Raw genomic sequence first — 57,671 nt, 5'->3', positions numbered from 1 at the left:
TTTTACTGCTTCAATTCGGCCATCAGAATGTTTAAATACTTTGTAATTTTTCATATTATCTATTGTGTTATATATTAATGGAGTCCGCATTTTACACTGTTAAGGTTATCTAAATCAATAAAATAGTGATAAGGTGGTTTTATTATCCTTATTGATTTTATTAATTCATTCATATGTATCAATGCATTACTTCAATTTAAATCCATATTGTTGAATTAATATTTTTAGTTCATCAATATATCGCTGAGCAGATTGACTAAGTTGTACTTTTTGTGATGTGATCCAGCCGACTAAAATTTTTTCGTCTGTATTTAGTCTTATTGAGGTAATATCAGATCCATTTAGGTCCACACTCAACACTCCCGTACTAATTGTATAACCATTTAGCCCATGCAATAAGTTGAATAGTGTGGCCCTATCACTAACATGAATACTTTTTTTATGGTAAACCGTGCTTAGGATTTCTTCAGAAAAATAAAAAGAGTTATATTCACCTTGTTCAAATGATAGATAAGGGAAATCTTCAAGATCTTCTAATGATATTATCTTATATTTAGCTAAAGGATGTTTTGCGCTAATAAAAACATGTGGATCAGCTTCAAATAGCGGGAAAAAAGTTAAATTATGTTCTTTCAATAATCTAAGAATAACTTTTTTATTAAAATCGTTTAAATATAAAATACCAACTTCGCTACGTAGTGTCGCAACGTCTGTGATAATGTCATGAGTACGGGTTTCTCTCAAAGTAAACTCATATTCATCAGTATGATTTTTTTTGATTAAATTAACAAATGCATTCACTGCAAAGGCATAATGTTGAGTTGATATGCTGCATAATTGCTTCGTCGGCATTTTTTTATTGTAATGCTGTACTAGTAGCTCTGTTTGATCTAAGATTTGCTTGGCATAACCTAAAAATTCTATCCCCTCTGTTGTTAAAGATACCCCTTTAGATGTTCGGGTAAAAATTTGAATATCAAACTCATCTTCGAGTTCTTTTATTGCCGTTGAGAGGCTTGGCTGTGTGATATAAAGTTTTTTAGCAGCCTCATTAATTGAACCACTGCGGGCGACTTCAATAATATAACGGAGTTGGTTTAATTTCATCTGTGATCTCAAAAAAATTTTCTGATACTTTAATACAGCCAGCATATTTTGAACAGTTTAAAATATTTGTCGTATTGTTACTAAAGTAAAATATGACTATTTTATTTGGTTCAGTATATACTGTTAATGTCTTATTTTGAGCATTGGGTATAAAAATGAATTATAAAAATGATGATGTTCGCATTTCCGATATCAGAGAATTATTACCTCCTATAGCATTGTTAGAAAAATTTCCTGCAACCAATCATATAGCGGATTTGGTTTTTAAGACTCGGCAGAATATTCATCAAATTCTAGCTCATAAAGATGATCGCTTGTTGGTTGTGATTGGTCCATGCTCCATTCATGATACGAAGGCAGCATTAGAGTATGCTAATCGTCTTAAAGATATGCGTTTAAAATATCAAAATGAGCTTGAAATAGTTATGCGTGTTTATTTTGAGAAACCAAGAACGACGGTAGGTTGGAAAGGTTTAATTAATGATCCTTTTATCAATCACACTTTTGATATCAATGAAGGCTTAAGGATTGCAAGAAAACTATTAGTCGATATTAATGAACTAGGTGTTCCTGCCGCGGGAGAATTTTTAGATATGATTTCACCGCAATATCTTGCTGATTTAATGAGCTGGGGAGCTATTGGGGCAAGAACAACGGAGTCACAAGTACATCGTGAATTATCCTCAGGATTATCTTGCCCTGTTGGCTTTAAAAATGGCACTGACGGTACGATCAAAGTTGCGGTTGATGCAATTAATGCAGCAAATTCGTCTCATAGTTTTTTGTCTGTCACTAAATTTGGACATTCTGCAATAGTAACGACAACGGGTAATCCTGATTGCCATATTATTTTACGTGGTGGTAAAGAGCCTAATTATAGTAAAGCCCATATTACCGCGGTAAAAAATGATTTAGATAAATCAAATTTACCCCTTAATATTATGGTTGATTTTAGTCATGCTAATAGCTGTAAACAGTTTAAAGAGCAAATCAATGTTGGAAAAAATATTGCCAATCAGCTATCAGATGGAGAAAACGCAATTATTGGTATAATGATTGAGAGTCATCTACAGGAGGGATCACAAAACCCTAATAATAATCCATCTTTAGTCTATGGGCAAAGTATCACCGATGGATGCATTGGATGGGATGATTCAGTTATACTGCTAGATGAGTTAGCCAAAGCAATAAAACAAAGAAGATCGTTTTGATAATTATTGCATCAAATAAGAAAAGTGCTTTTAGCACTTTTCTTATTTAGCTTATTATTAATATAAATCTTTGATAATTTGAACGACATTACCAACGATTTTGTATTGCTTAAAGTCTTTGCGTAGAACAGTAATTGTTTCACACTGATTATTGTTACACAATAATTGCCATCCTTCTAAAGTTAAGCGAATACGTCTAAGTAAGGTCATGTCCTCATATTCGAGCAAATAAACGCCACCATCAATAACTTCGTTTATATCAGTATTAATAATTAAACCGTTATTTTGTTTAATTTCAGGCGACATTAGATCACCTTTTGCCCAGTATATAATAAGCTTTTTAGAATCAAGCCCTCGGTGGCCTAACCATCCATCGAGTACTGGATAGTTCATTACGGGAGGGGTTCCTCGTACATATTTTTGTGTTTTAGCTTCTTCTACAGTAGGTAATTGCTTAATATAAACAGGGACACGATGAATATATTCACTATATACATTATCATTCTCTGTATCGTGAATTTCTTCTAGTTTATGTCCTGTTGCTAACCAACTATATGAAACATTGCATTTCTCCGAGATAGAGGCTAGACGATTTAATGATGGATATGTTTTTCCTGATAAGTAGTCTCTTATTACTGTTTCAGACATATCACATTTTTTTGCGAATGTAGAGACCGAATCTCCTTTCATAATCTCGGTTAACCGATTTTTAAAATTTTGTACGCTTTTATTTATTATCACAAGTAATTCCTTTTTTTTTAGTGCATAAAAATTTGTTATATATTATAAATCATTTTTTTTTCTAATTACAAATTAATAACTGCAGAAATTGATAAAAATTTTTAATCGATTGAACTATAATCGATGGCCTTTTTATCTTTATAAGCGTTTGGGTTCGTGTGTTTTAAGCTTATTTAAAGTGTAATGATCTGAATAGCAAATTAAAGCCCGCTTTTGCGTTTATTTATTTGTTTTTCAATTTAAAGTTGTTGACATAAAATGTTTTTATCATTACAATTAAGTTGATTTATGTGTTTTTGTTTGTTTTTACTTCTTTACTTACTTTCATCTTTGCCCACTTTACGTGGGCTTTTTTATTTTTCATGCTCACCTAATTTTTACTTGATTTACTTAAAATCTATCAGCGTTAATGTTTATACATATTAAAATATGGTATGCTTCGCGCTGAAATTTGAACCAAAGATGAAGAGGATATATTGTGATTGATTTTGATGTTGTCATTGTTGGGGGAGGGATGGTTGGCCTTGCAACAGCTTGTGCTTTAAGCCATACATCAATGAATATTGCAATTATTGAGAATAAAACTGATATTTACCAGTTACTTTCTGATGATCAAATTACGGTTAGAGCCTCGGCAATCAATTCTGCCAGCCAGCAATATTTCCAGCAAATGGGCATATGGGATATACTTGAAAAGAGTGGGCGGGTTTTAGCATTCAACACTATAGATGTAAGAGAAAAACATAGTGACACATTATTAAATGCTGAGAACTCAAATTATCAATATCATAATTTAGGTTATATTATTGAAAATCAAGTTATTCAAAATATTTTATACCAACATGCTATCACTAAACCGAATATTCATTTTTTACATCATAAAGTTAATAATATTTTCTTTAGTACTGATCGGGGATTTATCTCGTTAGACAATGATAAACAAATTTCTGCGAAACTTATTATTGCAGCCGATGGTGCTAGTTCTTTAATTAGACAAAAACAAGGTATGACTCTATTACAGCGGCCTTACCTTCATCATGCAATCATCACGACCATAAAAACTGAACATGCACACCAGTCTTGCGCTAGACAAATTTTTTATGACGATGGTATTATTGCGTTTTTACCATTATGGCAGCCTCATATGAGCTGCTTGGTGTGGTCGGCTAAACCTAAAGAAGCCAGCAGTCTGCTTACTATGGATAATGATTCATTTAATCGTAAGCTTACTGATATGACCAATAATGTACTTGGGACATGCCAAGTTGTTAATGAACGATTAATGTACCCTTTGGTTGCTCGTTTTTGCCCGGAGCCGGTACAAAATAGATTGATCTTAATTGGTGATGCGGCACATACGATCCACCCGCTAGCTGGGCAAGGATTCAATTTAGGGCTCGAAGATTCTAAACTACTAACAGGTATATTAAGTAAACATTATGCTGCTGGTAAAGATATTGGCATAAAGTCTTTGTATTGTTATTATCAGTTAACTCGTAATAAAGATACACTAGCTATGCTTAGTGCTATGCAGGTTATTCAAGATACTTTCGACGGATCATCATCTTTTAAAAAACGCCTAAGACGTATTGGAATTAATTTGATTAATTCAACTCCACTTATTAAAAAGCAATTGGTCAAATATGCATTAGGCTTATAATCACTATTTTTTCTTTATAATGGTATGTTACAACAATATTTTAACGAAAATGAGCTTATTTATAACGCTGAAGACTTGCTTTGGATTATTCTTTGCAATCACTGATTTTGATTGATTTCACTTTTTATTATTGTATTTAATAAATTTTACAACTAAATCAATATCTTTTTATAATACAGTCATTAATAAAATTATTTTTTATCACCATAAAAAAACCAGACATTTGTCTGGTTTAATATTTTGTCATTCTTAGTGCTGACAATAAATTAATTTAGAAGTCTAAATTTGCTGCCTTTAATGCATTTTCTTCAATAAATGCACGTCTTGGTTCTACTTCATCACCCATTAAGGTTGTAAACAATAGATCTGCTGCAATTGCATCGCGGATATTAACTTGTAACATTCGTCTGCTGGTTGGATCCATCGTTGTTTCCCATAGCTGATCTGGGTTCATTTCACCAAGTCCTTTATAGCGCTGGATAGTTAGTCCACGGCGAGATTCTTTTACTAGCCACTCGACTGCGCTTTCAAAGCTAGCGATTGGTTCTTTTCTCTCTCCACGCTGTACAAAGGCATCTTCTTCAATGAGCCCTTTTAGCTGTGAACCTAAATGACAGATATTCCTATATTCATTACTATGAGCAAATACGAGATCTAAATTATAACGATTGTCTACACCATGAGTCCTGATTTTAATTATCGGAACATATTGTTGTCTTGCTTCATTATATTCAATTTCGTAATGATAAAGATTACCATGTTGCTCTTGTGCACTTAGTTTATCAGTTAGCGCTTTTGCCCAAGCTTCGGTTAATTGCTGATTTTTCATTAATTCTTCAGTCAAAATATCGTGATAAATTAACTCAGCAAGTAATGTCTTCGGATAGCGCCTCTCCATTTTACCAATTAATTTCTCAATTCTTTGATATTCAGCAATTAATTTTTCTAATGACTCACCAGCTATTGCTGGAGCATGGTTATTTACATGTAATGATGCACCCTCAAGCGCTAAAGCAATTTGATATTCAGTCATTGCATCATCATCTTTAATATATTGCTCTTGTTTGCCTTTTTTAACTTTATAAAGCGGTGGCTGTGCTATGTAAACATATCCCCGTTCAATAATTTCCGGCATTTGGCGATAGAAAAACGTTAATAATAATGTACGGATGTGTGAACCATCGACGTCCGCATCGGTCATGATAATAATGCTATGGTATCGCATTTTATCAGGGTTATATTCATCACGGCCGATACCGCAACCAAGCGCTGTAATTAATGTCGCAACTTCTTGCGAAGATAGCATTTTATCAAATCGCGCTTTTTCAACATTTAATATTTTACCTTTTAACGGTAAAATGGCTTGGTTTTTTCTATTACGGCCTTGTTTTGCTGAGCCGCCTGCGGAGTCTCCTTCCACAAGATATAGCTCTGATAATGCAGGATCTTTTTCTTGGCAATCAGCAAGCTTTCCAGGCAATCCACCTAAATCTAATGCGCCTTTACGACGAGTCATTTCACGTGCTTTACGTGCGGCTTCCCTAGCCCTTGCTGCATCAATTATTTTACCTACAACAATTTTGGCATCAGATGGGTTTTCTAAAAGGTATTCTGATAATTTTTCAGCCATAATTGATTCTACCGCTGATTTTACTTCTGATGAGACCAGTTTATCTTTAGTCTGTGAAGAAAATTTAGGATCGGGAACTTTCACAGATACAACCGCAATCAGGCCTTCGCGGGCATCGTCTCCAGTTGCACTCACTTTAGCCTTTTTACTATACCCTTCGTTGTCCATATAGGTATTTAGAGTACGCGTCATTGCTCCCCTAAATCCTGCAAGGTGAGTACCACCATCACGCTGAGGAATATTGTTGGTAAAACAATAAATATTTTCTTGATAACCATCATTCCACTGAAGTGCGACCTCTACACCAATATTATCTTTTTCAGAACTAAAATAGAAAATTTTAGGATGAATTGGGGTTTTATTTTTATTGAGATATTCTACAAAAGCTTGTATACCACCTTCATAATGAAAGTGTTCATTCTTACCCGTTCGCTCATCTAATAGTTTAATAGAAACACCTGAATTTAAAAATGAGAGCTCTCTTAAACGTTTTGCAAGGATCTCATAAATAAACTCAATATTAGTAAATGTTTGTGGGCTAGGCCAAAAGCGGACATAGGTTCCAGTTTCTGTTGTTTCACCAATAACAGCCAATGGTGCTTGTGGTACACCAAGGCTATAAAATTGTTGGTGAACTTTTTCATCACGATAAATTGTTAGCTCGAGTTTGTCTGATAAAGCATTTACAACCGAAACACCAACGCCATGTAAACCACCAGAAACTTTATAAGAGTTATCATCGAATTTACCACCAGCATGCAATACAGTCATAATAACTTCTGCGGCTGAAACTCCTTCTTCTTCATGAATTCCCGTTGGAATTCCTCGCCCATCATCACGCACAGATACTGAATTATCAGTATGAATAGTGACTTGAATATCATGGCAATAACCAGCAAGTGCTTCATCGATGGCATTATCGACAACTTCAAAAACCATATGGTGTAAACCTGTGCCATCGTCAGTATCACCGATATACATACCCGGACGTTTACGGACAGCATCAAGTCCTTTGAGTACTTTTATACTTGAGGAATCATAAGAATTAGACATGTATTTCTCGCTAGAACATCATTTAACTAAAAAGTGATAAAATTATTCTGAGATTATACCAGATTTTATGTAAAAAATCTTATCATTTTCATCAACCATCGCTTGAATTTGTTCTTGATCGACAGCACTAATAAAAACTTGCGAATCAGTCGATTTTAATCGCTTAGCAAGCAAAGCTCGCTTAGTTAAATCGAGTTCTGATGCAAAGTCATCGATAAGGTATAGGCAAGCTTGATTATGATACTGGGCATAAAATTCACCTTGTGCTAGCCGCAAAGCACACATCAGTAATTTTAGTTGTCCCCTTGAGAATAGAACTTCAATTGGAATATTATTTATCCGCAATTTGAGATCGGCTTTATGTGGGCCAATTGTGGTGTAGCTAAACAATTTATCCCGCTCAAAATTTTCAACCAGTAATTGTGCATAATCGAGTGATTGCTCCCATCCTTGATAAAACTGGCAATCTAAATCATATTCAGGCAAAAAATCATGGCTAGTTTTAATTATTTCATGGCGAATTTTTTCAATATAATCGTGACGAATTTGACTTATTCGATTAGCAACCGGAACCAATTCTTTATCCCAGGGTTTTAGTTGGTCATAATTGATTGAACGTTTAAGGAGAGCATTACGCTGTTTAAGCAAACGACGTAGGTTATTCCATAATGTAATAAATTCACTATAATGATGAAAACAGCCCCAGTCGATAAAGGCCCTTCGATATTTAGGACCACCGCTTAATAGATCGAATCCTTCTGGTGTAATTAATTGCATCGGTAGTAACTTTGCGAGTTCAGCAAGTTTAAAACCTTGGTCATTGTCAATTTTAATTTTATTCTCACCACTGCGAGCTTTTGATAATCCAACGCTATGGATCTTATTTTTTGGTGATATGATTTTGCTAAATAGCACTAACTCAGATTTATCATGTTGAATGATACGACTCGATAATTGGTGACGAAAAGCACGGCCATGGCCTAGCATATAAATTGCTTCAAGAAAGCTCGTCTTGCCACTACCATTATCACCAATAATGAAATTAAATTTTGGTGAAGGTAAGACTTCAGCTGAATTGATATTACGAAAGTCGTGAATGTTTAGTTGAGCGATGGTCATATGATTGTTACTTGACCTATCAAGTAAAAATGCCTCAATAGGTCAATTTGAGTTTATAAACGCATTGGCATGACAACGTAAGTTGCTGCTTGCTTATTGATATCTTCAATTTGTACACTTGATGTAGAGTCAGATAATAATATCTGTATTGTGTCACATTTTAAGGTATTAAGAACATCAAGTAAGTACGTAACATTAAAACCAATTTCAAGAGGTTGGGCAGAATATTTTACATCGACAATTTCTTCTGCTTCTTCTTGTTCTGGATTGTTGGCAGTAATTTTGATTTGGTTATTATCTATATAAAGGCGAATTCCTTTAAATTTTTCATTGGATAAAATTGCTGCCCGAGATAAGGCATTTTTTAATTCTTCACATGAAGCATCCAATGTTTTATCCGGATTACGTGGTAATACTTTTTTGTAATCAGGAAATCTGCCATCAATTAACTTTGAGGTAAATGTTAAATCAGCTAAATTAACGCGTAAGTTATTATTACCAATTTGAATATTAATTGGCTCATCACTATCTCCAACTAATTTAGCTAATTCAAGAACCCCTTTTCGAGGCATAATAACAGAGCTAGTTGTTGGAATGTTTTGGCCAATTGGTAGTGCACATACGGCTAACCTATGCCCATCAGTTGCAACCGTTTTTAGTAAATTATTTTCAGTTTCAAATAACATACCATTAAGATAATATCGCACATCTTGATTAGCCATTGAAAACTGGACAGAATCGATTAACTGTTTTAATGTTTTTTGTGGGATTGAGAAATCCACATCATATTGCCAATTTTCTAAATTTGGGAAGTCGCTAGCTGGTAGTATTGATAATGAGAATTTACTTCTACCTGATTGAATCGTCAAACGGCTATCATCAAGAGTAATTGAAAGCTGTGCATCATTGGGTAAGCTTCTACAAATATCTAAAAATTTACGGGCAGGTACTGTGGTTGTACCTGGCTCATTTGCTTCTGCTAATTTTATCCTAGCAATCATTTCTATCTCTAGATCCGTTCCGGTCATCGATAGGGTATTATCATTAACTTGCAACAATAAGTTACCTAAAATCGGTAGGGTAGGGCGACTACTTAGAGGTGCAGTAACAAGTTGCAATGGTTTTATTAATTTTTCACGGTCAATAATAAATTTCATAATATTTATTCTTTAATTAAATAATAATCATGTTGAAAGTGTTCGTATTAAATTAGAGTAATCTTCTTTAATATCATTGCTTTCTTCCCTTAATTCCGCGATTTTTCGGCACGCATGTAAGACCGTTGTGTGATCTCGTCCACCAAAGCCATCCCCAATTTCAGGTAAGCTTTTATTTGTTAGCTCTTTTGCTAATGCCATCGCAACTTGCCTTGGCCTTGCAACTGAGCGAGAACGCCTTTTCGACAATAGGTCTGATACTTTTATTTTATAATATTCGGCAACTGTTTTTTGAATATTTTCAATAGTAACGAGTTTTTCTTGTAAAGCAAGTAAGTCTTTTAATGCATCTTTAACAAAATCAATACTGATTGATTTACCGGTAAAATTCGCATTCGCTATAACACGATTCAAAGCACCTTCTAATTCTCTGACATTAGAACGTAAGCGTTTAGCAATAAAAAAGGCAACTTCCTCTGGAAGTCTAATATGATTTTCGTCCGCTTTTTTCATCAATATTGCTACGCGGGTTTCAAGTTCTGGAGGTTCTATTGCAATAGTTAGTCCCCAGCCAAAACGCGATTTTAAGCGATCTTCAACCCCATCGATTTCTTTTGGGTATCTATCCGAGGTTAAAATAATTTGTTGATTACCTTCTAAAAGGGTATTAAACGTATGGAAAAATTCCTCTTGTGTCCGTTCTTTATTAGCAAAAAATTGAATGTCATCAATTAATAATGCATCAACAGAGCGGTAGTAACTTTTGAAGTCTTCAATAGCGTTGTTTTGTAGCGCTTTTACCATGTCTTGTACAAAACGCTCTGAATGCATATAGATAACTTTAGCATTGCGTTTACTTTGTAATATTTGATTTCCTACCGAGTGGAGTAAATGCGTTTTCCCTAAGCCAGTTGATCCATAAATAAATAATGGATTGTATGCTTTACCCGGATTTTCAGCGACTTGTTTTGCGGCGGCATTTGCAAGCTGATTTGATTTTCCCTCAACAAAGCTATCAAAAGTATATTTTGGATTTATGCCTGATTGATAGACAATATTTTCGTTTGATTTCTTTGTTTTCCACTTAGGTTCACTCGCGGTAGTCGGGCGTTCTAGTTCTATTACCGGAGCAGCTTTAAGTCCTGAATCATTTTGGTGCTTTGGTGAACCAACTTGAATCGAAATTTTTGGGGATTCAATATCAAGCAATTGACTAAGTAGTAATGATATTTTAGCCAGATATTTATTTTTAACCCAATCTTGGACAAAACGATTTGGTGCATAAAGATAAAATTTATTATCTTCAAGCTCTACTTGTAGAGGTCTAATCCATAAATTAAACTCTGTTGCTGTTAGCTCTTCTTGTAACTGAGATAAACATTTTTGCCAGACTATTATAGACACAGGAACTCCAAATATCTCTGAATATACTTAATTACTCACAAAATAAAATAAACACTAACAGTGGATTGTGAATAAAAAAAATTATTTATTTGATTTTGCCTGTTTTATAGACAAAAAAACCATATAAAATATGAATATTATACTAACTATTGTAATTGATGTGTATAAATAATCAATAAAAACCCAGCTAATAAGCTGGGTTTTTTAGAAAATAAAAGCTAACACTAGGATTATTATTTAGTATTATCTTTTTGTTCTGAGATTAAAACTTCTTGAACAGAGGTCGCTTTAACTTGGATTTCAACGCGACGATCTGGAGCTAAACAAGCTTTAAGATCTGCACCTTTAAGTGCTTGGCATTTATCACCAGTTACAGGATTTGCTTTACCTTCACCACGAGCAGTGATTAAGCTTGCTGGAACACCTTTAGATACTAGGTAATCCATAACTGCTTTAGCGCGTTGTTCAGATAGTTTTAAATTATAGCTATCTGAACCAATACGGTCAGTATAACCAATAACTACGATTGCACTTTCAGACGGATTTAGTTTTACTAAAGTTTTAACTAATTCATCTAAAGAAGCTTGACCTTCAGGTTTGATATCTGCTTTAGCATAAGCAAATACAACATCTTCATTTAATACATAACGATTTTCACGTACTTCTAACTCAGACGCTTTTGGAACATCAGGTGAACCTAAGCTATAAGTTACGCCAAATGTAAGCATGCCGTTGTCTGGATTAACAGGGCCGTCAGTACGAATATGGTTAACCCATTGGTATTCTAAACGAGTAGAAAAATCTTGATTTAAACGGTAATCAAAACCTAGTGCATAAACTGGCGATACGTCAGTATTGCTGTGTTTATCACCATCAGTTTTCCAACGTGTAGTACTAACGAAAGCACCAGCACGAGCGTAAACATCTAAATCATCAGAAATGAAAGAGATAGGATAGCTTAATTTACCTGTTAAAGATGCACCATGAGCAGTTACTTTGTCTCCGCTTGATTTATATTTAACAGTTCCTAACCAATCATAACCTAATTCAAAAGCAAGGTATGGATTAGCTTGAAAACCAACGAATGCACCACCGCCAACGTTATTAGATGAAGCTTTAGTTGCGCCATCTACTCGGTCTGAGTGAGTGTCATAGAATTTTGACCAACCTAATTTAGCACCAGTATAAAAAGTATCATCTGGTAATGCTGCATTAGCGACTGATGTAAGGCTAGCGATTGCCACTGCTAGCGCTAAAGTTGTTTTTTTCATTTTGTCCCTCAACTTAATGTTTTGTTGATAATTACTTCTAACAGTTCAATATTAAACTGCTAAAAATAAAGCTTTATTTCCGTTTATTGTAATTATACATAGAAATATTTATTCAAGTATACCACGCCAAATTTGCATTGGTATAGATAATTCTTTCTCTTCTTATTAAAGAAAAATATTTATCTTTAATAAATCTTTTGTGGATTTTACGCTAATTAGTGATTTTTATCAATGTATTAAAAGTGTCAGATAATGCTTTAGTCATAATAATAAAATCTGCTTCAAGCCTTTTATCTTTTTCTTCTGGCATAAAATCTTCGTTTTTATCTGCAATCGAACTGTCAAATTTGATTCTTTTTAATGTGTAATCTTTATTTAGAATGAATGAAACACCCCTTTCATCGATAAGGTTTAGCTTATTAACTTGTTTCCCTGCATCAATATGCACGAATACTTCATTGCTATCTATTTCGAGATTTTTGCAGCGTACAATTTGATTATCTTCGAGTGCATCTTTAAGTTCTATTTCACTACCTAGCTGTATTGGTGGATGCTGCACTTTGTTTCTAACCCACTCGGTCATCGTTTTATCTAATGGGGTTTCACTTGCTAATGGGGCAATAGATAAGCTTCCCATCTCTTTTCTTAATAGCGCTAAAATATCTTCGGATTGCTTGAAACTTGCACTATCAACGATGACTCTTCTTGCTTGGGTATCTATCCATAGCCAGAAAAATTGGTATTTACTAAATGCTCTAGGTAATAGATCAATAAAGATCTCATCTTGTAATGACTGTTTTTCGGTTTTCTTTAATTTACGACCTAATACATTTTCTTGTGTATTTATTTTATCGGCTAAGGCTTGTTTAACTACCGATGAGGGTAAAATTTTAGTTTCTTTTTTTAAACGTAATAATAATTGCCCGTTAATATCAATAAGTAGCGAATTATCACTATTTTCACCATAGGGGGAAATCCAGCCCGATCTCGTGCTATCAGTATTTCCACAAGGTACGAATGGACAAGCATTTATCGCTTTCTCAACGAGCTGCTTATCAAGAAGGTTATCTTTATTGAGCTGATAAATAATCGCATTTCTAAACCAAAGCATATTGATAAATCTTCCTTAACAAATATTTCGTAATATGCCCGTAATTATTAAATAAAACGGGCATGGCAAATTTTAATATCAAATTATTTAAATAAAAAAATGATATTAGAAATTATATGTGACACCAGCAAAAACGCTTGGTACTGTACTATTAGCAATCATTGGGCTATTTTTTGCATCACCAGTTAATTTATCAACCCTAGCACCAAGATAAGTGCCAAAATTTTGGGTCAATGCATAATTCCCAACGATTGATATATATGGCGTAAATGAACTTTTCGCATCGTGGTAAGCAAGCCCCGAACGAGCGGATTCACTATGAGATATACCATAATAATAATCATTATGTTTATCATTTGCCCAGTTGATCCCAATTCGTGGTTCAATAGACCATTTATCGCCTGAGAATGCATAAGCATAACTTGCATTAATTAAAACACTATTACTTTCATTTAAAACATCTGCACCAATGCTTGCTGCAAAACTACCAAATTCAGTTGAAAGTGAATATCTTGCCTCAGCTAAAAGTGTTGAGTGACGTTTACTTAGCTTTTTCATTTGAGAATTATCAGTATCTTTTGTTTTAAATTCTAGTGGAAGATAACTTACTCCAAGAGAGACTTTCTGATTTTCATCAGAATAAACATAAGCACCTGCAGTAAAATTGTTAATGAAAAATATTTCATTAGAAAATGCAATATGGGGTAATGGATAATATACCGCGCCATAGCCTTTATATGGTGAATCAGTCCAACTTGCGCCCATTCCTACAGAAATTGGTGTCGCTTGAACTGAAACAGACGAAATAAGTAATGCTACGCTAACTGTTAATGAAGAAACAATACGCTTATTCATTGATGACTCCTGAGATATTATAAGTATAAGTTACTATCAAAAAGCTGCTCATGGTTTGAGCAGTTTTACTTTTGGATGAAAAATTTATGTATTAACAACACATTTACATCTAACTATATGTTATCACTTTTTCTTGATCTTCTATAATATAATGTTGGGCAGGTTCTGTTCTTGCGATGATTTTACCGTGACGGATAGAATAAAGAATAGGCGTTTGTCGGCGAACGGCATCAAATCCATTTTTAGCGGGTAAGATTATTAGATTAGCATCATTACCTTTATTGATACCATATTGTTTATCAGAAAGATAAAATGTTTTAGCGCTATTAGTTGTAATAAGCGCTAAGCTTTGGTTTATTTGTTCATAGCCCATTAGCTGGCAAATATGTAATCCCATATGAAGCACCTGCAACATATTTGCTGTGCCTAGTGGATACCAAGGGTCAAACACATCATCATGACCAAAGCACACATTAATTCCGGCTTCTAACAGTTCTTTAACTCTTGTAATACCACGACGTTTTGGATAAGTATCAAATCGGCCTTGTAGATGAATATTAACAAGAGGGTTGGCAACAAAATTAATACCAGATAATTTTAATATCCTAAATAAACGTGAAGTATAAGCACCATTATAAGAATGCATTGCAGTTGTATGGCTTGCTGTAACCTTATTTCCCATCTCATATTTATGTGCTAATGCAGCAACTGTTTCAACGAATCGAGACTGCTCATCATCAATTTCATCGCAATGAACATCAATTAATCGATCATATTTTTTCGCAAGTTCAAAAATAAAATGTAATGACTCAATACCATATTCACGAGTGAATTCAAAATGGGGGATCGCACCAATAACATCTGCACCTAATTTAACTGCTTGTTCAAGTAGTTCTTTACCATTGGGATAAGAAAGGATCCCTTCTTGTGGAAAGGCAACGATTTGTAAATCAACCCATGGCGCAATTTCTTTTTTGACCTCTAACATTGCTTTTAATGCTATCAATGATGGATCTGATACATCAACATGAGTCCGCACATATTGTATGCCATTAGCAATTTGCCATTGTAACGTTTTGAGTGCGCGGCTTTTAACGTCATCATGAGTTAGCATTGTTTTACGCTCTGACCAGCGCTCAATTCCTTCAAATAATGTTCCAGATTGATTCCAAGCGGGTTGCCCTGCAGTTTGTGTGGTGTCTAAATGAATATGCGGTTCAATGAAAGGGGGAATGACGAGTCCTTCATTGGCATTAAGGTCACAATGTATTTTACCCTTTTGCTCTGATATTTCACCAAATTTGCCATCGGTTATTTCTATTTGCCATAACCCTTCTCGATTTGGTAGGCGAGCGTTACTTACAATAAATGTCTTTTTTGTGTTCATTTTAGGCCTCTAGAAACCTTGATTCTTCGTTCAAACGAATTAATAATTATATAACTTATTGCACTACCTAACACTGAATTTATGGGAACAACGCCAGGTAATAGTTTTGCGCAAAAAATCCCAATCGCAACAGCTATGATGGCAACCCAATTAACTTTTCTTCGGCTACCATTAACTAAAGATTGATAATGTTTTTTATTGATAAAATAATCAGCGATAATGACCCCGCCAATTGGTGGAATCGCGGTTGATAAGAAAGTTAACCAACCGACAAAATTATTATATAGCCATACCGCACAAAGTGTACCAATGATCCCATTCATCATTGACATTGTTTTGCTTGATAGCCCAGTTATATTTGACATACCAAGTCCTGATGCATACAGTGCATTATCATTGGTAGTCCAAATATTAAGTCCAAGAACAATAATTGCTGGAATTAATAAACCTTGCGCTATCATCACATCTGAGATATCCGCTTGACCAACCGAAGCCGCACCTGCTGCACCGAAAATAAACATTAACGAATTGCCAACTAAAAAAGAAAGGATAATGATAATAAAGACATGCCTGGCATGTTTACCAAAACGAACAAAATCGGCGGTAAGTGTCCCTGCACTAATAAAAGATCCCACAACAATTGTCAATGCGGTAGAAAATGATAATGGCTTTGTCGGCGTTATATCGATTAATGCATTTATTCCACCAGCATCACTAACAGCAATCCAGACAGAGTAACAACCCAAAATACCAATTGCAGGCACTGCAATAATTGATAGATAAAGAAGGGCTTTAATTCCTTCAAAGGCGACAGTGATAGTCATTAAAATGCCAAATAAACCAATAAGTAAATACTCATTAAGGCCAGTTGCTTTACTTACAGGGAAAGCAAACATGGCAAGCCCAACGCCAAACCAGCCAATTTGCGTTGCACTTAATAAAAAAGAAGGTAACCAAGAGCCTTTTAGCCCAAATGAAAAACGGGCTAATAAATGTGTCGAAAATCCAGTTTTTGCGCCAATGTAACCAAGTGTAGCGCTATATATTCCTAGCAGTAAGTTACCAATAAAAAGAGCAAAAAAGAAATTGCTAAATGTAAGGCCGGTGCCTAGTGTTCCTCCTGCCCACATACTGGCAGAAAAAAAAGTTAGACTTAACATAATAAATGTTAATGAAATAGCGCCTTTTTTAGCAGAGAGTGGTACTGCTTCTTGACTAAAATTATGATCTTTTGTTTTTGACATAGTGAGTCCAATTCGTCTTAATTAATAAAAGCGCGCTCATTATAATGATTTTTGACAGACAAACTATAACATAACTAATTGATAATATTTAATTGATTGAAAAACAAATAGTATTATTTTTGAGACAAAAAATATATAATTTACCCGCGTAGAGCCTTTATCTCTATTTAGCCAAGAGAATTGTCATTAATAACATTCACGAATAGTAAAAAATTTGTTATATTCACGCGCTATAGTTTTAAACATGCTAGCAAGCAATATTAATTGAGATTTAGGGGATTTTATGAGTGATGTCGAAGCTCGTCCAACAAACTTTATTCGTCAAATTATTGATAATGATTTGGCTGAAGGTAAATATCAAACGATTCAAACACGTTTTCCGCCAGAGCCAAATGGCTATTTGCATATTGGTCACGCTAAGGCTATTTGCTTAAATTTTGGTATTGCCCAAGATTACCGTGGTAAATGTAATTTACGTTTTGATGATACAAATCCAGTAAAAGAAGATGTTGAATATGTCGAATCAATTAAACATGATGTTCAATGGTTAGGGTTTCGGTGGGATGGAGAAGTACGTTATTCATCAGACTATTTTGAGCAACTTTACCATTATGCAATTGAGCTAATCCAAAAAGGTCTTGCTTATGTAGATGAATTATCTGCTGATGAGATCCGAGAGCATCGTGGAACGCTAACTCAAGCAGGTAAAAATAGCCCTTATCGTGATCGCACTATCGATGAAAATTTATCATTATTTAATAAAATGAAAAATGGTGAATTTGCGGAAGGTAAAGCGTGCTTACGCGCTAAAATTGATATGACTTCCCCATTTATTGTAATGCGTGATCCTGTTTTATATCGCATAAAATTTGCTAATCATCATCAAACTGGCGATGCATGGTGTATTTATCCAATGTACGATTTTACTCATTGTATTTCTGATGCGATAGAAAATATTACTCATTCGCTTTGTACATTAGAGTTTCAAGATAATCGTCGTTTATATGATTGGGTGCTAGATAATATAACGATTTCTTCTCGTCCACATCAGTACGAATTTTCGCGCCTAAATTTAGAATATGCCATAACTTCAAAACGTAAACTAAATTTACTCGTTGCTGAGAAAATTGTTGATGGTTGGGATGACCCAAGAATGCCAACTGTATCAGGAATGCGACGTCGAGGTTATTCTGCTGCTTCAATTCGCGAATTTTGCCAACGAATTGGGATAACTAAACAAGAAAATACTGTTGAGATGAGTGCGTTGGAATTTTGTGTACGTGAAGATCTTAATGAAAATGCACCACGTGCGATGGCAGTAATCGACCCAGTTAAAGTGATTATTGAAAATTTTTCTGAGTCATTAGATGAAATTCTTATGATGCCAAATCATCCTAATCGCCCAGAACTCGGTCAACGCGACGTTGCCTTTACGCGTGAGCTTTATATTGACCGTGCTGATTTTCGTGAGGAAGCGAATAAAAACTATAAACGATTAGTATTAGGTAAAGAAGTACGCTTACGTAATGCTTATGTCATTCGAGCTGATCGCGTTGAAAAAGATGATGAAGGTAAGATAAAAACGATTTATTGTTCGTATGATCCGGCAACGCTAAACAAAAATCCTGAAGATGGACGAAAAGTTAAAGGCGTTATTCATTGGGTATCTGCTAAATTTGCATTACCTGCAGAAATTCGTTTATATGATCGTTTATTTAATACGCCAAATCCAGGTGCGGCAGATGATTTTCTCGCGACGATAAATCCAGAGTCATTATTGATAAAACAAGGATTTGTTGAACCAAGTTTACGTGATAGTAAAGCTGAATTTTCATATCAGTTTGAGCGAGAGGGGTATTTCTGCCTAGATAGCAAATATGGAAAAGATAATAATTTAGTTTTCAATCGAACAGTCGGTCTTCGTGATAGTTGGAGCGAATAACTGACGCTTTTGCTATTTGATTAGAACCGCCTTTTGGCGGTTTTTTTATGCCATAATGACATCTTACAACAACTTTTTAACGAAAAATTAAGTATTATATTTGAAGCTAACTCAATGATTGATAAATTTGCATCAAATAAGCTTCACTGATAGTATTAGCCAACTCAAATCGCTCTGGATTCAGACTTTTTTACTTATTATGAATAATGCCTTTTCCAATACTTATTATCAACGTTTTAGCGGTATTGCTCGTCTTTATGGTGAACAGGCGCTTATCAATTTTCAACAATCAAAAATCGCAGTGATCGGGATTGGTGGCGTTGGTTCATGGGTTGCTGAGTCTCTAGCTCGCAGCGGGATAGGCCATATTACACTAATTGATATGGATGATGTTTGTATCACCAATACCAATCGTCAAATTCACGCGTTAAAACAAAATATTGGACAAACTAAAACAGACGTTATGGCGGAGCGAATTTTACAAATTAATCCTGAATGTCATGTTAGTTGTATCGATGATTTTATTAACCAAACTAATACTTGTGAATACTTAGGTACTAGAGATCAGCCAAAGTATGATTTTATTATTGATGCTATAGATAGTGTTCGTGATAAAGCTGCTGTTTTAGCTCATTGTAGGCGTAATAAATTAAAAATTATTACTATTGGTGGCGCCGGCGGTCAAAAAGATCCAACAAAAATTCAAGTCAGTGATTTAGCCAAAACAGTTCAAGATCCTTTAGTGGCTAAGTTACGTGAAAGATTAAAAGGTGAGTTTAAGCTAACGAAAGATAGTAAAGGAAAATATGGTATTGCTTGTGTATATTCAACCGAGCAACTTACTTATCCTACTACCAATGGCCAAGTTTGTTTAGTTAAAAATCAAGCAGAAGGACCTAAAAAAATGGACTGTTCTTCAGGATTTGGCGCTATTACAACTGTTACCGCGACATTTGGTTTTGTTGCTGTGAGTTATGTATTAGATAGATTATCAAAATAATATAGCGACTAGCAATATAATTATTGTTGTATCTATCTGATTTATTTTTACAAAAAATTTATTCAAAATAATATTACTTTTCCCTCTTGAAATTTAGTTATTTTCCTCTATAACTATTGAATGAAATAAACTATCGAATTAATTGTGATTGCCTTACAAATTGTGCGCTGTTTTGTTATGAGTATTGAATCGGAACATAAACTAATTTAGGATAGTATCATCAGTCTAAATATAAAATAAAATAATAAAAATATGCAGTAATCACTGAAAAAGACGACCAGATTTAAACTTAAAACTTAAAAATTAAAACTAGGAGATAGTCATATGTCAGTTACTAACTTAGCTGAGTTAGATAAGCTAATTGCAAGAGTAAAAAAAGCACAAGAAATTTATGCAACATTTACTCAAGAACAAGTCGATAAAATCTTTGTTGCCGCTGCAACTGCCGCAGCCGCAGCGCGTATACCATTAGCACAGCAAGCTGTTGCAGAATCAGGAATGGGAATTGTAGAAGATAAGGTAATAAAGAACTTATTTGCAGCAGAATATATTTTAAACAAATTCCGTAATGATAAAACTTGTGGTGTTATTGCTGAAAATGAACCCTTTGGAACGATAACTATCGCAGAACCATTAGGTATTATTTGTGGGATCGTACCAACAACAAACCCGACATCAACAGCAATTTTTAAATCATTAATCAGTTTAAAAACCCGTAATGCAATTGTATTTTCTCCTCATCCTAGAGCAAAAAATTCAACAATTGAAGCTGCTCGTATTGTACTTGATGCAGCTATTAAAGCCGGTGCACCAAAAGATATTATTGGTTGGATTGATGAACCCTCAATTGAATTATCAAATGGCTTGATGCATCATCCTGATGTTGCTGCAATTTTAGCAACAGGTGGACCTGGAATGGTTAAAGCAGCTTATAGTTCAGGTAAACCCGCTTTAGGCGTTGGCGCGGGTAATACGCCAGTAATTATTGATGAAACAGCGGATCTTAAACGCGCAGTTGCCTCGGTATTAATGTCTAAAACTTTTGATAACGGTATGATTTGTGCGTCAGAACAAGCAATTGTTGTTGTTGATTCTGTATATGATGAAGTTCGCCGTTTACTTGGTGAGTATGGTGCTTATATTCTTGATGCTAAAGAAACCAAAGCTGTACAAGGGATTATTTTAAATGATAAAGGCGCGTTAAATGCCAATATCGTAGGTCAACCTGCCGCGAAAATTGCTGAATTAGCGGGCTTTAAAGTTCCGTCAGCTGCTAAAGTCTTAGTGGGTGAAGTATCTAAGGTCGATTTATCCGAGCCATTTGCTCATGAAAAGTTATCTCCGACTCTCGCCATGTTTAAAGCAAAAGATTTTACTGATGCTGTCGAAAAAGCTGAAAAATTAGTTGAAATGGGTGGGTTAGGTCATACGTCAGTACTTTATACTGACCAAGACACAAATCGTGATCGTATTGCTTATTTCGGTAGTAAAATGAAAACTTGCCGAATACTGATTAACCAACCAGCTGCTCATGGTGGGATTGGTGATTTATATAATTTTGATTTAGCGCCGTCTTTAACATTAGGATGTGGATCATGGGGTGGAAACTCTGTATCTGAAAATGTGGGACCTAAACACTTAATCAATAAAAAAATTATCGCTAAGAGAGCAGAAAATATGTTATGGCATAAATTACCAAGTTCTATTTACTTTAAACGAGGCTCATTACCTATCGCGTTGAATGAAGTTATTGAGCAAGGTGCTAAACGTGTATTTGTCGTTACAGATAAATTCTTGTTCAATAATGGTTATTCAAAACAAATTACTGACCAAATGGAAGCTCAAGGCATCATTTGTGAAACGTTCTTTGATGTTGAAGCAGATCCAACATTAACAGTTGTTCGCAAAGGTACAGATGCTATGATTTCGTTTAAGCCTGATACCATTATTGCATTAGGTGGTGGTTCGCCAATGGATGCTGCGAAAATTATGTGGGTACTTTATGAGCATCCAGAGACTAAATTTGACGAATTAGCGCTTCGTTTTATGGATATTCGTAAACGTACTTGCCATTTTCCAAATATGGGGCAAAAAGCTAAATTAATCTGTGTTACAACAACATCAGGAACTGGTTCAGAAGTGACGCCATTTGCTGTTGTAACTGATGATGCGACTGGCCAAAAATATCCTCTAGCTGATTACGCAATAACGCCAAATATGGCGATTGTTGACGCTAATTTAGTGATGAACATGCCTAAGTCTCTTTGTGCTGCTGGTGGTTATGATGCTGTTACTCATGCATTAGAAGCTTATGTTTCGGTTATGGCGAGTGAATTCTCTGATGGACAAGCTTTACAGGCATTAAGCCTATTAAAAGCTTATTTACCCGCTAGCTACAAAGAAGGTGCTAAAAATCCTATTGCACGTGAAAAAGTACATAGCGCAGCAACCTTAGCGGGTGTCGCTTTTGCTCAAGCATTCTTAGGGGTTTGTCACTCAATGGCACATAAAATTGGGGCTGCATTCCACATTCCACATGGCGTTGCTAATGCAATGTTGATTTCTAATGTGGTGCGTTTTAATGCAACGAATAAACCAACTAAGCAAGGTACTTTTAGCCAATATGGGTATCCTCAAGCGATAGCTCGTTATGCTGAAATTGCAGATCACTTAGGTTTAACCTCTCCTTCTGATAAATCAGAGAAGAAAGTTGAAAAACTAATTGGCTGGCTTGATAAGCTTCGTGTAGAGCTTGATATTCCATTCTCAATTAAAGATTTTGGTATTAGCGAAAAAGCCTTCTTAGCGCAAGTTGATCAATTGGCTGTGGATGCATTTGATGACCAATGTACTGGCGCAAATCCGCGTTATCCTTTAATTGCAGAGTTAAAACAGATCCTTCTTGATACATATTATGGACGAGCTTATAAAGATACTGGCGATATAAGTGAAGATGTTGCGGTGAAAACAGCAGCAAAAGGCGCGACAAAAGTTAAAACTGAGTCAAAAGTAGCAAAGAAAAAGTAATATAATAAAATATATTATTATAAAATAGAGCCCCAGATTTGGGGCTTTTTTGTTCGAATTCATGCTAAAATATACCTAAAAAGGGCTTTTTGTTTTTTTTTTAAGCAAACAAAATAAAAATGTTTTTTTTTGCTTGCCAAGAGGGGGTAATATATCCTACAATGCGCAGCACTTAGGCAGGCCGGCTTAGCTCAGTAGGTAGAGCAACTGACTTGTAATCAGTAGGTCGCCAGTTCGATTCCGGCAGCCGGCACCATTAGTCCTAAGTAAATTAAGTTAAAGTTTCGGGGTGGGGTTCCCGAGCGGCCAAAGGGAGCAGACTGTAAATCTGCCGTGTCACACTTCGAAGGTTCGAATCCTTCCCCCACCACCATCAACTTTTATTTAATTAAAAGATTTTAAATAAAATAGAATTTAAATAGCCAGTTCTATTTTATCTTGGCCTAACTAAGTGTAAATATAAAATTGATAAACCTAATTTTTAAAATCATTTAGTAAGCTGAAAGTTTTGAACATGCGGGCATCGTATAATGGCTATTACCTCAGCCTTCCAAGCTGATGATGCGGGTTCGATTCCCGCTGCCCGCTCCAATGCTGATATAGCTCAGTTGGTAGAGCACACCCTTGGTAAGGGTGAGGTCGGCAGTTCGAATCTGCCTATCAGCACCATTCTCAATATTCATATTAAATTTTAATCTTTCAGTGCAAATAATTACTTTGGTTTTAGCGTGATTAAAACAAAATATTTAGTTAGTTCCTGACTATAAAACTTGTAACAAGGTGTATTTATCTGATATCATTCAGAGCTGATTTTTAAAGTCAGTATTATTTACATTGCATGGGTTTATAATTATCTCAAAAAGCATATAATACTAGGTTAATGTGGTGTTTTGACACCGATTTGTATTACATTAGAGGGACAATCAATGTCTAAAGAAAAATTTGAACGTAAAAAACCCCACGTTAACGTAGGAACAATCGGCCACGTTGACCATGGTAAAACAACTTTAACAGCGGCTATCACAACAGTATTAGCAAAAAAATACGGCGGTAGCGCACGTGCATTCGATCAAATCGATAATGCACCGGAAGAAAAAGCACGTGGTATTACTATCAATACTTCACACGTAGAATATGATACACCAACTCGCCACTACGCACACGTAGACTGCCCAGGCCATGCTGACTATGTTAAAAACATGATCACAGGTGCGGCACAAATGGATGGTGCAATTTTAGTAGTAGCCGCGACAGATGGCCCAATGCCACAAACGCGTGAACACATTCTATTAGGTCGTCAAGTAGGTGTACCTTTCATCATCGTATTCTTAAACAAATGTGATATGGTTGATGATGAAGAGTTATTAGAATTAGTCGAAATGGAAGTGCGTGAACTTCTATCTCAATACGATTTCCCAGGTGATGATACACCAGTAGTACGTGGTTCAGCGCTACAAGCGTTAAATGGCGTGCCAGAGTGGGAAGAAAAAATCATTGAATTAGCAGGTTACTTAGACTCTTACATTCCAGAGCCAGAGCGTGACATTGATAAACCTTTCTTATTACCAATTGAAGATGTATTCTCAATCTCAGGTCGTGGTACAGTAGTAACAGGCCGTGTAGAGCGTGGTATTGTAAAAGTTGGTGAAGAAGTTGAAATTGTTGGTATCAAAGCGACAGTAAAAACGACGTGTACTGGTGTTGAAATGTTCCGTAAATTGCTTGACGAAGGTCGTGCAGGTGAGAACGTAGGTGTGTTATTACGTGGAACTAAACGTGAAGATATCGAACGTGGTCAAGTACTAGCGAAACCGGGAACAATTAAGCCACATACTGATTTTGAATCAGAAGTGTATATCTTAAGTAAAGAAGAAGGCGGACGTCATACTCCATTCTTCAAAGGTTACCGTCCACAGTTCTACTTCCGTACAACTGACGTAACAGGAACAATCACTTTACCAGAAGGCGTAGAGATGGTAATGCCAGGCGATAACATCAAGATGGTAGTATCATTAATTCACCCAATCGCGATGGATGACGGTTTACGTTTTGCTATCCGTGAAGGTGGACGTACTGTTGGTGCGGGTGTGGTTGCTAAGGTTATTAAGTAATTTAGTTCAATAAATGATAAATTTGAAGGGGTGTCTTAAGATACCCTTTCTTATCTTGTCGAATAGTTTTAATACTGATAGTCTATTTGGTAAAATGCTTTAGTTTTTTAATCGAGCATTTTATAAAATAGATTATAAGATGAAAATAAATAATGGGTTTTATATGAGTACTGTTAGTGATAATCATGGAACAAGCAAAGCGCTTGATAAAATTAAGTGGCTTTTCGTTTTTATACTGGTAGTTTTTGTTATATGGGGTAATTTTTATTTTGCTGGGCCAAATTCTGTCTACCAACCTAATGTTGTTGTAAGAATTATTGGCGTTATCCTTGTTGCTGTTTTAGCATTATTACTTGCAATAACCACGCAAAAAGGTAAAAGTCTTATCAGCTTTGCTAAAGAGTCTCGTATGGAACTTCGTAAAGTTGTGTGGCCAACAAGAAAAGAAGCAATACAAACTACATTACTAATTGCTGTAATAACGATTGTTGTCGGTCTTTGTTTATGGGGATTAGACACATTCTTTTTTTGGGCAATATCAAAATTAACGGTGTTAGGACATTAGTATGAGTGAAACACAGAAAAAGCGTTGGTATGTAATTCAGGCTTACTCGGGCTATGAAGCGCGTGTTGCACAATCATTACGCGAATATATTAAATTACATAACATGGAAGATTCGTTTGGTGATGTTTTAGTACCAACGGAAGAAGTGGTAGAAATGAAAGGTGGACAACGACGCAAAAGCGAAAGGAAATTCTTTCCTGGCTATGTGTTAGTTGAAATGCTAATGAATGATGCTACCTGGCATTTAGTTCGAAGCGTACCTAGAACGATGGGATTTATTGGTGGAACATCTGATAGACCTGCACCAATTTCACAAAAAGAAGTTGATGCGATAATGAATCGTTTACAACAAGTTGGTGATAAGCCGCGCCCTAAAACATTATTTGAACCAGGTGAATTGGTTCGTGTTAACGAAGGTCCATTTGCTGACTTTAACGGTGTTGTAGAAGAAGTTGATTATGAAAAAAGTCGCTTAAAAGTATCTGTATCAATTTTTGGTCGAGCAACACCTGTCGAGCTTGATTTTAGTCAGGTAGAAAAAAGTTAAGTGGTTTTTAATTTAGTTTTTTATAAAACCGGATTATTATCCGGTTTTTTTATGCAAGTAGACTCTTTGATTTATTAACGATACTTTGATGTTCTAATTTATCCTAATGATTTTCTATAGTGTGGATAATAGTATTATCCGGTGAGTATTTAATGTACACGTGGTATGATTTAATCTACTATTATTAGATAATCTTAACAGGTTATCTACTTTAAAATAGCGCACAATTGGTATAGTAATTTAATTGTTAATTGTGTAAGATTTGCCCCATTTTAGTGGTATAATACGTAATATCATTCACCCGTTTGATCCAAATATTATCCTTATCTGGTTTGATTCAACTCTCATTAATTTATTATGAATAAAAAGATATTTGCTGTAGTTTTGCTTATTGTTGTTACGATTTCAATGACAATTTTAATTCGTTCGCATAATAGCCAACTGGTATTACAAGGTGAGGTTGATGCTCCTAACGTTAGCGTATCATCTAAAGCTAAGGGAAGAGTCACGGTTATTAATGTTAGTCGAGGTGATAATGTTAAGATTGGTGACCTTTTAATTACCTTAGACAGTCCAGAGCTATTAGCTCAAGTCAAGGCTGCAGAAGCGTCAAGAGACCAAGCTAAGGCTCAACTTGAACAATCTGAGCATGGAACTCGAGAAGAGAGTATTCGCTACTACGAAGCCTTACTTGCTCAGGCAAAAGTGACTTATGAAAATGCCTCAAAAGAGTATAATCGTAATAAAACTATTTCAGGTAAAGGTTATATATCTCAGTCTGTTTTAGATAGTGCTTTAAAATCACGAGATGCAGCTTATCAACAAGTACAATCTGCACAAGCTACTTTGGATCAAGCCTTACATGGTGATCGCGCAGAGCAACGACAAATTTATGAAGCTCAACTACAGCAAACTGAAGAGAATTTAAAACAGCTTACGATCCAATATGATGATCTACTACTTAAATCACCCGTTGATGGTGAAGTGGGCTCTATTCCTGCTGAAGTTGGTGAACTGTTTAATGCAACAAGTCCTTTGATTACCGTTATCCGGCAATCTCAAGCCTATTTTGTTTTTAATATACGTGAAAATATTTTGGTCAACATTCATAAAAATGATCATGTTTTATTAGAAGTTCCAGCGCTTGGTGATAAAAAAATTGAAGCTGAAGTTCGTTATATAGCCCCTATGGGAGACTATTCTACGAAAAGAGCGACAAGGGCAACTGGCGATTTTGATTTAAGAACATTCGAAATTAGACTCTACCCTATAGAGCCAGTTAAGGATCTTCGCGCGGGCATGAGTGTTTTATGGAAGTTAGAGCAGTAGTCATTCAGTTTTTCAAGCGTTTTAAGGCAGCATTTAATGATGAAATGCCTTTTATCTTCAGACGCTTTACTTTCCATTGGTTATTATGGATGATGCCATTAATGGTATTTACCTTGATTAGTAGCATTTATTCTAGTGGCGTATTATATGATTTACCGGTCGGCTATATTGACCAAGATAAAAGTGTTTTATCAAGGGAAATTATTCGAGATCTTGATGCAGGAGCTCATGCTCAGCTAATCGATTACGGTGACTCACTAAATGATGCTGAAAAAAGTTTAGCGCAAGCTAAAATTTATGCACTATTATATATACCCGCTAGTTTTGAAGCAGATGTCTTGTCTGGTAAACAGCCGACCCCTATTTTGTACTACAATGCCTTATATTACAGTGCTGGATTATATTCAGTGATGGATTATTCAGGACTTATTGCAGAACTAAACAGCCAGTACCGCGGGACCCTTGTAACAAAAATGGGGTTATCAATGCCTAAGTTGGCTAATGTGACGTTCAATTATGATGGATTGTTTAACGCCAGCGGTAATTCTATGTATTTCCAGCAATTCTCAGCTACGGTGCATTTACTACAACTTTTTGTTGTGACGATGACTATTCACATTTTAGGTAAGTTACCTCGGCGGACGAGGCCAAATTATCCATTTGTATTAGGTAAATTAGCGCCATATACATTGTGGTATACAATGTTACTAATTTTCGAGATCGCATTACTCGTCTTTTTCTCTCAAGCTCATGTATCTGGTAATCCCTTCGCGATGCTAGTTGTTGCCTTTTTTTACGTTATTGCGGCACAAAGTTTAGGTATATTATTATTTAGCTATACTCGTTCAACAATTGACGCTTATTCATATATCGGATTATTAGTTGGATTAGCACTTACTTACTCAGGGGTTGTTGTTCCAGAGTTATCGATGCCTGAAATCGCAAGAGCTATTTCATCTATTGAGCCATTGACCTATGCATTAAACACTCTTTTCGACCTATTTATAAGACATACTAATTTTTTCTCTGTTATTAAGACATGTCTAATTTTAATGATCTACCCAATCATTATTACTTTACTTGTAAGAAAACGTTTAGTAAGACGCTTAAACAAGGAGGAGGTCATATAATGTTTAAAATGTATTGGGCTGCTTTTGTTAGAATTACATTACGATTTTTGACTATACCTAAATGGTTATTCTTACTTGTTTCGGTTAGTTTAATGAGCTTAGTTTATAGTAATGGTAGTGTAATTAATTTACCGGTTGCCGTTATTGATCTTGATCACTCCGCCTCAAGTCGTCAATTAATTAGAGAGCTTGCAACGAGTGCAAAAGTAAATATCACCACTTATGAAAGTTCATTAGATGCTTATGATGATATTAATGCCCGAAAACTATTTGCCGTCATTACGATCCCAAGGAATTATGAAAAGCGATTATTTAATGGTGAAAATGTCGTTATTCCTGCCTATGGCGATGCTTCAAGTCGGTTAGCAAATGGTCAAATTCAACAGGATCTAAAATCCATTTATCAGCAGGTATTAACAAACTATAATACCAATATTATGCGTAATAGTGGCTTTACTCCAGTACAAATTAATGTCGCACTTTCACCGATAAAAAGCCAGACAGATCCGTTATTTAATCCAGGTATTAGTTTTGCCGCGATCACATTCCCTGGCTTATTAGTGATGCTATTACAACATTCATTATTACTTTCTTCAACACGTACACATATAGCGCTAAATTCCTTACCACAAGGTAAACCACCTAAAATCATATTTATTGGTAGCCTTTCTGCCTTATTACCCATTTGGTTATTTCTCTCGATCGTACTATTTGGTTTATGGCCATGGATTTTAGGTTATCGCCAACTAGCCACTTTGCCTCAAATTTTATTAATGACATTGCCGTTTCTATTTGCTGTAATGGGATTAGCTAAATTATTAACAGAGTGCTTAAGAAGTGTTGAAATGATCTATTTAACGCTAGCATTCCTAACCACACCTGTCTTCTATCTCTCTGGTACTGTTTGGCCACTACATGCCATGCCTTTTTGGGTACAATGCGTTTCAAAATTATTACCTTCTACTTGGGCTGTAAATATGATCGCTAGTGTAAATCAAATGGGACTAAGTATTTCTGATAATATTTTTAATTTGTTTATGCTCATGGTATTAGGTATATTCTATTTTTCAGTAGGTATATTTATTTCTGCATTACGAGAAGGTCGTATACGTCAAATTCTTGGCTATCGACATGTAATTAGACAAAAGTTAACCCGATAGAAAATGATTATTGGCACTTTTTGTATGGATACCAAGAACAGATCATACAATAATTTGAACTCATTTATGTTTAATCAATAATTTATTGAGTTAATTTTGCCATACTATTACATTTGACGGTATACTAATTAAATTGATACTGAATTTTGGAGTCTACTATGAACTTTGATACATCTGTACTTTGTGATTTTTACCCTGAAGATATAAATGTTGTTGAGCCAATTTTCACTAACTTTGGTGGAGTGTCCGTTTTCTCAGGTCAAGTGGTTACAGTCAAATGCTTCGAAGATAATGGATTATTATATGAAGTGTTACAAAATGACGGTACAGGTAAAGTGCTTGTGGTTGATGGTGGTGGCTCAACAAGAAGAGCTTTGCTAGATGGTGAGCTTGTTGATATTGCAATTCAAAATAGTTGGCAAGGCATTATTATCTATGGTGCAGTAAGACAAGTCGATTATCTTGCTGATGTTGAAATTGGCATTCAAGCTATTGCCGCAATTCCAGTTGGTGCTGAAGATCAAGGTATTGGCGAAACAGATATTAAAGTCAATTTTGCAGGGGTTACGTTCTTTTCAGGTGATTTTATTTACGCTGATAACACTGGCATTATTTTGTCTGAAATCGCTTTAGAATATAATATGGAATAAGAAAATATGAAATAAAATCATATAATGATTTTATTTCATAATTTTATTTCTAACCTATAATAATGAAATTTCCTGCTTAGCTTGTTCGATAGCTTTATTTTTTAGTTCTTCACTAATATTAATTCCTTCAGCACGGATATATTTTATATCAGTAAGCCCAATCAGGCCTAATACAGCTTTAAGATAAGGTTCTTGATGATCTATAGCATCAAGTGGGGGAGTGCTATATATACCGCCACGGCTAGAAACAATAATGACGGGTTTATTGTTAACTAAACCTTTTGGCCCTTGTTCTGTGTAACTAAATGTTAGGCCCGCTTGGCAAATCTGATCAATCCATGTTTTTAATCCGCTGCTAATACTTAAATTATGCATAGGCGAACCGATAATCACAAGATCGGCTGATTTTAGCTGCTCAATTGAAGTTAAAATTTCATTATAGATATTTTTCTGTTCATCGGTTAGTTTTGATGTATCTTGAGTTCTTATAGCAGTTATTACATCTAGTGTTATGTGGGCAGGGGGATGATTACCTAGATCTCTTTCTACAATTGAAATTGTGTTATTTTTAGTTTTAATATGATTAATCAATTCATCAATTAATAAATTTGAAGTAGAAAAATTATTGAGAATGCTTGATTTTAGACAAAGAATATTCATTATGTCATCCTTTTAATTGTTTAGTAATATAACGACAAAATTATTATACATAATAGTTGAGTTATTTAGTAGGTTATTTAGTGAGGTTGGTGTAACAATTTGTGCGATACAATTTTTGATGAGTAAATAATGATATTGCAATACTTGTCGAATAGGTCTGATTTTTAATATAACTGCGTCGCTTTATTATGTTGTAGCTAAAGTTAATTAAGTCATTTTAAAGTAAGTTTAGGTAAATTTATTTATTGATAATAAAAAAGGCCGCATAGCGACCTTTTTAATGCAATACAAATGTGATTAGATTACTTAATAACCTTAGCAACCACACCCGCACCAACAGTACGTCCACCTTCACGGATAGCAAAACGTAAACCGTCATCCATCGCGATTGGGTGAATTAATGATACTACCATCTTGATGTTATCGCCTGGCATTACCATCTCTACGCCTTCTGGTAAAGTGATTGTTCCTGTTACGTCAGTTGTACGGAAGTAGAACTGTGGACGGTAACCTTTGAAGAATGGAGTATGACGTCCGCCTTCTTCTTTACTTAAGATATACACTTCTGATTCAAAATCAGTATGTGGCTTAATTGTTCCCGGTTTCGCTAGTACTTGACCACGTTCGATATCTTCACGTTTAGTTCCACGTAATAACACACCTACGTTCTCACCTGCACGACCTTCGTCAAGCAATTTACGGAACATTTCAACACCAGTACACGTCGTTTTTACTGTCGCTTTGATACCAACAATTTCAACTTCTTCACCAACTTTTACAATACCACGCTCTACACGGCCTGTTACTACTGTACCACGACCTGAGATTGAGAATACATCTTCAATTGGTAATAAGAAAGGTTTATCAATGTCACGCTCTGGCTCTGGAATGTAAGAGTCTAAGTAACCTGCTAATTCAATGATTTTTTCTTCCCACTCTGGCACGCCATTTAACGCTTGTAGCGCTGAACCACGTACTACTGGTGTATCATCACCTGGGAAATCGTATTGAGATAGAAGTTCACGCACTTCCATTTCGACTAATTCTAATAACTCTTCATCATCAACCATATCACATTTGTTTAAGAATACGATGATGAAAGGTACACCTACTTGACGACCTAATAGAATGTGTTCACGCGTTTGTGGCATTGGGCCATCTGTCGCGGCTACTACTAAAATTGCACCATCCATTTGTGCCGCACCTGTGATCATGTTTTTAACATAGTCAGCATGGCCTGGGCAGTCTACGTGTGCGTAGTGGCGAGTTGGTGTATCATATTCTACGTGTGAAGTATTGATAGTAATACCACGTGCTTTTTCTTCCGGTGCATTATCGATTTGATCGAATGCACGTGCGCTACCGCCGTATTTTTTTGCTAATACTGTTGTGATAGCCGCTGTTAAAGTTGTTTTACCATGGTCAACGTGGCCGATTGTTCCTACGTTAACGTGGGGTTTTTTACGTTCAAATTTTTCTTTAGACATTTTTATGTTCCTTTATTAAAACCACATCTCTCAATTAAATGAGAGATGTATTAAAAGTTAAATTATTATGCTTTACGCGATTCAATAATTGTTGTTGCAATGTTATTTGGTGCTTCATTGTACTTCAAGAACTCCATAGAGTATGAAGCACGACCTTGTGTTTGTGAACGAAGGTCTGTTGCATAGCCAAACATTTCTGAAAGAGGTACTTGCGCACGAACAGTTTTACCTGTTGCAGTATCATCCATTCCTTCTATCATACCGCGACGACGGTTTAAGTCACCGATAACGTCACCCATATAATCTTCAGGAGTTTCAACTTCTACTTTCATAATTGGTTCTAAAAGAGCTGGTTTCGCTTTCATAAAACCGTCTTTAAATGCCATTGATCCAGCAAGTTTAAATGCAAGTTCAGATGAGTCGACATCATGGTAAGAACCATCAAACAAAGTAACCTTAATATCAACAATTGGGTAACCTGCAAGAACACCGTTTTTCAACTGCTCTTGAACACCTTTATCTACAGCAGGAATGAACTCTTTCGGGATCACACCACCAGAAATATCATTGACAAACTCGTAGTTTTTCTCTGAGCCAACTAATGGTTCAATACGTAACCATACGTGACCATATTGACCTTTACCACCTGATTGTTTAGCGTGTTTATATTCCGATTCCACTTGGTTACGGATTGTTTCACGATAAGCTACTTGTGGTTTACCGATATTTGCTTCAACTTTAAATTCACGGCGCATACGGTCAACAAGAACATCTAAGTGTAACTCACCCATACCGGCAATAATCGTTTGTCCTGACTCTTCATCAGTATGAACACGGAATGATGGATCTTCTTGTGCTAATCGTCCTAAAGCAAGCCCCATTTTTTCTTGGTCAGCTTTAGTTTTTGGTTCAACAGCTACCGAAATAACAGGCTCTGGGAACTCCATTCTTTCAAGAATGATAGGTGCATTTTCAGCACATAAAGTATCACCCGTTGTGACATCTTTAAGGCCGATAGCCGCTGCAATATCACCAGCACGCACTTCTTTAATCTCTTCACGTTTATTGGCATGCATTTGAACAATACGGCCAAAACGCTCACGACGTTCTTTTACAGAGTTAAGAACAGTATCGCCTGAATTAACAGCGCCTGAGTAAACTCGGAAGAATGTTAAATTACCAACAAATGGGTCAGTTGCAATTTTAAATGCTAATGCTGAGAATGGTTCTTCATCACTTGCATGACGTTCTGCTGGTTGACCATTTGGTAACTCACCATTGATAGCAGGAACATCTGTTGGTGAAGGAAGATACTCAACAACAGCATCAAGCATAAACTGAACGCCTTTGTTTTTAAACGCACTACCACAAGTAACTAAAATGATTTCACTTGCAAGTACACGTTGACGTAATGCTGATTTGATCTCTTCTTCAGATAACTCATCACCATTAAGGTATTTTTCCATTAGCTCTTCGTTTGCTTCTGCAGCTGCTTCAACTAAGTTTGCACGCCATTCTTCAACTTGCTCTGCCATATCAGCTGGAACATCTTCATAAGTAAATGTTACGCCTTGATCTGCATCATTCCAGTTGATTGCTTTACGTTTAAGTAAATCAACTACACCAGTAAATTTTTCTTCCGCACCAATAGGTAATACAAGTGGAACAGGAACTGCTGCTAAACGTGTTTTAATTTGTTCAACAACACGTAAGAAGTTAGCACCCATACGGTCCATTTTGTTTACAAATGCAATACGAGGTACTTTATATTTATTTGCTTGACGCCATACTGTTTCTGATTGAGGTTGAACACCACCAACAGCACAGTAAACCATTACAGCACCATCAAGAACACGCATAGAACGTTCTACTTCGATAGTAAAGTCAACGTGTCCTGGGGTGTCGATGATATTAACACGGTGTGGTTCAAATTGTTTAGCCATACCAGACCAGAACGCAGTTGTAGCTGCTGAGGTGATAGTAATACCACGCTCTTGTTCTTGTTCCATCCAGTCCATGGTTGCTGCACCATCATGAACTTCACCAATTTTGTGACTAACACCGGTATAAAACAAAATACGTTCAGTAGTTGTTGTTTTACCTGCATCAATATGTGCACTGATACCAATATTACGGTAGCGTGCGATAGGGGTTGTACGAGCCATATTAATCCTCTGCTTTAGGGTCGTTGATTATTTATATCATTGTTTGTTACTTATAGCGTATAAACGCTATAAGTCTTAATTCAAATGACTTGAATTACCAACGATAATGAGCAAACGCCCTATTAGCTTCAGCCATACGATGAACGTCTTCACGTTTCTTAACTGCAGTGCCTTTATTTTCAAAAGCATCTCCAAGTTCGTTCGCTAGGCGTAAAGCCATTGATTTATCACCGCGTTTACGTGCTGCATCTACAATCCAACGCATCGCAAGAGCATTACGACGAACAGGACGTACCTCAACAGGTACTTGGTATGTAGAACCACCAACACGGCGAGATTTAACTTCTACAGTTGGTCTTACGTTATCTAATGCAACTTCAAAAGCCGCTAAATGGTCTTTCCCGCTACGCTGTGCAAGCGTATCAAGAGCTGAATATACAATTGATTCTGCGACAGATTTTTTACCATCTATCATTAAAATATTTACAAATTTAGCCAGTAATTCTGAACTGAATTTCGGATCAGGTAGAATCTTTCTTTGACCGGCAATGTGACGACGTGGCATTGGAATACTCCGTTTTCTTTCTATTAAGTATAATACTTAAATTTATTTCAGGTTTACCCAAAACTCAAATGAGTTAAATGGAATTATAAAGTTTGGCCTTACTTAACGGATAACCATTAAGCCTTAGGTCTTTTCACACCGTATTTAGAACGTGATTGTTTACGGTCTTTAACACCCGCACAGTCAAGCGCTCCACGAACAGTATGGTAACGAACACCTGGTAAATCTTTAACACGACCACCGCGAATTAAAATTACGCTATGCTCTTGTAGATTATGGCCTTCACCACCAATATAAGAGGTAACTTCAAAACCATTAGTTAAACGAACACGACATACTTTACGTAGTGCTGAGTTTGGTTTTTTAGGTGTTGTAGTATAAACACGAGTACAAACACCTCGTTTTTGCGGGCATGCTTCTAGAGCAGGAACATTACTTTTAACTTCCTTTAGTGCTCGAGGTTTGCGTACCAGCTGATTAATTGTTGCCATTAACAAGCTCCTGATTTTTCTATAATTTAAAAAAATAAAATTAAAATTGCTTCTTAGATACGTAAAAATAACTGTACCCAAAAACTCCATAAATATAGGTTTTGGGTCGCAAGATTCTAGTCCTCAAGTGAGCTAATGTCAAGTTTTTGCTTGTTATTAACTAGAATATTCTACTGATTTTATTCTATATAGGTTTATAAAATAGTAAATAAGGTTTACCGTAAAATCGCTGTCATAGGTGAATATTTTCTCATGCCGTATCGGCAATTTAATTATATAATAATTTAAATTAATGAATAATCAATGTTGGCATTAACTAAAGCTGATATTGCAATCCCAACACATTGTTGGAAAAATTCACCGAATAGAGCAAGGTGAAAAAGCGCTTGATTGATAAAGGATATTAATATGCAGTACCTAACTGATCTTCATATGCATACTGTAGCAAGTACGCATGCTTATAGCACGATGCAAGAATATATCGTGCAAGCAAAAGCTAAAGGATTAAAGCTAATTGCGATAACTGACCACGGTATGGCTTTAGGTGATAGTCCACATCGTTGGCATTTTGTAAATATGCGAATTATTCCCCGCATTATCGATGGAGTTGGTATTTTACGAGGGATTGAAGCCAATATTTTAAATATAGAAGGTGATATTGACTGTGATGATGGTATGTATCGAGAACTTGACCTAGTGATTGCCGGCTTTCATGATCCCGCACTAGGACCTGACAATATTGATAAAAATACAGAGGCTTTAATTGCGACGATTAAAAATCCCAAGGTAAATATAATTAGTCATCCAGGTAATCCGAAATATCCGATCCATATATATGATGTTGCAAAGGCTGCTAAAGAATACCAAGTGGCACTTGAAATTAACAATTCATCATTTATTTCTCGCAAAGGGAGCGATGAAAATTGCCGTAAAATTGCAATGGCAGTAAAAGAGGTTGGCGGTCTTATTTCCTTCGGCTCGGATTCTCATATCGCCTATAATGTTGGGAGTTTTGAACATTGCTTAGAATTAATTAAGGACGTTGCATTCTCTCCTGAGCGTATTATTAACCGTAGCCCTCAAGCGGTAATAGAATTTTTAGCAATTAAAACAGGTCGTTATATTGAAGAGTTGGCATCATTATCGTAGGTTTTGGAAGAATGAATTTATGCTAAAATAGGGTGTTACAACAATAAAATAACGAATACACAAGATGAGTAAATACTGAATAAGGTGAGGAGTTAGCCCGCCTTATTCAGTATCAGAATTAATGGCCAATAAAAATAAATTTTAATACAAAAAGCACTGCAACGGCGATAACACAAATATTTAGATGTTTAAATTTACCTGTAAATGCTTTTAATACCACATAAGAGATAAAACCAAGTGCTACACCTTCAGTAATAGCAAACGCAAATGGCATCATAAGTGCAGTGATAAAAGCAGGGGTCGCTTCAGTTAAATCGTGCCAATCAACTTTTACTAGGCTTGACATCATTAAAATACCAACAAAAATCAATGCCCCAGATGTTGCGTAGCTTGGTACGATATGCGCGAGTGGAGAGAAGAAAATTACCAATAAAAATAAGATCCCAACGACTACCGATGTTAAACCCGTACGGCCACCCACTGAAACACCCGCAGAGCTTTCAATATAAGTCAGTACTGATGATGTACCAAATAAGCCACCGAGAGTAGAACTAAAACTATCGACTAATAAAGCTTGACGCATTTTAGGAAAACGCCCTTTACTATCCGCAATTCCCGCTTTGTCTGTTACCGCTAAAATTGTACCTGACGAGTCAAAAAGGCTTACAATCATAATCGAGAAAATAATCCCCGTCATACCAATATTTAATGAACCGACCAAATCAATATGACCAACTACGGTTGTTACGTCAGGTGGTAGCGAAACAATTCCTTCATAATGAATATTAGGATCAAGCCATAATCCAAGTACTGAGACTACTAAAATAGAAATTAATACTGCAGCATGAAAGTTACGTGATGCTAAAATAATGATAATGAAAAACCCAAGAGAACCTAATAATACAGGAAGAGATAAAATATTACCCATTGTCAATAAAGTTGCAGGAGAGGATTCAATTAATCCCATATTTTTAAAGCCCATAAAGGCAATAAATAAGCCGATCCCCGCACTAATTCCTGCTCGTAAGCATGATGGAATATTCGAAATTAGCCAATGACGCACTTTAAATAACGATAAAAGGAAAAATAGTAAAGAGCCCCAAAAAATTGCCCCCATACCAACTTCCCAAGAGTATTTAGAACAAATGCTAAATGCTAAAAAAGCATTGAGCCCCATTGCCGGTGCAAGTGCAATAGGTAGGTTCGCAGCAAGTCCCATTAAAATTGAGGCAAAAGCAGTAACTAAACAGGTTAGTACAAATACAGCTTTTTGATCCATGCCAGTTACACTGAGAATTTCTGGATTAACAAAAATAATGTAAACCATGGTCAGAAATGTAGTACCGCCGGCAATAATTTCTGTTCCAACTGTTGATTTTTTTTCTTTCAATTGAAAAATTTTGTCAATTAAAGTACGACGTTCATTAGATTGTATATCACTCATAAATAAACCTAAATTAAAATGAAATAAATAACCCCGCCATTATTAACAGATTTTGAGCGAGGTCAAGGAATATAATTAGATAGGGCTTCCATCGCCTTCAGGAAGATTGGCATTAATAGGAATATTAATTTTTTTCTCTTTATCTGCGTCAAGGTCTGCTATTTTAGCTTCATCAGCATTATCGGCTGTGGGTTCTAGATGCATTAATCCTAAAATATGTTTAGCGATTTCTTCTTCACCAGTAATCACTCCCGTCGCGCCATGCTCTGCAATATATTCAGCCTCATCATCATAGAAAGCACGAACATAAATAGCGAGATCAGGTCTTGCTTTGCGCGCTTGTGAACAAATTTCACCGGCTTCATAGCCGTTTGGCGTTGAAATTATCAACCAACGAGCGGTTTCAAGTTGAGCAAGCTCTAAGGTTTCTGGTTTTGATGCATTACCAAAAACAGCAATTACACCTTCATTGCGTAGTTGTTCTATCAATGTTAATGAATTATCTACCACAACAAGGGCAATATTACGGCTTTTTAATTGCCTTGCAATGGTACTACCCAATCGCCCATGACCCACTAAAATAGCGTGATTTTTTAGGCCCTGAGGAATTAATTGATTCGTTACCGCAAGAGGATCAATGATTTTATCGACAATATTTTCTGTTCTAGATAAATAATGTTCAACTAAATTAAAAATAAATGGGTTGATGACAATAGATATAATAGCCCCAGCTAAAATTAAGCTATAAGCTTCGTCAGGGAATACACCAAGTAATTTACCTAAAGCGGCTAAGATGAAAGCAAACTCACCAATTTGAGCAAGGCTTGCTGAGATAGTTAAAGCTGTACGTTTAGTATGACCAAATATTCGAACAATAAAATAAGCAGCAATCGATTTTCCAAAAATAATTATTATGACAGTTGAGAGTGTTGCTAACGGATATTCAATCAAAATATGTGGATCAAATAGCATACCAACAGAAACAAAGAACAGTACGGCAAATGCATCTTTTAATGGTAAAATATTATGCGCGGCTCGGTGGCTTAACTCTGATTCAGTTAAGGCCATACCAGCAAAGAATGCCCCTAACGCAAATGACGCGCCAAATAGTTGCACTGCTGCAAGTGCGATCCCAAGTGCGATCCCTAAAACTGATAATGTAAATAATTCTTCAGAACCGGTACTTGCACTTTTAGCAAGTAACCAGGGAATAACTCTTCGACCAACGATTATCATAAAAACAATAAATATAATAACTAAGCCGACAGTTTTGGTAATTTGAGTGACAATATCCCAAAAATTAATATGATCATTATCGCCCATCATAGTGACAATAGGGGGAAGAAGCACTAATGTTAATACCATTACAAGATCTTCAACAATTAGCCAGCCAATTGCGATCCGGCCACGTTTGCTTTCTATTAACTCTCGCTCTTCAAGCGCCCGCAATAATACAACCGTACTCGCCGTTGATAAGCAAAGGCCAAAAACTAACCCCGTGGTCATTGACCAGCCAATGATTGAAGATAAACCGATACCGAGTAATGTTGCAACGGTTATTTGTACTATAGCACCAGGAATAGCGATAGATTTTACGGCAAGTAAATCTTTGATAGAAAAATGCAAGCCAACAGCAAACATCAACAAAATCACCCCAATTTCGGCTAGTTGACTAATGATCGCAGTGTCTGCAACATAACCAGGCGTTGCTGGGCCAAATATAATTCCTGCAATTAAATAACCAACTAAAGGTGAAATACGTAATCGATGGGCCAACATGCCTAAAATAGCGGCTAAAACAATTCCGCCAATAATTGCTGCAAGTAACGGTCCTGTATCATGCATTCTCACCTCCTTAACGTTGTGCTACATCTGTATTAATTGACGTTAGTTTAGCGTATTTTTGCTTTATTTTGTTAAATATTTTGAAATTTTAGACAAAGTTAAAAATATAGATAGGGAGAATAGCCATTAATATGCGCTATTATTTTTATATTGCGATGATAATGATATCAATTAATATAAAGAATTACTCAATTTAGGGAATTAATACTATTTTCGTTTAATTGCAATAAGTCAATTAAATAGGAAGGCCTAGCCTTCCTATTGGGATAAATTAGATTTGATCTGTAGCTGCGTTAATGTGAGTGATTTTGACTTTGATAATTCGATGACTTTCTACGTCAAGAATTTCAAATAGATAATCTTCAAATTGAATTATTTCAGCCACTTCTGGAATATGCTGTGATTGTTCCATCAATAATCCTGCAAGAGTATGATATTCACGTTTGTCATCAAGTTCTAACGGCACAAAACGAACGAGTTCTTCTAATGGCGTATAACCATTAGCGATCCAACAGTTTTCACCACAAGATTGAATATCATGTCTAACATCAATATCTTCATTTTCAGTCGGAAACTCGCCAGCAATTGTTTCTGTCACATCAGTAACTGAAACAATACCTTGCATTGAACCAAATTCATCAACAACAAATGCAAAATGCGTTTTTGCATTTTTAAATTGCTCAAGTGCAACTAATAGCGATATTGTTTCAGGGAAAATTAGTGGCTGCTTAATCAATTTAGCAATCGACATATCATGGCGATTATGCAAAACTTCTTTCAATAAATCATTAACCTGTATGATACCAAGTGGTTCATCTATCGATACATCATCAGTGACAATTAGGCGTGTATGCTGATTCTCGGTTATTTCTTTTAAAATGTCTTCCCGATCATCATTAATATTAATCATCTTAATATTTTGCCTTGACGTCATAATGCTACTGACTGAACGCTGTGCTAGGCCCAATACGCGCTCTATCATGCTCAGCTCTTGTGCATTAAACGCGGCATTGCTACCTGCATCGGCAATCAAATCTTTAGTATTACTATCTAGCTCTTCATGCTCAGCATCACCTTTCAATAAATTCAACACGGCTTCAGCAGTGCGTTCTCTTAGTGGTTTTTTGCTTAAAAAACGTCGACGATTAAAGCTTGCCATTTGATTAAAAAACTCAATGAGGATAGAAAAACCAATTGCAGCATACAGATATCCTTTTGGAATAGAAAAACCAAAACCTTCTGCAACAAGGCTAAAACCGATCATTAATAAAAAGCTAAGACATAAAATAACAATTGTTGGATGAACATTAACAAAATTCGCTAGAGGCTTGCTTGCTATCATCATAATAACCATAGCGATACAAACCGCTGCAATCATTACTGGAATGTGTTCAACCATACCAACGGCAGTGATTACCGAATCTAATGAAAATACAGCATCAAGTACGACGATTTGTACTACGACAGTCCAAAAATGAGATGTCTTTTTCTGTTTTGATGAGCCGTGAGATTTACCCTCTAACCGCTCATTTAATTCCATTGTTGCTTTAAAAAGTAAGAAAACGCCACCAACTAACATTATCAGCTGCCGAGCATTAAAACTAACCCCTAACGCTGTAAATAGTGGGGCAGTTAATGTAACGAGCCAGCCAGTAAACATTAATAAAATTATGCGCATGATTAGCGCTAAAGATAGACCAATTATGCGAGCATGGTCACGCCGCTCTGGTGGTAGTTTTTCGGCTAGAATTGCAATAAATACTATATTATCAATACCAAGAACGATTTCTAGAACAATCAGTGTTGACAGTCCAATCCAAATCGTAGGATCCATGATCCATTCCATATATCGGGTGGTTACCTTTTCATTATACAGCACATGCTGAACTGTTAATTTTGTACGGAATTATTTATTAAATCAATGATAATTTTATAAAAAATGTAATTATGCCAATTTTTTTTTAATAATATATAACTCATTTACATTTATTTAACATAAAATCAAATAGTTAATCTATCTAGTTGTTGGTAAACAAAGATAGGTATCTATCATTTTTTTTAGTACAATTAAATCGTTTATTAATACAAATAAAAGGATGCCCAATATGTTAACAGTTAATGAATATTTTTCTGGCAAGGTGAAATCGATTAGTTTTACTAATGCAAGCAGTGGTGAATCAAGTATTGGTGTTATGGTGCCTGGTGAATATACCTTTAGTACCAATAAACCAGAAGAGATGACGATTATTTCTGGTTCTTTAAATGTGTTACTGCCTTCGGCCAAAAATTGGCAAATTTTGCAAGCAGGGCAAATATTCCATATTCAAGGAAAAAGTGAGTTCCATGTTCAAGTCGCAGAGCCAACAGCTTATCTTTGCCGTTATCTATGATTGAATAAGGTTAGATTGCTTTCGTTTGTATTGTCTTAAAATAATGAATAGAGAATGGCATATTAAAGTAAAAAATATGCCATTTTTATAATTGAAAAAATAGCGGCTAAAATGCGCGGGTATCGGTTCGCCAAGTATCAGCAGTCAGTGCTTCACCGAAATAACTTTGAACTAGTCGCTGGGTTATATCACTTAAAGGTGAGGCAAGTACTTCTGCTGTATTACCACTTTCAACGAGTTCACCATTATGCATGACTAAAATCTGGTCACTAATATGTTTCATCATACCAATATCTTGTGTGACATAGATATAAGATAGATTTTGTTCTTCTTGTAGCGCAAGCATTAAATTAATTATTTGTGAACGCATTGAGATATCTAAAGCGGTTAATGCTTCATCAAAAATAATAACTTTCGGCTTTAAAATTAATGCTCGGGCAAGTGCGACTCGCTGTTTTTGCCCCGCGGCCATAACTGAAGGATAATAATTTGCATGTTCAGCAGATAATCCAACTTGTTTTAATACACAATAGATTAATTGCTCTCTTTCAACGGCAGTTAATGTTGTATTTTGTTTTAAGGGGATCTCAAGTATTTTGCCAATTTTTAATCTAGGATCAAAAGAACTATCAGCATTTTGAAAAATCATTCGAATTAACTTACAGCGAGTATGGTAGTCGCCATATTCAAGTTTTTGATCCTCGATCCAAATATCACCATCATCAGGACTAATCATTCCAACTAACATTTTAGCCAAAGTAGATTTCCCTGAGCCATTTTGCCCGATAATGGCAAGTGTTTTACCTTCATTTAGCGTAAATGATAGCGGTTTTACTGCATCAATATAAAGATGACCAAATAATCCTTTAGGGATACTAAAGCGCTTTGATAAATTACGAACTTTTAATACCTGACTCATGATTTATTATCCGCTAATTCAGTATTAAGTGGAAAATGACAAGCAATTGCGTGATCTTTAATTGCAATTAATTTGGGTGCTTCAATGCATTTACGCTGCGCATAAGGGCAACGCGGGCCTAATCGACAACCAATAGGTAAATGTTCTAACGGTGGGATAAAACCAGGTAGAGAACTAAGCGGACTTTTATGTGGTAATGCTTTACCAAAATCAGGAATAGCAAATATGAGTGCTTGGGTATAAGGATGATACGGTTTTTTTATTATCTCTTCACTATCAGCTATTTCAACAGTTTGCCCACAATAAAGCACGTTAATCCGATCGGTCCATCTTGTAACCATTTGTAAATCATGACTAATTAGTAAAATTGTCGTGCCAGAATTTTGATTTGAACTCGCTAACAACCTAAATATTTGTGCTTCTGTTGTCGATTCCATCGCATTAGTCGGTTCATCTGCAATTAATAATTTAGGCTGATTGGCTAATGCTATTGCAATCATGACTTTTTGGCATTCACCTTCGGTTAATTCATTTGGGTAAGCATTAATAATCTCTTTATGCTCTTTTATTCCAACTCGATGAAGCAATTCAATTGCTCTATTTTTCCGCCAAAATAACCTTTGCCACCATTTACCTTTAAATGTTGATGAGGGGATAGATTGAATCAATAAGTGGCCAATTTTCATGGTTGGATCGAGGCAAGACTGTGGTTCTTGAAAGATCATTGAGATATTGGCACTAATAACTTTTCGCCGCTGTCTTGGTGTCAATTTGAGTAAATCAATGCCATCAAAGTAAAATCGATCGGCACTTACTTTCCAGTTATTGTTGGTAGCACCAAGTATTGCTTTTGCGATCAAGCTTTTCCCCGAACCTGATTCACCAACGAGTCCTCGAATTTCACCTTCATTCAACCTTAAATTTACACGATCAACAGCGCGTAATAAGCCTTGTGGGGTGATAAATTCTACCGTAAGATTTCGAATATCAAGCAGAGCCATAATTAATTCTCGACTTGTTTTGTTAATATCATATGAACACCAAAGTTGAGCATATGAATGAAAAATATACTAAGTATAATGACTAAACCAGATGATAGAAATGGCCAATAATTAATTTTTATCAGACTAAATGTTTGGTACATTCTCATACCGATGTCTGGTGTTACTAAATTATTACCAAAACCTAAAAATGTTAAAATGGTTAAAGCCAAGATGATGTTACTAAACAGGCCTACAAGTTCAGTCAAATAAGCGGGAAATATATTAGGTAAAATATAAAAAATTAAAATTTTCTGTGTCGATAAACCATCTAGCCTATGGGCTATGATATACGTCTTTTGCCACTCTTGCATGATTTGATTATGCACGTTGTGGACAAATCGAGGAAGATAGCAAATACCAATAGTAATCAAAATGGAATGAATACTATTACTCCAAACTATAGCAACTACAATTGTGCTTAATAACGGAGGAATAGCAATAATTAACCTAAAAACAATTACTACAAACACTCTTAAAAGTGGCATTAAAAAAAGTAGATAATTAACTATTGCGCCAATTGTAACTACATAAAACGTTGCTCGCACTGTTAATACTAATGTTGTCTTATAACTAATAAGTAAGTAATTAAAGATATCATGCCCTAAACTATCAGTACCCAAAATATGGTTAATATCGCCATTATTTTGCCACGCGGGCGGCAGCCCAGGCGTAAAAATGGGATCTAATTCAATATGTAGTACCCATTTGATAGCAAGGCAAAGCACAATAATCGCGAGTATGCCATAACAGCCAATAATCATATAAATATTACTATTGATAATGTTTTTTATATTAAGTAAATATTTACTAATAGCCCGTATCTTATTATTCATATAATGCCCTTGATTGTAATGGGTAAATCAAGAATGCGACAATCTCACTTAATAACGTTAATAAACTGATTAATGCCCCACAGCTAAAAATAGATAATGCGATGATCATGTAATCATGTTGATGGTAAGCTGAAAAAACCCAAGTACCAAGACCAGAGCGATTAAATAAGATTTCGATTGCCATGGTTGAAAAAAGTAGTGTCGTAATATTATAAGTAAGTTGAGGGATTGTTTTTGGGATAGCATTTGGTAATAAATGACGGAACAATACTTTTAATGATGAGTTTTCCCTAATACGAGCTACTTTTATATAATTTTGGCGATTAGTAATGCTAACTCTCTGACTAATGAGCTGTATTGTAATAATGCAGGGCTGAATAGTTAAGATCATAGTCGGTATTAGTAAGTGCTTTATTTCTGCATATAAAGTACTTAACTTATCGACATTATGAGTAATTAGCACATCGAGTATTGATAGACTTTTTATCATTGGTTGGTAATTACTTACTTTTGAAAATGTCCAATCATTAGAGAGAGACGACATTACTAAAATTGCAATCCAGATAATTGGGCTTGCATAGAAAATAAGACAAATAAGTTTAATAAAATAGTTGCGCTTAGAATCATTTTTTCCTAATCCAACTATGATCCCAAGAGGAAATCCAATAATAAGTGCACAAAAAATAGCTAAAATAGCCAATTCAAAGGTCGGGAATAGAATTTGAGCTAGGATATCCCATAATGAATAGTCTAACCAAATAAATTGGTTGCTCAGCAATTGTTGATAAAAAATACAATAAGCTTGCCCAAAAGATATATTTTCAAAAATAGAATTAGGCGAATTATAGATAACTGCTACAGCAATGAGGGATAATAGCATCAAGATCAGCAAAAAAGAGCATATCTTTTTTATTAGGTAAATAAGCATCATTCATCCCATCAATATTGATATCAAATTCAGTCTGTATTTTGCGACAATTTAGCGGTATGTCAACTGTAACTCATCTAACATATAAAAGCCTATATTCATATTATATAAATATAGGCTTAAAAATATCAAATATTACAGTTATCAATTATCTGATGAGTCAGTACCTGATAAAACTGGTTTACTTGCACCAGAATAAGCATGGTTATCTGCACTTAGTGCACCAGCATTACCTTTACCTGCGTACTGATAAGTTGATTCATCACGAGAAACAATCGTAGTTGAAACGTTAGAATCTGAATTTGGTGCAGGTGCTTTCATCATTGTTGATGATGAAGAACCTGTAAAATTAGATACCGCGACAACTTTATCATTAGCGATATCTTGCACCACAGGCTTAGTTTTCGCTTTATGTGGCTTAACTGGCTCAGCTTTTGTCTCTACTTTTGTCGTTGTAACAATAATAACTGGCGAAAGTAATGACGGAATAGTAGTAAATTTTACTACATCAACCTTATTTTCTGTTACTTGCTGCGTATAATTACGCTGCTCAGTTTTTGTAACTAGTGCTTCGTTCACTAGATTATAATCGATCGAAACTCTACCTAAAGCCAGTTCCGTAGAATAAACGGCTAGCGTTAATGGCACTGGTGATACACTTTGCGCGACATTTTTTGCTTTTTTTCTACGTTGGTTATTTAAACGTAAATGGCGAGACGTTCTTCTTGGCCTACGATTAGATTGATTATCATTACCTGCGGTATCATGCTCATTTTTTAATACTACGGCAGATAAAACAGATGGAATAATGATACTTTTAACGTCGTTCTTAGCTTCTTTCGCAATTGGTTTAGCGACAGTCGCGGTCGTTGAAGGTACTTGCTGAGCAGCGTTACCATTTGCTACTCTAACTTTCTTATCTAAATTTCGTTGAGCTCGTCTTGGTTTTACTGGCGCTTTAGTCTGTTGTGGCGATGATTCAATGGTTTCACTAACAACTGGAACAATTGCCTCTTCACTTTTATTTGGTCTATTATTTCGACGACTATTTTTATTTGTTAGCTCTTTCTCTTTTACTTCATTATTCGCTACTTGTTGATTACGATTTGTAAATTTATCGCGACGATTAGTTCCAGGGCGTCTATTACTCTTTTCTCTTACATCTTTATTACTATTTTCTACCGGCTTAACCTGATTTTTTTCATCAATAGCCGGAATTGCTTTTTCTGAAGGAGCAAAGAATCCGCGTAGTTTTTTCGCAAATGCACTAAAAATACCTACAGTTGGTTGCGCTTGTTCGACTGTTTTAGTTTTAACTTGTGAAGTATTTAGCTCAACTTTAACGCCGGATAAAATTGCTTCTTCTGCCGCGTATTCAGTAATTTGGCCTTCTTCCTCTTCTTCTAATTCTCGAATTAGCTTAGGCAAATTATAACTTAGTACATCAGTTTCCTCACCATTGCGTTTACGGATAACTTTATAAAGAGGCGTTTCCATTTCACTATCAGCTGCAATGACGATTTTAATATCAGGATAGCTACTTTCAATGTTAGTAATTGCTCGACGTTTTTCATTGAGTAAATAGCTCGCAATTGGAACCGGGACAATTACATCAATTTGCGCTGTATTATCCTTCATTGCCTCTTCTTGAATCAATCGTAAAATTGACAATGATAACGAGTTATTATCACGAACAGTTCCTGTTCCTTGACAGCGAGGGCAAATATGATGTGTTGCCTCGCGTAGCGATGAACTTAATCTTTGACGCGACATTTCTAATAAACCAAAACGCGATATCCTTGCGGTTTGGATCCTAGCGCGATCACTTTTCATTGCTTCTTTTAGGCGGTTTTCAACTTCACGCTGATTACGAATTGGCGTCATATCAATAAAATCGATAACAATTAAACCACCAAGATCGCGTAAACGAAGTTGTCTTGCTATTTCTTCTGCAGCTTCAAGATTGGTATTAAATGCCGTCTCTTCAATGTCACTTCCTTTAATCGATTTGGCGGAGTTAATATCAATAGCAGTAAGTGCTTCAGTCGCATCAATGACAATTGAGCCACCAGATGGTAATCTCACTTCTCGTTGAAACGCTGATTCGATTTGCCCTTCAATTTGATAATGACTAAATAGCGAAATTTCACCATCGTAAGGTTTTAATCGATCTTGATATTCAACGCGGCCAAGATCTTCTAACCGTTTTTTAGCAATCTCTAATATTTTTCGATTATCAATCCAAATTTCACCTACATCTTCGCGCAGGTAATCACGAAAAGCACGGGTAATTACATCGCTTTCTTTATGGATTAAGCTTGGTGCTGGATGATTCTTAGCTTCAATTTGAATTGCCTTCCAATAGGTAACAAGCGCATCAAGATCTTGCTGTAACTCTTCTTGATTTTTACCGACACCAGCTGTTCGAGCAATAACGCCCATTCCTTTAGGTTTTTCTAATGCATCGATATTTCGTTTTAAGTCAGCACGTTCTTCGCCTTCAATGCGTCTTGATACACCGCCAGCTCGAGGATCATTTGGCATTAATACTAAATAGCTACCAGCTAAACTGATATAGGTAGTAAGCGCTGCACCTTTTTTTCCACGAATCTCTTTCTCAATTTGGATTAAGACTTCTTGGCCTTCTTGTAGGTTTTTAATGCTACGGCGACCAGAAACATCATTAGGGAAATAACTATCGGCGATTTCTTTTAATGGTAGGAATCCGTCACGTTCACCACCGTATGAAACAAAGGCGGCTTCTAAGCTAGGATTAATTTTGGTAATAGTACCTTTATAAATATTCGCTTTTTTCTGCTCATGACCAAGGCTTTCAATATCGAGATCATATAAGCGTTGCCCATCAACAAGCGCAATACGCAACTCTTCTTGTTGCGTAGCATTAATTAACATTCTTTTCATTGTTCTATGCTCTTTAAATTCTAAAGCAGTAGAATCTGACAAACGAAATAAGGGAAATTATCTTAATCGTACTTTTCAAATATTTAAATTAAAGATTTATAAGAGTATTCATTATTTTATTTATATTATTACTTTGATTATATTATGTGAATACATCGCTCATTACAACGCGATACTAGCTAAGTATAATTGCCGAACCCTAAGCTAGTACAGTTAAAATTTTTTATATATTTGTTAGTTCAATTGCAAATATTATTTTGTTAAAAATTGCCAAGATATTATTTGCAAACTAATGTGTACTTATTCTTAAAATAACTTTCTTAATTCTATTTATTATTCTACGTACTTATCATTGTTAATAAAATTCATTCAAATTTGTTTATTATTCATTTACCGTGTCTGATGCCATTGCCGCACAATAAACAAAAAAATCCCCCTATATTATTAACATTTAATGGCAGGATAGCAAGTAAATTAAATTGGATAATCTCTCTACTCACGAAATTAAACAATTTTAGTCACTATCTGCTTATGATCTATCCAATTTGCTAAATTAACATGCTTGATGAACAATTAATGTACGGGCAATTCCTTGCTAAGTAAGGATTTCGATAATAACTGCAAGTTATTAAAACTTATGGTATGATGGCGCAGAATGAAAACTCTGAAGCAAGTAAACCTAAGTCAAAGTGATAAGGTTGATTTGCCGCGATGTGTTCGCCGGGCATAAGTAGAAATGCGAATGTCTCCCGTTTTTTGGAAAGGTGTTTTTAATGCAACAGCAATTAACTGATACATCACTTGTTGATGATTATCAGCGTCGATTTGAATATTTACGTTTATCTTTAACCGAACAGTGTAATTTTCGCTGTAGGTATTGCCTGCCTGATGGTTATCAATCTGATCGTACTCATCAATTTTTAACATTATCTGAAATTAGGCAGGTTATTAATGCATTTAGTGAGCTTGGTGTAAAAAAGATCCGCTTAACTGGGGGTGAACCAACTTTGCGCCGTGATTTTACTGATATCGTGGCACTGATTTCAGAGTATAACTCGATTAAAGATATCGCGTTAACAACGAATGGTTCGCGTTTATACCAAAACATCGTTAAGTGGCAAGATGCGGGACTTACATCACTTAATGTTAGCATTGATAGTTTCTCGCCTCATCAATTTGCACTGATTACTGGCGAGGATAAATTTCATCAGGTTATTCAAGGAATTGATAAGGCACTCGAAGTAGGCATTACTAAAGTCAAAATTAACACGGTATTAATGAAAGGAATCAACGATGATTTAAGTCAATGTTTACCGTGGGTTAAAGAGCATAATGTTGATTTACGTTTTATTGAGCTCATGGAAACCGGTGAGGGGCAATCTTATTTTAACCGTTATCACATGTCGGGTGAAAAAATAGAACAAAAGCTCATCGAGCAAGGCTGGCAATTAATGGTTAAAGATGGATTGTCTGGACCTGCAAAAGTATACCAGCATGCTGATTACTTAGGGCGAGTTGGTTTAATCATGCCTTACTCTAAAGGCTTTTGCCAAAGCTGCAATCGTTTGCGCATTTCGGCGATAGGCAAATTACATTATTGTTTATTCGGTGATTCGGCAATTGATTTACGCGATTTATTAAATAGTGATGAGCAAAAAATATTGCTTCAAAAACGCGTTCTAAACTCGTTAAAAATCAAACCTGAAACACATTTACTACATCAGCATCGTGCAGGGATCACTCAAAATTTATCTTTTATTGGCGGCTAATACTGCGCCTGAAGGCAAAGATAAAAAGTGCCTTATACTATTTAAAAGCTTTATATAAACAGAAATTACCGCAAGAATCTGTATCTGGCGGTATAATAATTACATTCCCATCTGCTTTTCACGTAACTCAGCAAGCGTTTTACAATCGATACAAAGATCTGCTGTTGGCCTTGCTTCTAAACGTTTTATACCAATTTCGACCCCACAAGAGTCACAATAGCCAAAATCGCCACTATCAATTTTTAATAATGTTTTCTCAATTTTTTTAATCAGTTTACGTTCTCTATCCCGCGCTCTAAGCTCTAAGCTAAACTCTTCTTCTTGAGTTGCTCTATCAGCAGGATCCGGAAAATTAGCCGCTTCATCTTGCATATAGCTAACTGTTTTACCCATTTCGCCACGAAGCTGGCTTAACCATCCTTCTAAAATAAGACGAAAATGTTGCAGTTGCTTAGGATTCATATACTCTTCGCCCTTTTCCTCTTTATAAGGTTCCAAGCCGGCTACAGCAAGAAGGCTTAATGAAGAGCTGTTTATCTTTTGTTCCTTTTTCAACGCAATCTCCTTTCAAACAAAATATTTAAAGCGCTAAACTATAGCAATAAATTATGCTTTATCAAATCGTTTTTAACGATTTTTACGAAAAAATAACACGTAATTACTTTACATATTTATATATATATAAATATACAGCAGTTTTATTGGGGAGATATATTCAATATTCGTTAATATATTTTTTCTTTTTAAGAAAAGTCTTCTTTATTACTGCCGTTACATAACGAATTACGACCAGCGTATCAGATTATTTAAAGGTAAGTGAGTAATAAGATCGGATAACACACTTTGATCGGGTAATACTAATTGTGGCTCAAGATCATAAAGAGGGTATAACACAAACTCACGACTTTTCATATCATAGTGAGGGATAGTTAACTGTTCACTACTCATTTGTAAATTATCATAAAGCAATATATCTAAATCGAGCGTTCTTGGCCCCCAGCGATTTGCTTTTCTTACTCGGCCAAGATTTTTCTCAATTTCTTGTAGGGCATGAAGTAGCTCAATTGGCGATAATTCTGTCATAATTTTTATGACAGCGTTTAAATAATCAGGCTGATCTTGTGGTCCCAAAGGTTTACTTCGATAAAAAGGTGAGGTTTTAATTACTTGGCTTAATTGCAATTGATTGACAGCTTCAATGGCATCTTGTGCTTGTTTTAATGGGTCACCTAAGTTTGCACCTAATGCAATAAACACCACCGACATAGTATTTTATTCCTAACAATTAAATAAGCATACAAGCATAAAACAAAATTTATGCAGATAAAACATTTGTCACGATAATACCCTTTTTTTCTTTTATAATTAGGGATTACAACAATATAATAACGAAAAAATAATGACTTTTAATTTTTAATGCCATTCTCCTGCCACCTTTATGGTAATTGCGTGCAATTTAGGATCAATCTCGTATAATCAATTGGTACTCAATGATATATTACTATTAATTGCGAATTAGGAGACACAAATGAATGTTGTTTTAGTCACTGGCGCATCATCTGGATTTGGTGAAGCTATTTGTCGTAAATTAATCGCAGATGGATATAAAGTTATTGGTAGCGCAAGGCGCTTAGATAAACTCACATCCTTAGCTGCCGAACTTGGAACTAATTTTTTACCCCTACAATTAGATGTAACACAAAAAGATGCTGTGAATAATCTTTTATTAGGTTTACCTCAAGGTTTTAAAGACATCGATATTTTAATTAATAATGCAGGGCTTGCACTTGGAATGGAAGTCGCATATGAAGCGAATTATGATGATTGGGAAACAATGGTTCACACCAATATCATTGGTTTAATGCATTTAACTCGGGTTATATTACCTAGCATGGTGGAACGTAATTTTGGTTATATCATTAATTTAGGCTCTACGGCGGGTAACTATCCTTATCGTGGTGGGAATGTTTATGGCGCAACAAAGGCATTTGTTAAACAGTTCAGTGCTAATTTACGCACAGATTTGTTTGGTAAAAAAATACGCGTAACAAATATTGAACCTGGCTTATGTGGCGGCACGGAATTTTCTAATGTTAGATTCCATGGTGATAAAAATCAGGCTGATGCTGTTTATCAAAATGTTGATTTTATTACTGCTAATGATATTGCTAATACCATTTCTTGGCTAGTTGATACGCCTGCGCATTTTAATGTGAATTCATTAGAAATCATGCCTGTAGCTCAAGTTCCAGCTGGGCTTGCAGTATCTAAAGAAATCAAATAAAAACTTTTATACCAATACGTTATCATTTGATATCTAATTGTTATTTAAATTATAAATTGTCATAAAAGGCGGTATCTTCGTTCCCTTTTACGACAATTTATAATAATGGCCTTACTAATGCACTAACCTTGTAAAAATTTTTTTAATTGTTAATAAAATACACTTGCACTTATGTTCAGTGATTGCTATTCTTTTGCCTTAATGGTTAATTGAGGTTTATTAACAATGGCATTTTCTGAAGTTATCAATAAATTTGCAAATAGTCTTCCAGGTACAGATACCTATGTGAAGCTACGTCAAGCAATGCAACAATTAATTCAAGACGATCCTAGCAATGCTGCCGTTTATTTCTTGATATTTGGTTTTGCCCGTACATATGTCATGTTATATGAAGATCAGGAAGTATCACCTCAGTTTGCTGAAGATAACCAAAAATTAATGGTATCGTATTTAAATATACTTGATAGCGCCCTGAAAAAAGAGGATGCGGCGAGTTTATATAATGCATTAAATCGTGTCGTTAACGAATACGAAAATAGCAAAAAAGTTTTTTAATCTTTGCAGCCTGACTTAAACGTCGGGCTGTTTTGTTTTTAGATCCACATAAATTAGTGAGAAGGATTAGGTAAATGAAAACAGTAATGATGATTATCATGATTATTGGCACCTCTGGCACCATTAGGCTCGGAGCGGGTTGACTTTTCCTAAAAATCGTCAAAGAACCCGCAAAATTAGCGGGTTTTTTTATGTCTTAATGCAACGAATGTTCATTAAGTATACATATAAACAATATCATTTTGATCAATAGATGAAAGGTGCAATATGAAAGTATTAAAATTTGGAGGAACATCCGTTGCTAATGCCGAGCGTTTTCTTCGCGTCGCTGAGATTATTGAAAATAATGCTAAGCAAGAGCAAACGGCTACCGTATTATCGGCGCCAGCGAAAATAACCAATCATTTAGTGGCTATGGTCGAAAAAACAGTCGCAGGGCAAGATATTCAAACTAATATTAACGAAGCAGAAAAGATTTTTGCTGATCTTTTAGCCGGCTTAGCCCAAGCGTTACCTAATTTTGCCTATGAAGAGATGAAAAGATTTTCATTAAATGAATTAAATAATCTAAAACAACTTTTTCATGGCATTAAATTACTAGGTCAGTGCCCAGATAGTATTAATGCCTCTATTATTTGTCGAGGTGAAAAATTATCTATTGCGATAATGGATGCATTACTAAAAGCTAAAGGTCATCATGTAACCGTTATCAACCCAGTTATCATGCTTCTTGCTGATGGCGATTATTTAGAATCAACAGTCGATATCAACGAATCAACTCATCGAATTAAAGAATTGAATATACCTAAAAATAATATTATTTTGATGCCGGGATTCACCGCAGGCAATGAAAAAGGTGAACTTGTTGTTCTTGGACGAAATGGTTCTGATTATTCAGCAGCTGTGTTAGCAGCCTGCTTGCGTGCTAGCTGCTGTGAAATTTGGACTGATGTTGATGGAGTGTACACATGTGATCCACGCTTAGTTCCTGATGCAAGGTTACTAAAAACGATGTCTTATCAAGAAGCGATGGAATTATCTTATTTTGGAGCCAAAGTTCTTCATCCTCGCACTATATTACCGATTGCCCAATTTCAAATCCCATGCTTAATTAAAAATACCAATAACCCTGATGCACCAGGCACATTAATTGGTGCGAATATTGTGGATACTTCTGCGCCAGTAAAAGGAATAACGAACCTAAATAATATGGCCATGATTAATGTCTCAGGGCCAGGACTTAAAGGTATGGTTGGTATGTCTGCGCGAGTATTTTCAGCTATGTCTTATGCCGGCATTTCGGTCGTATTAATTACTCAATCATCATCAGAATACAGCATTAGCTTTTGTGTTCCACAAGCTGAGCTTTACCTTGCTCAAGAAGCATTGAGTGAAGAGTTTTACTTGGAGCTAAAAGATGGCCTACTTGAGCCAGTCGAAGTTATTGAGAAGCTAGCGATTATCTCTGTTGTCGGTGATGGTATGCGCACTATGCGTGGCTTATCGGCAAACTTTTTTACTGCGCTTGCTAGAGCGAATATCAATATCGTTGCCATTGCTCAAGGATCATCAGAACGATCGATTTCGGTAGTTGTTGATAATGACATTGCAGTAATGGGCGTTCGCGTTGCTCATCAAATGTTATTTGGTACTGATCAAACGTTAGATGTTTTTATTATTGGTGTTGGCGGCGTTGGTGGTGCATTAGTTGATCAAATCAGCCGACAACAAACTTGGCTTAAAAACAAACAAATAGATTTAAGAGTGTGTGGATTATTTAACTCAAAGCACTGTGTACTTAATCGTGATGGACTAAGCCTTACCAACTGGCGTGATACCATAAAACAGAGCCAAAAAACATATAGCATAAATCAGATACTTGAATTTGCTAAAGATAATCGTTTACTTAATCCTATTTTAGTTGACTGTACTTCAAGCTCTGATGTTGCTGATAAATATGCTGATCTTTTAGCTAGCGGTTTTCATGTCGTAACGCCAAATAAGAAAGCCAACACCAGCTCAATGGCTTACTATTTACGTTTACGCCAAGAGGCAGCAAAAAGTAAACGAAAATTTCAATATGATACGAATGTTGGAGCTGGTTTACCGGTTATTGAGAATTTACAAAATTTACTTAATGCAGGCGATGAACTTATTCGTTTCTCGGGTATTTTATCAGGATCACTATCATTTATATTTGGTAAACTCGACGAGGGTATGTCATTATCAGAAGCAACAAAACTTGCAAAAGAAAAAGGATTTACAGAGCCCGATCCTCGAGATGATCTTTCTGGTACTGATGTGGCACGTAAATTATTAATCTTAGCTAGAGAAGCAGGCCTACAATTAGAGCTAGCCCAAATTAATGTACAATCAGTATTACCTGCTTCTTATTCACAAGGCGATGTGAGTGAGTTTATGGCTAAATTACCACAGCTTGATACAGAATTTAAAACGAAAGTAGAAACTGCGGCGAAGCAAGGTAAAGTATTGCGCTATGTAGGTAGTATTGATAATGGTGAATGTAGTGTTAAAATTGAGGCTGTTGATAGCGATGATCCGCTATATAAAATTAAAAATGGCGAGAATGCATTAGCATTTTATACCCGTTATTATCAACCAATTCCACTCGTATTACGTGGTTATGGTGCGGGTAATGATGTGACTGCAGCGGGTGTATTTGCCGATATCTTACGAACAACTTCGAGTAAAATTGGTGGTTAAATGAGTAAATCAATAAAAGTGTATGCGCCGGCATCAATGGCTAATATCAGTGTCGGATTTGATATTTTAGGTGCTGCAATTAATCCTATTAGCGGTGTGATGCTTGGCGATAGTATTACCGTTGAAGATGCAGCGCAATTTCACTTAACCAATAAAGGCCAGTTTGTTAAAAAGCTACCGAAAGATCCTAAATTTAATATTGTATATCAATGTTGGCAACGTTTTTGTCAAGCGATGGGGAAAGAACTACCTGTCGCAATGACTCTTGAAAAAAACATGCCAATTGGTTCGGGACTCGGTTCTAGTGCTTGCTCAGTCGTTGGCGCGTTAGTTGCACTAAACGAATATTTTAATAAACCATTTAATGAGCAGCAGATGCTAAGCATGATGGGGGAGATGGAAGGTCGGATCTCCGGTGGTATACATTATGATAATGTCGCTCCTTGTTATTTAGGGGGAATGCAGCTTATCGTCGATGAAATCGGCATTATTAGCCAGTCGATTCCACATTTTGAGAATTGGTATTGGGTGATGGCTTATCCAGGGATCAAAGTTTCAACGGCTGAAGCTAGAGCTATTTTACCGGCGCAATATCAAAAACAAGACTGTGTCGCGCATGGCCGCTATGTGGGTGGATTTATTCATGCATGTTATACCAACCAACCGCAACTTGCGGTATCTATGTTACAAGATAATATCGCCGAGCCTTATCGTAAACAGCTATTACCTAATTTTGATGAAACACAAACGAGCGTTAAACGTTTAGGTGCACTTGCTTCAGGGATCTCGGGCTCTGGGCCGACAATTTTTGTTGTCACCGATAAGCTTGAAACGGCTCAACAAGTTGAATTATGGCTGAAGGCTCATTATTTACAAAATGATGAAGGATTTATCCACATCTGTAAGATTGATAAGCAAGGCGCACGAGTTGTTTAAAAAACAGCATTACAAGTAAAATAAACGGCTAAATAAAATTTAAGCATAGAGAGAGTCGAAAATATTATGAAACTTTATAATTTAAAAGATCATTCCGAACAAGTTAGTTTTTCTAAGGCTGTACAACAAGGATTAGGAAAAGGACAAGGTT

At 35.7% G+C, this 57,671-nt stretch carries 46 protein-coding genes, 4 tRNA genes, 1 pseudogene and 1 riboswitch (2 of these 52 only partly in view); of the genes and pseudogenes, 24 read left to right on the top strand and 27 right to left on the bottom strand.

From position 1 onward, the window contains the following. Both RHO14_12445 and RHO14_12440 read right to left on the bottom strand, forming a co-directional pair. Nucleotides 1–54 carry the beginning of a DUF2628 domain-containing protein gene (locus tag RHO14_12445; protein WVD71136.1) on the bottom strand. Its footprint begins 363 nt before the window's first position, so only the first 54 of its 417 coding nucleotides appear in the window; its start codon is at nucleotides 52–54; its stop codon lies off the left edge, out of view. Nucleotides 55–186: 132 nt separating this feature from the next. Further along, nucleotides 187–1,107: a LysR family transcriptional regulator gene (locus RHO14_12440; protein ID WVD71135.1), complete on the bottom strand. Its 921-nt coding sequence runs from the start codon at nucleotides 1,105–1,107 to the stop codon at nucleotides 187–189. Nucleotides 1,108–1,262: 155 nt separating this feature from the next. On the opposite strand from RHO14_12440, the gene aroG reads away from it, so the two are divergent. Next, nucleotides 1,263–2,318 (top strand): 3-deoxy-7-phosphoheptulonate synthase AroG, encoded by a 1,056-nt coding sequence (gene aroG / locus RHO14_12435; protein WVD71134.1) that lies wholly within the window; start codon nucleotides 1,263–1,265, stop codon nucleotides 2,316–2,318. Between the two features lie 57 nt (nucleotides 2,319–2,375). On the opposite strand, the gene RHO14_12430 is transcribed toward aroG, so the two are convergent. After that, nucleotides 2,376–3,008 (bottom strand): S24 family peptidase, encoded by a 633-nt coding sequence (locus tag RHO14_12430; protein WVD71133.1) that lies wholly within the window; start codon nucleotides 3,006–3,008, stop codon nucleotides 2,376–2,378. A gap of 529 nt (nucleotides 3,009–3,537) precedes the next feature. Here RHO14_12430 and RHO14_12425 point away from each other — a divergent pair. Further along, nucleotides 3,538–4,719, top strand: coding sequence for an FAD-dependent monooxygenase (locus tag RHO14_12425; GenBank protein ID WVD71132.1), 1,182 nt, complete (start codon nucleotides 3,538–3,540; stop codon nucleotides 4,717–4,719). A gap of 271 nt (nucleotides 4,720–4,990) precedes the next feature. Here the strand turns inward: RHO14_12425 and gyrB are convergent, their stop codons facing one another. The 9 genes from gyrB to codB form a co-directional block, all read right to left on the bottom strand. Next, nucleotides 4,991–7,402, bottom strand: coding sequence for a DNA topoisomerase (ATP-hydrolyzing) subunit B (gyrB, locus tag RHO14_12420; protein WVD71131.1), 2,412 nt, complete (start codon nucleotides 7,400–7,402; stop codon nucleotides 4,991–4,993). 42 nt (nucleotides 7,403–7,444) lie between these two features. After that, nucleotides 7,445–8,521 (bottom strand): DNA replication/repair protein RecF, encoded by a 1,077-nt coding sequence (gene recF, locus RHO14_12415; GenBank protein ID WVD71130.1) that lies wholly within the window; start codon nucleotides 8,519–8,521, stop codon nucleotides 7,445–7,447. A gap of 53 nt (nucleotides 8,522–8,574) precedes the next feature. After that, nucleotides 8,575–9,678, bottom strand: a complete 1,104-nt coding sequence (dnaN, locus tag RHO14_12410; protein ID WVD71129.1) for a DNA polymerase III subunit beta — start codon at nucleotides 9,676–9,678, stop codon at nucleotides 8,575–8,577. Nucleotides 9,679–9,705: 27 nt separating this feature from the next. Then, nucleotides 9,706–11,082 (bottom strand): chromosomal replication initiator protein DnaA, encoded by a 1,377-nt coding sequence (gene dnaA, locus RHO14_12405; protein WVD71128.1) that lies wholly within the window; start codon nucleotides 11,080–11,082, stop codon nucleotides 9,706–9,708. Between the two features lie 233 nt (nucleotides 11,083–11,315). Continuing rightward, entirely contained in the window at nucleotides 11,316–12,353 is a 1,038-nt protein-coding gene (gene ompA / locus RHO14_12400) for a porin OmpA (GenBank protein ID WVD71127.1), read from the bottom strand. Nucleotides 12,354–12,564: 211 nt separating this feature from the next. Beyond that, a complete protein-coding gene (locus RHO14_12395) occupies nucleotides 12,565–13,464 on the bottom strand; it encodes a recombination-associated protein RdgC (GenBank protein ID WVD71126.1) in 900 nt (299 codons plus the stop codon). Between the two features lie 105 nt (nucleotides 13,465–13,569). Further along, a complete protein-coding gene (locus tag RHO14_12390) occupies nucleotides 13,570–14,319 on the bottom strand; it encodes a MipA/OmpV family protein (GenBank protein ID WVD71125.1) in 750 nt (249 codons plus the stop codon). A 109-nt stretch (nucleotides 14,320–14,428) separates the two neighbouring features. Beyond that, complete coding sequence (locus tag RHO14_12385) at nucleotides 14,429–15,706, bottom strand: cytosine deaminase (GenBank protein ID WVD71124.1); 1,278 nt, start codon at nucleotides 15,704–15,706, stop codon at nucleotides 14,429–14,431. Further along, nucleotides 15,703–16,950 (bottom strand): cytosine permease, encoded by a 1,248-nt coding sequence (codB, locus tag RHO14_12380; GenBank protein WVD71123.1) that lies wholly within the window; start codon nucleotides 16,948–16,950, stop codon nucleotides 15,703–15,705. Before codB ends, RHO14_12385 begins: the two co-directional genes overlap by 4 nt. A gap of 283 nt (nucleotides 16,951–17,233) precedes the next feature. Between codB and glnS the strand changes: the two genes are divergently transcribed. The 14 genes from glnS to rraA all read left to right on the top strand — a co-directional run bounded on the left by glnS (nucleotide 17,234) and on the right by rraA (nucleotide 30,411). Then, a complete protein-coding gene (glnS, locus tag RHO14_12375; protein WVD71122.1) occupies nucleotides 17,234–18,892 on the top strand; it encodes a glutamine--tRNA ligase in 1,659 nt (552 codons plus the stop codon). Nucleotides 18,893–19,019: 127 nt separating this feature from the next. After that, entirely contained in the window at nucleotides 19,020–19,892 is an 873-nt protein-coding gene (gene tcdA / locus RHO14_12370) for a tRNA cyclic N6-threonylcarbamoyladenosine(37) synthase TcdA (protein ID WVD71121.1), read from the top strand. A gap of 324 nt (nucleotides 19,893–20,216) precedes the next feature. Then, a complete protein-coding gene (gene adhE / locus RHO14_12365) occupies nucleotides 20,217–22,919 on the top strand; it encodes a bifunctional acetaldehyde-CoA/alcohol dehydrogenase (GenBank protein ID WVD71120.1) in 2,703 nt (900 codons plus the stop codon). A gap of 180 nt (nucleotides 22,920–23,099) precedes the next feature. Continuing rightward, nucleotides 23,100–23,175, top strand: a tRNA-Thr gene (locus RHO14_12360). Between the two features lie 32 nt (nucleotides 23,176–23,207). Then, nucleotides 23,208–23,292, top strand: a tRNA-Tyr gene (locus tag RHO14_12355). Nucleotides 23,293–23,435: 143 nt separating this feature from the next. After that, nucleotides 23,436–23,510: transfer RNA gene (locus RHO14_12350), tRNA-Gly, on the top strand. 2 nt (nucleotides 23,511–23,512) lie between these two features. After that, a tRNA-Thr gene (locus RHO14_12345) sits at nucleotides 23,513–23,588 on the top strand. Between the two features lie 257 nt (nucleotides 23,589–23,845). Continuing rightward, a complete protein-coding gene (tuf, locus tag RHO14_12340; protein WVD71119.1) occupies nucleotides 23,846–25,030 on the top strand; it encodes an elongation factor Tu in 1,185 nt (394 codons plus the stop codon). A gap of 163 nt (nucleotides 25,031–25,193) precedes the next feature. Next, entirely contained in the window at nucleotides 25,194–25,595 is a 402-nt protein-coding gene (secE, locus tag RHO14_12335; protein WVD71118.1) for a preprotein translocase subunit SecE, read from the top strand. 1 nt (nucleotide 25,596) lies between these two features. Continuing rightward, a complete protein-coding gene (gene nusG / locus RHO14_12330) occupies nucleotides 25,597–26,142 on the top strand; it encodes a transcription termination/antitermination protein NusG (protein WVD71117.1) in 546 nt (181 codons plus the stop codon). A gap of 357 nt (nucleotides 26,143–26,499) precedes the next feature. Further along, entirely contained in the window at nucleotides 26,500–27,471 is a 972-nt protein-coding gene (locus tag RHO14_12325; GenBank protein WVD71116.1) for an efflux RND transporter periplasmic adaptor subunit, read from the top strand. Beyond that, nucleotides 27,453–28,601, top strand: a complete 1,149-nt coding sequence (locus tag RHO14_12320) for an ABC transporter permease (protein ID WVD71115.1) — start codon at nucleotides 27,453–27,455, stop codon at nucleotides 28,599–28,601. The genes RHO14_12325 and RHO14_12320 overlap by 19 nt, the downstream gene beginning before the upstream one ends. Beyond that, complete coding sequence (locus RHO14_12315; protein WVD71114.1) at nucleotides 28,601–29,761, top strand: ABC transporter permease; 1,161 nt, start codon at nucleotides 28,601–28,603, stop codon at nucleotides 29,759–29,761. The genes RHO14_12320 and RHO14_12315 overlap by 1 nt, the downstream gene beginning before the upstream one ends. Before the next feature lie 158 nt (nucleotides 29,762–29,919). Beyond that, nucleotides 29,920–30,411 (top strand): ribonuclease E activity regulator RraA, encoded by a 492-nt coding sequence (rraA, locus tag RHO14_12310; protein WVD71113.1) that lies wholly within the window; start codon nucleotides 29,920–29,922, stop codon nucleotides 30,409–30,411. 54 nt (nucleotides 30,412–30,465) lie between these two features. Here rraA and RHO14_12305 read toward each other — a convergent pair whose 3' ends face one another. The 5 genes from RHO14_12305 to rpsL all read right to left on the bottom strand — a co-directional run bounded on the left by RHO14_12305 (nucleotide 30,466) and on the right by rpsL (nucleotide 35,779). Beyond that, complete coding sequence (locus RHO14_12305) at nucleotides 30,466–31,071, bottom strand: NAD(P)H-dependent oxidoreductase (protein ID WVD71112.1); 606 nt, start codon at nucleotides 31,069–31,071, stop codon at nucleotides 30,466–30,468. Nucleotides 31,072–31,373: 302 nt separating this feature from the next. Then, nucleotides 31,374–32,558, bottom strand: a complete 1,185-nt coding sequence (tuf, locus tag RHO14_12300; GenBank protein ID WVD71111.1) for an elongation factor Tu — start codon at nucleotides 32,556–32,558, stop codon at nucleotides 31,374–31,376. Between the two features lie 65 nt (nucleotides 32,559–32,623). Then, nucleotides 32,624–34,723, bottom strand: a complete 2,100-nt coding sequence (fusA, locus tag RHO14_12295; GenBank protein WVD71110.1) for an elongation factor G — start codon at nucleotides 34,721–34,723, stop codon at nucleotides 32,624–32,626. A 94-nt stretch (nucleotides 34,724–34,817) separates the two neighbouring features. Continuing rightward, nucleotides 34,818–35,288 carry a 30S ribosomal protein S7 gene (rpsG, locus tag RHO14_12290; GenBank protein WVD71109.1) on the bottom strand — a complete coding sequence of 157 codons (471 nt, stop codon included), beginning with the start codon at nucleotides 35,286–35,288 and terminating at the stop codon, nucleotides 34,818–34,820. Nucleotides 35,289–35,404: 116 nt separating this feature from the next. Beyond that, nucleotides 35,405–35,779 (bottom strand): 30S ribosomal protein S12, encoded by a 375-nt coding sequence (gene rpsL / locus RHO14_12285; protein ID WVD71108.1) that lies wholly within the window; start codon nucleotides 35,777–35,779, stop codon nucleotides 35,405–35,407. Between the two features lie 408 nt (nucleotides 35,780–36,187). Here rpsL and RHO14_12280 point away from each other — a divergent pair, with 408 nt between their 5' ends. Beyond that, on the top strand, nucleotides 36,188–36,928 hold the full coding sequence (locus RHO14_12280) for a phosphatase (GenBank protein WVD71107.1): 741 nt from the start codon (nucleotides 36,188–36,190) through the stop codon (nucleotides 36,926–36,928). Between the two features lie 118 nt (nucleotides 36,929–37,046). Here the strand turns inward: RHO14_12280 and RHO14_12275 are convergent, their stop codons facing one another. The 3 genes and pseudogenes from RHO14_12275 to RHO14_12265 form a co-directional block, all read right to left on the bottom strand. Next, entirely contained in the window at nucleotides 37,047–38,372 is a 1,326-nt protein-coding gene (locus tag RHO14_12275; GenBank protein ID WVD71106.1) for an NCS2 family permease, read from the bottom strand. A 195-nt stretch (nucleotides 38,373–38,567) separates the two neighbouring features. Next, a pseudogene (ybaL, locus tag RHO14_12270) lies at nucleotides 38,568–40,217 on the bottom strand (YbaL family putative K(+) efflux transporter). Nucleotides 40,218–40,488: 271 nt separating this feature from the next. Continuing rightward, on the bottom strand, nucleotides 40,489–42,051 hold the full coding sequence (locus RHO14_12265; GenBank protein ID WVD71105.1) for a TerC family protein: 1,563 nt from the start codon (nucleotides 42,049–42,051) through the stop codon (nucleotides 40,489–40,491). A gap of 271 nt (nucleotides 42,052–42,322) precedes the next feature. Here RHO14_12265 and ppnP point away from each other — a divergent pair, with 271 nt between their 5' ends. Beyond that, entirely contained in the window at nucleotides 42,323–42,607 is a 285-nt protein-coding gene (gene ppnP, locus RHO14_12260) for a pyrimidine/purine nucleoside phosphorylase (GenBank protein ID WVD71104.1), read from the top strand. Between the two features lie 106 nt (nucleotides 42,608–42,713). On the opposite strand, the gene RHO14_12255 is transcribed toward ppnP, so the two are convergent. The 5 genes from RHO14_12255 to rne all read right to left on the bottom strand — a co-directional run bounded on the left by RHO14_12255 (nucleotide 42,714) and on the right by rne (nucleotide 49,252). Then, complete coding sequence (locus tag RHO14_12255; protein ID WVD71103.1) at nucleotides 42,714–43,526, bottom strand: ATP-binding cassette domain-containing protein; 813 nt, start codon at nucleotides 43,524–43,526, stop codon at nucleotides 42,714–42,716. Continuing rightward, complete coding sequence (locus tag RHO14_12250; GenBank protein ID WVD71102.1) at nucleotides 43,523–44,527, bottom strand: ATP-binding cassette domain-containing protein; 1,005 nt, start codon at nucleotides 44,525–44,527, stop codon at nucleotides 43,523–43,525. The genes RHO14_12255 and RHO14_12250 overlap by 4 nt, the downstream gene beginning before the upstream one ends. Before the next feature lie 2 nt (nucleotides 44,528–44,529). Beyond that, nucleotides 44,530–45,402 (bottom strand): ABC transporter permease subunit, encoded by an 873-nt coding sequence (locus RHO14_12245; protein ID WVD71101.1) that lies wholly within the window; start codon nucleotides 45,400–45,402, stop codon nucleotides 44,530–44,532. Then, nucleotides 45,395–46,282 (bottom strand): ABC transporter permease subunit, encoded by an 888-nt coding sequence (locus RHO14_12240; protein ID WVD71100.1) that lies wholly within the window; start codon nucleotides 46,280–46,282, stop codon nucleotides 45,395–45,397. The genes RHO14_12245 and RHO14_12240 overlap by 8 nt, the downstream gene beginning before the upstream one ends. Before the next feature lie 192 nt (nucleotides 46,283–46,474). Further along, nucleotides 46,475–49,252, bottom strand: a complete 2,778-nt coding sequence (gene rne, locus RHO14_12235; GenBank protein WVD71099.1) for a ribonuclease E — start codon at nucleotides 49,250–49,252, stop codon at nucleotides 46,475–46,477. Between the two features lie 650 nt (nucleotides 49,253–49,902). Then, nucleotides 49,903–50,035, top strand: a riboswitch (molybdenum cofactor riboswitch). On the opposite strand from rne, the gene moaA reads away from it, so the two are divergent. Then, nucleotides 50,026–51,021: a GTP 3',8-cyclase MoaA gene (gene moaA / locus RHO14_12230; protein ID WVD71098.1), complete on the top strand. Its 996-nt coding sequence runs from the start codon at nucleotides 50,026–50,028 to the stop codon at nucleotides 51,019–51,021. It overlaps the preceding riboswitch by 10 nt. 99 nt (nucleotides 51,022–51,120) lie before the next feature. Here moaA and dksA read toward each other — a convergent pair whose 3' ends face one another. Both dksA and folK read right to left on the bottom strand, forming a co-directional pair. Continuing rightward, entirely contained in the window at nucleotides 51,121–51,576 is a 456-nt protein-coding gene (gene dksA / locus RHO14_12225; GenBank protein ID WVD71097.1) for an RNA polymerase-binding protein DksA, read from the bottom strand. Nucleotides 51,577–51,804: 228 nt separating this feature from the next. Beyond that, complete coding sequence (gene folK / locus RHO14_12220; GenBank protein ID WVD71096.1) at nucleotides 51,805–52,287, bottom strand: 2-amino-4-hydroxy-6-hydroxymethyldihydropteridine diphosphokinase; 483 nt, start codon at nucleotides 52,285–52,287, stop codon at nucleotides 51,805–51,807. A 262-nt stretch (nucleotides 52,288–52,549) separates the two neighbouring features. Here folK and RHO14_12215 point away from each other — a divergent pair, with 262 nt between their 5' ends. The 5 genes from RHO14_12215 to thrC all read left to right on the top strand — a co-directional run. Next, nucleotides 52,550–53,305, top strand: a complete 756-nt coding sequence (locus RHO14_12215) for an SDR family NAD(P)-dependent oxidoreductase (GenBank protein ID WVD71095.1) — start codon at nucleotides 52,550–52,552, stop codon at nucleotides 53,303–53,305. A gap of 225 nt (nucleotides 53,306–53,530) precedes the next feature. Further along, on the top strand, nucleotides 53,531–53,860 hold the full coding sequence (locus RHO14_12210) for a hypothetical protein (protein ID WVD71094.1): 330 nt from the start codon (nucleotides 53,531–53,533) through the stop codon (nucleotides 53,858–53,860). Nucleotides 53,861–54,127: 267 nt separating this feature from the next. Beyond that, the gene (gene thrA, locus RHO14_12205) at nucleotides 54,128–56,584 is read left to right on the top strand and encodes a bifunctional aspartate kinase/homoserine dehydrogenase I (protein WVD71093.1); all 2,457 of its coding nucleotides are present in this window, start codon (nucleotides 54,128–54,130) and stop codon (nucleotides 56,582–56,584) included. Further along, entirely contained in the window at nucleotides 56,585–57,520 is a 936-nt protein-coding gene (thrB, locus tag RHO14_12200; protein ID WVD71092.1) for a homoserine kinase, read from the top strand. 66 nt (nucleotides 57,521–57,586) lie between these two features. Continuing rightward, on the top strand, nucleotides 57,587–57,671 hold the start of the coding sequence (gene thrC, locus RHO14_12195; GenBank protein ID WVD71091.1) for a threonine synthase. It continues 1,205 nt past the right edge of the window; the window shows 85 of its 1,290 coding nt (coding positions 1–85); the start codon lies at nucleotides 57,587–57,589; the stop codon falls past the right edge of the window.

The organism is Orbaceae bacterium lpD04 (genome assembly GCA_036251935.1).
In the GTDB taxonomy this organism is placed as follows: domain Bacteria; phylum Pseudomonadota; class Gammaproteobacteria; order Enterobacterales; family Orbaceae; genus Orbus; species Orbus wheelerorum.
The sequence above is the reverse complement of the archived record's forward strand: the minus strand, read 5'-3'. Positions and strand labels throughout refer to the sequence as shown.

Bases quoted from the DNA above. Each gene is read 5' to 3' on its own strand.
- RHO14_12315 (WVD71114.1), top strand. From the start codon at position 28,601: ATGTTTAAAATGTATTGGGCTGCTTTTGTTAGAATTACATTACGATTT.
- RHO14_12245 (WVD71101.1), bottom strand. From the start codon at position 45,402: ATGAATAATAAGATACGGGCTATTAGTAAATATTTACTTAATATAAAA.
- RHO14_12325 (WVD71116.1), top strand. From the start codon at position 26,500: ATGAATAAAAAGATATTTGCTGTAGTTTTGCTTATTGTTGTTACGATT.
- glnS (WVD71122.1), top strand. From the start codon at position 17,234: ATGAGTGATGTCGAAGCTCGTCCAACAAACTTTATTCGTCAAATTATT.
- RHO14_12395 (WVD71126.1), bottom strand. From the start codon at position 13,464: ATGCTTTGGTTTAGAAATGCGATTATTTATCAGCTCAATAAAGATAAC.
- adhE (WVD71120.1), top strand. From the start codon at position 20,217: ATGTCAGTTACTAACTTAGCTGAGTTAGATAAGCTAATTGCAAGAGTA.
- fusA (WVD71110.1), bottom strand. From the start codon at position 34,723: ATGGCTCGTACAACCCCTATCGCACGCTACCGTAATATTGGTATCAGT.
- gyrB (WVD71131.1), bottom strand. From the start codon at position 7,402: ATGTCTAATTCTTATGATTCCTCAAGTATAAAAGTACTCAAAGGACTT.
- ppnP (WVD71104.1), top strand. From the start codon at position 42,323: ATGTTAACAGTTAATGAATATTTTTCTGGCAAGGTGAAATCGATTAGT.
- RHO14_12430 (WVD71133.1), bottom strand. From the start codon at position 3,008: ATGAAAGGAGATTCGGTCTCTACATTCGCAAAAAAATGTGATATGTCT.
- folK (WVD71096.1), bottom strand. From the start codon at position 52,287: ATGTCGGTGGTGTTTATTGCATTAGGTGCAAACTTAGGTGACCCATTA.
- nusG (WVD71117.1), top strand. From the start codon at position 25,597: ATGAGTGAAACACAGAAAAAGCGTTGGTATGTAATTCAGGCTTACTCG.
- RHO14_12255 (WVD71103.1), bottom strand. From the start codon at position 43,526: ATGAGTCAGGTATTAAAAGTTCGTAATTTATCAAAGCGCTTTAGTATC.
- RHO14_12305 (WVD71112.1), bottom strand. From the start codon at position 31,071: ATGAATATTCTTTGTCTAAAATCAAGCATTCTCAATAATTTTTCTACT.
- dnaN (WVD71129.1), bottom strand. From the start codon at position 9,678: ATGAAATTTATTATTGACCGTGAAAAATTAATAAAACCATTGCAACTT.
- tuf (WVD71111.1), bottom strand. From the start codon at position 32,558: ATGTCTAAAGAAAAATTTGAACGTAAAAAACCCCACGTTAACGTAGGA.
- RHO14_12210 (WVD71094.1), top strand. From the start codon at position 53,531: ATGGCATTTTCTGAAGTTATCAATAAATTTGCAAATAGTCTTCCAGGT.
- codB (WVD71123.1), bottom strand. From the start codon at position 16,950: ATGTCAAAAACAAAAGATCATAATTTTAGTCAAGAAGCAGTACCACTC.
- tuf (WVD71119.1), top strand. From the start codon at position 23,846: ATGTCTAAAGAAAAATTTGAACGTAAAAAACCCCACGTTAACGTAGGA.
- RHO14_12265 (WVD71105.1), bottom strand. From the start codon at position 42,051: ATGGATCCTACGATTTGGATTGGACTGTCAACACTGATTGTTCTAGAA.
- rpsL (WVD71108.1), bottom strand. From the start codon at position 35,779: ATGGCAACAATTAATCAGCTGGTACGCAAACCTCGAGCACTAAAGGAA.
- RHO14_12390 (WVD71125.1), bottom strand. From the start codon at position 14,319: ATGAATAAGCGTATTGTTTCTTCATTAACAGTTAGCGTAGCATTACTT.
- secE (WVD71118.1), top strand. From the start codon at position 25,194: ATGAGTACTGTTAGTGATAATCATGGAACAAGCAAAGCGCTTGATAAA.
- RHO14_12275 (WVD71106.1), bottom strand. From the start codon at position 38,372: ATGAGTGATATACAATCTAATGAACGTCGTACTTTAATTGACAAAATT.
- RHO14_12215 (WVD71095.1), top strand. From the start codon at position 52,550: ATGAATGTTGTTTTAGTCACTGGCGCATCATCTGGATTTGGTGAAGCT.
- RHO14_12320 (WVD71115.1), top strand. From the start codon at position 27,453: ATGGAAGTTAGAGCAGTAGTCATTCAGTTTTTCAAGCGTTTTAAGGCA.
- moaA (WVD71098.1), top strand. From the start codon at position 50,026: ATGCAACAGCAATTAACTGATACATCACTTGTTGATGATTATCAGCGT.
- thrB (WVD71092.1), top strand. From the start codon at position 56,585: ATGAGTAAATCAATAAAAGTGTATGCGCCGGCATCAATGGCTAATATC.
- RHO14_12280 (WVD71107.1), top strand. From the start codon at position 36,188: ATGCAGTACCTAACTGATCTTCATATGCATACTGTAGCAAGTACGCAT.
- RHO14_12250 (WVD71102.1), bottom strand. From the start codon at position 44,527: ATGGCTCTGCTTGATATTCGAAATCTTACGGTAGAATTTATCACCCCA.
- RHO14_12440 (WVD71135.1), bottom strand. From the start codon at position 1,107: ATGAAATTAAACCAACTCCGTTATATTATTGAAGTCGCCCGCAGTGGT.
- ompA (WVD71127.1), bottom strand. From the start codon at position 12,353: ATGAAAAAAACAACTTTAGCGCTAGCAGTGGCAATCGCTAGCCTTACA.
- RHO14_12240 (WVD71100.1), bottom strand. From the start codon at position 46,282: ATGCTATTATCCCTCATTGCTGTAGCAGTTATCTATAATTCGCCTAAT.
- aroG (WVD71134.1), top strand. From the start codon at position 1,263: ATGAATTATAAAAATGATGATGTTCGCATTTCCGATATCAGAGAATTA.
- RHO14_12385 (WVD71124.1), bottom strand. From the start codon at position 15,706: ATGAACACAAAAAAGACATTTATTGTAAGTAACGCTCGCCTACCAAAT.
- recF (WVD71130.1), bottom strand. From the start codon at position 8,521: ATGACCATCGCTCAACTAAACATTCACGACTTTCGTAATATCAATTCA.
- rraA (WVD71113.1), top strand. From the start codon at position 29,920: ATGAACTTTGATACATCTGTACTTTGTGATTTTTACCCTGAAGATATA.
- rpsG (WVD71109.1), bottom strand. From the start codon at position 35,288: ATGCCACGTCGTCACATTGCCGGTCAAAGAAAGATTCTACCTGATCCG.
- rne (WVD71099.1), bottom strand. From the start codon at position 49,252: ATGAAAAGAATGTTAATTAATGCTACGCAACAAGAAGAGTTGCGTATT.
- thrA (WVD71093.1), top strand. From the start codon at position 54,128: ATGAAAGTATTAAAATTTGGAGGAACATCCGTTGCTAATGCCGAGCGT.